This is a genomic window from Enterococcus sp. 9E7_DIV0242 (assembly GCF_002140975.2).
Lineage (GTDB): Bacteria > Bacillota > Bacilli > Lactobacillales > Enterococcaceae > Enterococcus_L > Enterococcus_L clewellii.
On sequence record NZ_CP147247.1, the window covers coordinates 2,370,858 to 2,427,809 of the forward strand.

General features: G+C 38.2%; 65 protein-coding genes (2 of these 65 running past the window's edge). 31 read left to right on the forward strand and 34 right to left on the reverse strand.

Annotated elements, in window-relative coordinates:
* Positions 1–521, forward strand: partial view of a glutamine-hydrolyzing GMP synthase gene (guaA, locus tag A5888_RS11280; RefSeq protein ID WP_086349617.1) — the 3' portion only. Its footprint begins 1,036 nt before the window's first position; only the last 521 of its 1,557 coding nucleotides appear in the window; the start codon falls outside the window, past its left edge; it ends in the stop codon at positions 519–521.
* Positions 522–605: 84 nt separating this feature from the next.
* On the opposite strand, the gene A5888_RS11285 is transcribed toward guaA, so the two are convergent.
* From A5888_RS11285 to A5888_RS11320, 8 genes are all read right to left on the reverse strand, one after another.
* Positions 606–1,022 carry a hypothetical protein gene (locus tag A5888_RS11285; RefSeq protein WP_339101612.1) on the reverse strand — a complete coding sequence of 139 codons (417 nt, stop codon included), beginning with the start codon at positions 1,020–1,022 and terminating at the stop codon, positions 606–608.
* A gap of 2 nt (positions 1,023–1,024) precedes the next feature.
* Positions 1,025–2,185: a recombinase family protein gene (locus A5888_RS11290; RefSeq protein WP_249274505.1), complete on the reverse strand. Its 1,161-nt coding sequence runs from the start codon at positions 2,183–2,185 to the stop codon at positions 1,025–1,027.
* Between the two features lie 207 nt (positions 2,186–2,392).
* Positions 2,393–3,304 (reverse strand): helix-turn-helix transcriptional regulator, encoded by a 912-nt coding sequence (locus tag A5888_RS11295; RefSeq protein WP_339101613.1) that lies wholly within the window; start codon positions 3,302–3,304, stop codon positions 2,393–2,395.
* 604 nt (positions 3,305–3,908) lie between these two features.
* Entirely contained in the window at positions 3,909–4,271 is a 363-nt protein-coding gene (locus A5888_RS11300; protein ID WP_086349614.1) for a hypothetical protein, read from the reverse strand.
* Between the two features lies 1 nt (position 4,272).
* Entirely contained in the window at positions 4,273–5,457 is a 1,185-nt protein-coding gene (locus A5888_RS11305) for a site-specific integrase (RefSeq protein WP_086349613.1), read from the reverse strand.
* Between the two features lies 1 nt (position 5,458).
* Positions 5,459–5,686, reverse strand: a complete 228-nt coding sequence (locus A5888_RS11310) for a DUF3173 domain-containing protein (RefSeq protein WP_170924801.1) — start codon at positions 5,684–5,686, stop codon at positions 5,459–5,461.
* Between the two features lie 38 nt (positions 5,687–5,724).
* A complete protein-coding gene (locus A5888_RS11315; protein WP_339101614.1) occupies positions 5,725–6,816 on the reverse strand; it encodes a replication initiation factor domain-containing protein in 1,092 nt (363 codons plus the stop codon).
* 216 nt (positions 6,817–7,032) lie between these two features.
* Positions 7,033–7,509, reverse strand: a complete 477-nt coding sequence (locus A5888_RS11320; RefSeq protein ID WP_339101615.1) for a hypothetical protein — start codon at positions 7,507–7,509, stop codon at positions 7,033–7,035.
* Positions 7,510–7,657: 148 nt separating this feature from the next.
* Between A5888_RS11320 and A5888_RS11325 the strand changes: the two genes are divergently transcribed.
* A complete protein-coding gene (locus tag A5888_RS11325) occupies positions 7,658–8,362 on the forward strand; it encodes a helix-turn-helix domain-containing protein (protein WP_339101616.1) in 705 nt (234 codons plus the stop codon).
* A gap of 295 nt (positions 8,363–8,657) precedes the next feature.
* Here the strand turns inward: A5888_RS11325 and A5888_RS11330 are convergent, their stop codons facing one another.
* Positions 8,658–9,257 carry a hypothetical protein gene (locus A5888_RS11330; protein WP_339101617.1) on the reverse strand — a complete coding sequence of 200 codons (600 nt, stop codon included), beginning with the start codon at positions 9,255–9,257 and terminating at the stop codon, positions 8,658–8,660.
* Positions 9,254–10,312, reverse strand: coding sequence for a radical SAM protein (locus A5888_RS11335; RefSeq protein ID WP_339101618.1), 1,059 nt, complete (start codon positions 10,310–10,312; stop codon positions 9,254–9,256). The genes A5888_RS11330 and A5888_RS11335 overlap by 4 nt, the downstream gene beginning before the upstream one ends.
* Before the next feature lie 93 nt (positions 10,313–10,405).
* On the opposite strand from A5888_RS11335, the gene A5888_RS11340 reads away from it, so the two are divergent.
* The gene (locus A5888_RS11340) at positions 10,406–12,025 is read left to right on the forward strand and encodes an ABC transporter ATP-binding protein (RefSeq protein WP_339102080.1); all 1,620 of its coding nucleotides are present in this window, start codon (positions 10,406–10,408) and stop codon (positions 12,023–12,025) included.
* Positions 12,012–12,293 carry a hypothetical protein gene (locus tag A5888_RS11345; protein WP_339101619.1) on the forward strand — a complete coding sequence of 94 codons (282 nt, stop codon included), beginning with the start codon at positions 12,012–12,014 and terminating at the stop codon, positions 12,291–12,293. The genes A5888_RS11340 and A5888_RS11345 overlap by 14 nt, the downstream gene beginning before the upstream one ends.
* Positions 12,294–12,772: 479 nt before the next feature.
* Here A5888_RS11345 and A5888_RS11350 read toward each other — a convergent pair whose 3' ends face one another.
* Positions 12,773–13,354, reverse strand: coding sequence for a hypothetical protein (locus A5888_RS11350; RefSeq protein WP_086349616.1), 582 nt, complete (start codon positions 13,352–13,354; stop codon positions 12,773–12,775).
* A 116-nt stretch (positions 13,355–13,470) separates the two neighbouring features.
* Here A5888_RS11350 and A5888_RS11355 point away from each other — a divergent pair, with 116 nt between their 5' ends.
* From A5888_RS11355 to A5888_RS11395, 9 genes are all read left to right on the forward strand, one after another.
* Positions 13,471–13,968: a hypothetical protein gene (locus tag A5888_RS11355; RefSeq protein WP_339101620.1), complete on the forward strand. Its 498-nt coding sequence runs from the start codon at positions 13,471–13,473 to the stop codon at positions 13,966–13,968.
* Between the two features lie 87 nt (positions 13,969–14,055).
* Positions 14,056–15,510 carry an IS21 family transposase gene (gene istA / locus A5888_RS11360; protein WP_086348506.1) on the forward strand — a complete coding sequence of 485 codons (1,455 nt, stop codon included), beginning with the start codon at positions 14,056–14,058 and terminating at the stop codon, positions 15,508–15,510.
* Positions 15,507–16,238 carry an IS21-like element helper ATPase IstB gene (gene istB / locus A5888_RS11365; protein ID WP_086347227.1) on the forward strand — a complete coding sequence of 244 codons (732 nt, stop codon included), beginning with the start codon at positions 15,507–15,509 and terminating at the stop codon, positions 16,236–16,238. The genes istA and istB overlap by 4 nt, the downstream gene beginning before the upstream one ends.
* A 127-nt stretch (positions 16,239–16,365) precedes the next feature.
* Positions 16,366–16,500: a hypothetical protein gene (locus tag A5888_RS11370; protein ID WP_339101621.1), complete on the forward strand. Its 135-nt coding sequence runs from the start codon at positions 16,366–16,368 to the stop codon at positions 16,498–16,500.
* 22 nt (positions 16,501–16,522) lie between these two features.
* Positions 16,523–16,657, forward strand: coding sequence for a hypothetical protein (locus A5888_RS11375; protein WP_283160594.1), 135 nt, complete (start codon positions 16,523–16,525; stop codon positions 16,655–16,657).
* Positions 16,658–16,721: 64 nt separating this feature from the next.
* The gene (locus A5888_RS11380) at positions 16,722–18,080 is read left to right on the forward strand and encodes a radical SAM/SPASM domain-containing protein (protein WP_339101622.1); all 1,359 of its coding nucleotides are present in this window, start codon (positions 16,722–16,724) and stop codon (positions 18,078–18,080) included.
* Positions 18,073–19,827 (forward strand): ABC transporter ATP-binding protein, encoded by a 1,755-nt coding sequence (locus A5888_RS11385; protein ID WP_339101623.1) that lies wholly within the window; start codon positions 18,073–18,075, stop codon positions 19,825–19,827. Before A5888_RS11380 ends, A5888_RS11385 begins: the two co-directional genes overlap by 8 nt.
* A gap of 16 nt (positions 19,828–19,843) precedes the next feature.
* The gene (locus A5888_RS11390) at positions 19,844–20,023 is read left to right on the forward strand and encodes a DUF6440 family protein (protein ID WP_339101624.1); all 180 of its coding nucleotides are present in this window, start codon (positions 19,844–19,846) and stop codon (positions 20,021–20,023) included.
* A gap of 659 nt (positions 20,024–20,682) precedes the next feature.
* A complete protein-coding gene (locus A5888_RS11395) occupies positions 20,683–21,660 on the forward strand; it encodes a MerR family transcriptional regulator (protein ID WP_086349611.1) in 978 nt (325 codons plus the stop codon).
* A 103-nt stretch (positions 21,661–21,763) separates the two neighbouring features.
* Here the strand turns inward: A5888_RS11395 and A5888_RS11400 are convergent, their stop codons facing one another.
* Positions 21,764–22,732 carry a helix-turn-helix transcriptional regulator gene (locus A5888_RS11400; RefSeq protein ID WP_086349610.1) on the reverse strand — a complete coding sequence of 323 codons (969 nt, stop codon included), beginning with the start codon at positions 22,730–22,732 and terminating at the stop codon, positions 21,764–21,766.
* A gap of 252 nt (positions 22,733–22,984) precedes the next feature.
* Here A5888_RS11400 and A5888_RS11405 point away from each other — a divergent pair, with 252 nt between their 5' ends.
* The gene (locus A5888_RS11405; RefSeq protein ID WP_086349609.1) at positions 22,985–23,893 is read left to right on the forward strand and encodes a DUF2268 domain-containing protein; all 909 of its coding nucleotides are present in this window, start codon (positions 22,985–22,987) and stop codon (positions 23,891–23,893) included.
* A gap of 121 nt (positions 23,894–24,014) precedes the next feature.
* Positions 24,015–24,506: a prolyl-tRNA synthetase associated domain-containing protein gene (locus A5888_RS11410; protein WP_086349608.1), complete on the forward strand. Its 492-nt coding sequence runs from the start codon at positions 24,015–24,017 to the stop codon at positions 24,504–24,506.
* 89 nt (positions 24,507–24,595) lie between these two features.
* Here the strand turns inward: A5888_RS11410 and A5888_RS11415 are convergent, their stop codons facing one another.
* A complete protein-coding gene (locus A5888_RS11415; RefSeq protein ID WP_086349607.1) occupies positions 24,596–25,384 on the reverse strand; it encodes a MerR family transcriptional regulator in 789 nt (262 codons plus the stop codon).
* A gap of 78 nt (positions 25,385–25,462) precedes the next feature.
* Between A5888_RS11415 and A5888_RS11420 the strand changes: the two genes are divergently transcribed.
* Complete coding sequence (locus tag A5888_RS11420; RefSeq protein ID WP_086349606.1) at positions 25,463–26,251, forward strand: HAD family hydrolase; 789 nt, start codon at positions 25,463–25,465, stop codon at positions 26,249–26,251.
* Between the two features lie 89 nt (positions 26,252–26,340).
* On the opposite strand, the gene A5888_RS11425 is transcribed toward A5888_RS11420, so the two are convergent.
* Positions 26,341–27,180 carry an aldo/keto reductase gene (locus A5888_RS11425; protein WP_086349605.1) on the reverse strand — a complete coding sequence of 280 codons (840 nt, stop codon included), beginning with the start codon at positions 27,178–27,180 and terminating at the stop codon, positions 26,341–26,343.
* A gap of 111 nt (positions 27,181–27,291) precedes the next feature.
* Positions 27,292–27,591 (reverse strand): DUF2316 family protein, encoded by a 300-nt coding sequence (locus A5888_RS11430; protein WP_086349604.1) that lies wholly within the window; start codon positions 27,589–27,591, stop codon positions 27,292–27,294.
* Positions 27,592–27,727: 136 nt separating this feature from the next.
* On the opposite strand from A5888_RS11430, the gene A5888_RS11435 reads away from it, so the two are divergent.
* Complete coding sequence (locus tag A5888_RS11435; protein ID WP_249274499.1) at positions 27,728–28,156, forward strand: MarR family winged helix-turn-helix transcriptional regulator; 429 nt, start codon at positions 27,728–27,730, stop codon at positions 28,154–28,156.
* Between the two features lie 56 nt (positions 28,157–28,212).
* On the forward strand, positions 28,213–28,605 hold the full coding sequence (locus tag A5888_RS11440; RefSeq protein WP_086349603.1) for a VOC family protein: 393 nt from the start codon (positions 28,213–28,215) through the stop codon (positions 28,603–28,605).
* A 105-nt stretch (positions 28,606–28,710) separates the two neighbouring features.
* On the opposite strand, the gene A5888_RS11445 is transcribed toward A5888_RS11440, so the two are convergent.
* The 7 genes from A5888_RS11445 to pfkB all read right to left on the reverse strand — a co-directional run bounded on the left by A5888_RS11445 (position 28,711) and on the right by pfkB (position 34,990).
* A complete protein-coding gene (locus A5888_RS11445; RefSeq protein WP_139843870.1) occupies positions 28,711–29,298 on the reverse strand; it encodes an undecaprenyl-diphosphatase in 588 nt (195 codons plus the stop codon).
* 211 nt (positions 29,299–29,509) lie between these two features.
* Positions 29,510–30,118: a helix-turn-helix domain-containing protein gene (locus A5888_RS11450; RefSeq protein ID WP_086349601.1), complete on the reverse strand. Its 609-nt coding sequence runs from the start codon at positions 30,116–30,118 to the stop codon at positions 29,510–29,512.
* Positions 30,119–30,287: 169 nt separating this feature from the next.
* Positions 30,288–30,890 carry a DJ-1/PfpI family protein gene (locus A5888_RS11455; protein WP_086349600.1) on the reverse strand — a complete coding sequence of 201 codons (603 nt, stop codon included), beginning with the start codon at positions 30,888–30,890 and terminating at the stop codon, positions 30,288–30,290.
* Between the two features lie 180 nt (positions 30,891–31,070).
* A complete protein-coding gene (gene lacD, locus A5888_RS11460; RefSeq protein WP_086349599.1) occupies positions 31,071–32,057 on the reverse strand; it encodes a tagatose-bisphosphate aldolase in 987 nt (328 codons plus the stop codon).
* Positions 32,058–32,060: 3 nt separating this feature from the next.
* Positions 32,061–32,510, reverse strand: a complete 450-nt coding sequence (locus tag A5888_RS11465) for a fructose PTS transporter subunit IIA (RefSeq protein WP_086349598.1) — start codon at positions 32,508–32,510, stop codon at positions 32,061–32,063.
* Positions 32,511–32,582: 72 nt separating this feature from the next.
* On the reverse strand, positions 32,583–33,986 hold the full coding sequence (locus tag A5888_RS11470) for a PTS fructose transporter subunit IIC (protein WP_086349597.1): 1,404 nt from the start codon (positions 33,984–33,986) through the stop codon (positions 32,583–32,585).
* Positions 33,987–34,063: 77 nt separating this feature from the next.
* The gene (pfkB, locus tag A5888_RS11475; RefSeq protein WP_086349596.1) at positions 34,064–34,990 is read right to left on the reverse strand and encodes a 1-phosphofructokinase; all 927 of its coding nucleotides are present in this window, start codon (positions 34,988–34,990) and stop codon (positions 34,064–34,066) included.
* A gap of 208 nt (positions 34,991–35,198) precedes the next feature.
* On the opposite strand from pfkB, the gene A5888_RS11480 reads away from it, so the two are divergent.
* Entirely contained in the window at positions 35,199–35,948 is a 750-nt protein-coding gene (locus A5888_RS11480; RefSeq protein WP_086349595.1) for a MurR/RpiR family transcriptional regulator, read from the forward strand.
* Between the two features lie 94 nt (positions 35,949–36,042).
* On the opposite strand, the gene A5888_RS11485 is transcribed toward A5888_RS11480, so the two are convergent.
* The gene (locus A5888_RS11485) at positions 36,043–36,441 is read right to left on the reverse strand and encodes a hypothetical protein (protein WP_086349594.1); all 399 of its coding nucleotides are present in this window, start codon (positions 36,439–36,441) and stop codon (positions 36,043–36,045) included.
* Between the two features lie 283 nt (positions 36,442–36,724).
* Between A5888_RS11485 and A5888_RS11490 the strand changes: the two genes are divergently transcribed.
* The 3 genes from A5888_RS11490 to A5888_RS11500 all read left to right on the forward strand — a co-directional run bounded on the left by A5888_RS11490 (position 36,725) and on the right by A5888_RS11500 (position 39,115).
* On the forward strand, positions 36,725–37,447 hold the full coding sequence (locus tag A5888_RS11490; protein ID WP_086349862.1) for an ABC transporter ATP-binding protein: 723 nt from the start codon (positions 36,725–36,727) through the stop codon (positions 37,445–37,447).
* The gene (locus A5888_RS11495; RefSeq protein ID WP_086349593.1) at positions 37,440–38,180 is read left to right on the forward strand and encodes an ABC transporter permease; all 741 of its coding nucleotides are present in this window, start codon (positions 37,440–37,442) and stop codon (positions 38,178–38,180) included. Before A5888_RS11490 ends, A5888_RS11495 begins: the two co-directional genes overlap by 8 nt.
* Before the next feature lie 101 nt (positions 38,181–38,281).
* On the forward strand, positions 38,282–39,115 hold the full coding sequence (locus tag A5888_RS11500) for a MerR family transcriptional regulator (protein ID WP_086349592.1): 834 nt from the start codon (positions 38,282–38,284) through the stop codon (positions 39,113–39,115).
* Between the two features lie 273 nt (positions 39,116–39,388).
* Here A5888_RS11500 and A5888_RS11505 read toward each other — a convergent pair whose 3' ends face one another.
* The 3 genes from A5888_RS11505 to A5888_RS11515 all read right to left on the reverse strand — a co-directional run bounded on the left by A5888_RS11505 (position 39,389) and on the right by A5888_RS11515 (position 41,517).
* Complete coding sequence (locus tag A5888_RS11505) at positions 39,389–40,027, reverse strand: hypothetical protein (RefSeq protein ID WP_086349591.1); 639 nt, start codon at positions 40,025–40,027, stop codon at positions 39,389–39,391.
* 88 nt (positions 40,028–40,115) lie between these two features.
* Positions 40,116–40,985 carry a hypothetical protein gene (locus A5888_RS11510; RefSeq protein ID WP_086349590.1) on the reverse strand — a complete coding sequence of 290 codons (870 nt, stop codon included), beginning with the start codon at positions 40,983–40,985 and terminating at the stop codon, positions 40,116–40,118.
* A complete protein-coding gene (locus tag A5888_RS11515; protein WP_086349589.1) occupies positions 40,975–41,517 on the reverse strand; it encodes a sigma-70 family RNA polymerase sigma factor in 543 nt (180 codons plus the stop codon). Before A5888_RS11515 ends, A5888_RS11510 begins: the two co-directional genes overlap by 11 nt.
* Before the next feature lie 161 nt (positions 41,518–41,678).
* Between A5888_RS11515 and A5888_RS11520 the strand changes: the two genes are divergently transcribed.
* From A5888_RS11520 to A5888_RS11530, 3 genes are all read left to right on the forward strand, one after another.
* Complete coding sequence (locus tag A5888_RS11520; RefSeq protein ID WP_212647207.1) at positions 41,679–42,263, forward strand: DUF4291 domain-containing protein; 585 nt, start codon at positions 41,679–41,681, stop codon at positions 42,261–42,263.
* A 102-nt stretch (positions 42,264–42,365) separates the two neighbouring features.
* Positions 42,366–43,241 carry a helix-turn-helix transcriptional regulator gene (locus A5888_RS11525; protein WP_086349587.1) on the forward strand — a complete coding sequence of 292 codons (876 nt, stop codon included), beginning with the start codon at positions 42,366–42,368 and terminating at the stop codon, positions 43,239–43,241.
* Between the two features lie 177 nt (positions 43,242–43,418).
* Positions 43,419–43,892, forward strand: a complete 474-nt coding sequence (locus tag A5888_RS11530; RefSeq protein WP_086349586.1) for a GyrI-like domain-containing protein — start codon at positions 43,419–43,421, stop codon at positions 43,890–43,892.
* A 112-nt stretch (positions 43,893–44,004) separates the two neighbouring features.
* Here A5888_RS11530 and A5888_RS11535 read toward each other — a convergent pair whose 3' ends face one another.
* The 5 genes from A5888_RS11535 to A5888_RS11555 all read right to left on the reverse strand — a co-directional run bounded on the left by A5888_RS11535 (position 44,005) and on the right by A5888_RS11555 (position 47,889).
* On the reverse strand, positions 44,005–44,721 hold the full coding sequence (locus tag A5888_RS11535; protein ID WP_086349585.1) for a DNA alkylation repair protein: 717 nt from the start codon (positions 44,719–44,721) through the stop codon (positions 44,005–44,007).
* 128 nt (positions 44,722–44,849) lie between these two features.
* Entirely contained in the window at positions 44,850–45,584 is a 735-nt protein-coding gene (locus tag A5888_RS11540) for an ABC transporter permease (protein WP_086349584.1), read from the reverse strand.
* A complete protein-coding gene (locus A5888_RS11545) occupies positions 45,581–46,507 on the reverse strand; it encodes an ABC transporter ATP-binding protein (protein WP_086349583.1) in 927 nt (308 codons plus the stop codon). Before A5888_RS11545 ends, A5888_RS11540 begins: the two co-directional genes overlap by 4 nt.
* Complete coding sequence (locus A5888_RS11550; RefSeq protein ID WP_086349861.1) at positions 46,497–46,967, reverse strand: GyrI-like domain-containing protein; 471 nt, start codon at positions 46,965–46,967, stop codon at positions 46,497–46,499. Before A5888_RS11550 ends, A5888_RS11545 begins: the two co-directional genes overlap by 11 nt.
* 40 nt (positions 46,968–47,007) lie before the next feature.
* A complete protein-coding gene (locus A5888_RS11555) occupies positions 47,008–47,889 on the reverse strand; it encodes an AraC family transcriptional regulator (RefSeq protein WP_086349582.1) in 882 nt (293 codons plus the stop codon).
* Positions 47,890–48,077: 188 nt separating this feature from the next.
* Between A5888_RS11555 and A5888_RS11560 the strand changes: the two genes are divergently transcribed.
* The 5 genes from A5888_RS11560 (at position 48,078) to A5888_RS11580 (ending at position 51,742) form a co-directional block, all read left to right on the forward strand.
* Positions 48,078–48,668, forward strand: coding sequence for a TetR/AcrR family transcriptional regulator (locus A5888_RS11560; protein ID WP_339101625.1), 591 nt, complete (start codon positions 48,078–48,080; stop codon positions 48,666–48,668).
* Positions 48,669–48,731: 63 nt separating this feature from the next.
* A complete protein-coding gene (locus A5888_RS11565; protein WP_086349580.1) occupies positions 48,732–49,583 on the forward strand; it encodes an ABC transporter ATP-binding protein in 852 nt (283 codons plus the stop codon).
* On the forward strand, positions 49,580–50,254 hold the full coding sequence (locus A5888_RS11570) for a hypothetical protein (RefSeq protein WP_086349579.1): 675 nt from the start codon (positions 49,580–49,582) through the stop codon (positions 50,252–50,254). Before A5888_RS11565 ends, A5888_RS11570 begins: the two co-directional genes overlap by 4 nt.
* The gene (locus A5888_RS11575; protein WP_139843868.1) at positions 50,251–50,973 is read left to right on the forward strand and encodes a hypothetical protein; all 723 of its coding nucleotides are present in this window, start codon (positions 50,251–50,253) and stop codon (positions 50,971–50,973) included. Before A5888_RS11570 ends, A5888_RS11575 begins: the two co-directional genes overlap by 4 nt.
* A 286-nt stretch (positions 50,974–51,259) precedes the next feature.
* Complete coding sequence (locus A5888_RS11580; protein ID WP_086349577.1) at positions 51,260–51,742, forward strand: GNAT family N-acetyltransferase; 483 nt, start codon at positions 51,260–51,262, stop codon at positions 51,740–51,742.
* A 78-nt stretch (positions 51,743–51,820) separates the two neighbouring features.
* On the opposite strand, the gene A5888_RS11585 is transcribed toward A5888_RS11580, so the two are convergent.
* The gene (locus A5888_RS11585; protein WP_086349576.1) at positions 51,821–52,177 is read right to left on the reverse strand and encodes a PTS glucitol/sorbitol transporter subunit IIA; all 357 of its coding nucleotides are present in this window, start codon (positions 52,175–52,177) and stop codon (positions 51,821–51,823) included.
* Positions 52,178–52,342: 165 nt separating this feature from the next.
* The gene (locus tag A5888_RS11590) at positions 52,343–52,990 is read right to left on the reverse strand and encodes a hypothetical protein (RefSeq protein ID WP_086349575.1); all 648 of its coding nucleotides are present in this window, start codon (positions 52,988–52,990) and stop codon (positions 52,343–52,345) included.
* 374 nt (positions 52,991–53,364) lie between these two features.
* Here A5888_RS11590 and A5888_RS11595 point away from each other — a divergent pair, with 374 nt between their 5' ends.
* Positions 53,365–54,747 carry an MATE family efflux transporter gene (locus tag A5888_RS11595; RefSeq protein ID WP_086349574.1) on the forward strand — a complete coding sequence of 461 codons (1,383 nt, stop codon included), beginning with the start codon at positions 53,365–53,367 and terminating at the stop codon, positions 54,745–54,747.
* Between the two features lie 96 nt (positions 54,748–54,843).
* Here A5888_RS11595 and A5888_RS11600 read toward each other — a convergent pair whose 3' ends face one another.
* Positions 54,844–56,952, reverse strand: partial view of an ATP-binding cassette domain-containing protein gene (locus A5888_RS11600; RefSeq protein WP_086349573.1) — the 3' portion only. 237 nt of this gene lie beyond the right edge of the window; the window shows 2,109 of its 2,346 coding nt (coding positions 238–2,346); its start codon lies beyond the right edge, outside the window; the stop codon is at positions 54,844–54,846.

Below are 56,952 nucleotides of genomic sequence, written 5' to 3' on the forward strand. Positions count from 1 at the left end.
AAACAATCAAATCTCACCATAATGTAGGTGGGTTACCTGAAGACATGCAATTCGAGCTGATCGAACCATTGAACACGTTGTTCAAGGATGAAGTTCGTGCGCTTGGAACAGAGCTTGGCATGCCTGACAACATCGTTTGGCGTCAGCCATTCCCAGGGCCGGGACTTGGTATCCGTGTTCTTGGTGAAATCACTGAAGAAAAACTGGAAATCGTTCGCGAATCCGATGCGATCCTTAGAGAAGAAATCGCCAATGCCGGCTTAGACCGCGACATCTGGCAATACTTCACTGTACTACCTGGCATTCGCAGCGTTGGCGTAATGGGCGATGGTCGTACGTATGACTACACAGTCGGTATCCGCGCAGTCACTTCGATCGACGGCATGACCGCTGACTTTGCCCGTATCCCTTGGGATGTCCTGCAAAAAATCAGCGTGCGTATCGTTAACGAAGTCGATCACGTAAACCGCATCGTTTATGATATTACGAGCAAACCACCAGCTACGGTGGAGTGGGAATAAGCCAAAAAGCCTCTAAATCCTTTGTTTTCCAAAGGTTTAAAGGCTTTTTCTTTAGTTATGATAACACTTTGATAACAGTTAGTATTAGCTATTCTTTTTTCTAGTGACTTTATACTCTCTAAAATCATTCAAATCAAAAATCATCGCTTTCCCATCTTGAGTATATATTCCGTCTATTTCATACCTATTTTCTTCCCTCCATTGCTCCTTCATTAAACTTCTGATAACCTCAACAAGTTTATTAGATTTTATTACCACAGGTTTATCTCTTTCAATTTTATTTTTAGCAAACTCTATCGCCCTACTAGCATTAGATGTACTTTTCTTTATAGCGATTACCTGTCTCTCTCTATCAAACAATAACACTATATAACGTGGGAAACTCAGTATATCTGCAACTTGACTTGAAAAGCTTAATGACTTATTGTTTATTGTGATCGTTGGTTTTCCTATGCTTCCAACATCTATTACTTCAAAATTATATTCATTAAAATCTAACATATCTAATCAATCCTTTTCAAAACTTCCTGAATATCACTAGATGTCCAATTTGGATCAAAAATTATGAACCCTTTTAATACACCTGATTTCCATTTTTTAATTACTACCTTGTTTTCCTTAAGGTATGGACTTTCTTTAAACACTCTCTTTCTATAAGGAAAACTTAAAATATTTTCTACCTTTTTCCAGTCTTTTTTTGATATTATCGGAGGTAAGCAGTCTCTTATAACATACTTTCTTTTTTCGCCATTATTCTTCTTTCGTTTATGGGTAAAGCAATCAACTGTATAAGGTTTTTGCATAATTACATCTCCACAATATTTTTCATTTTTCAAAATATTTCCTACAGTAGTTGCTCGCCATACTAGACCACCAGTTGGTGTGGGAACTTTAGCTTGAGTCAATAATTTTGCAATCAAAGTAAAGTTTGCTCCCTCTAGAAAAGCATTATAAATAAACTTCACAATTTCTGCTTCTTCTTCATCAATAATAATCTTACCAAAATTATCTTTACTATAACCAAGCAAATTATTTGTCACAACAAAGGGGATTCCTCTTTCCCATCTTCTCAAATTTGCCCATTTTATAGCATTACTCTTCTGCTCACTCTCTCCTTGTGCAATCACACTCATCATATTTAATACATATTCCGACATCCCATTTAGAGTATTAATACCCATATCTTCTATATATATACCAACAGGATTGGGAAGCGCTTTCAATTCTCTGTTTATAGAAATAAAGTGTAGCGTGTTCCTTGTGAATCTACTGATACTTTTAACTAAAATCAAATCAACTTTATCATTGCGACAATCATCTAATAATCTCTGAAAATTAACTCGATTTCTTAGGGTAGTACCTGAAACTCCTTGATCTGCATAAACTTCAGCCATTTCCCAATCAGGATTGTTCAATATCTTCTCTGTATATGCTTGTATTTGAAGTTCAAAACTTCCTTCCTGTTCTTCTTCATAAGTACTAACCCTACAATACGCTGCCACTCTCTTTTTCTTTCTTTTTTCTTCTAATAATTCCTTTTTTGACGGGATAATTTCTACCTGTCTCTTTTCAAGATACGCCGAACGAATTTCTTTTCTTCGCTCTCTCTTTTCACTCTTCTTTTCTTCCGACCACTCCCTATCTCTTAATCTATTTATATCCACAATTCTCCCTCCTTTAATATGTTTTTTCATCTTTATTATCTTATTTATACGTCTAAAATTCAAGATTGTTTTTTCATCTACCGCACTTCCGTTTGCTAAACTTGATTTTTTATAAAAAAATAAAGCCCATTTCTTTACAAAAAATCAAGTGTCATTTGAATTACATAGACACTCCGCAAATAAACATCTAAATTCCCCTTTAGTCCTTTACTTCTCTTTTATCAATCCTACAGGAAAATTATCACTTAGACTTCCCTTATCATAAGTTAATGATTTTAATTCTTTGTTCAATCGCTCTGCATATTTATGATCGCCAATCAATTTAAAAATCTCTATAAATTTCAATACATTATTATAATATTCAGGTTCGCCAGTTACAACGAGTTTTAATAAGTTCGTTAAATATTCAATATCTAGCCTATAACTATAGTTGTTAGAAAAGCCATCCTGCTTTTTCGCTAATTCTAAATATTTTTCCGCATAATCTAAATTATTGTCATAAATTCGTTTTGTAATGATGTTTATCATTACATTGTATGCAAATTTTTTAGTTTTATCATCTCTATTTATCTCGTCTTTTAATGGGAATGATTTCAATATAATCAAATCAGCCTCCTTTAAAGAGAAATGATGGATCATATTAGAAATAATTACATAATCATACTGATAATAATAGTTTTTATTTATCAATAGTTCATATGCAAGCTTTTTATCTTCTTTGCTGACTGGTTCAACTTCATCCCAAAATTGATAAAAGTATCCTTTGATAGAAAGATAATTGCTTAACTCCCTTACATCTCTATCTAACTTCTCAGATATTTTTTTGTAATAGCCTAACAACTCACTTTTTTTCTTTTGGTTTCCTAGATGTTCTCCACAATAACTAAACAAATCTCGAAAGTTTTGTTGTTTTTCATCAATCATTGCCAATGAAAAAAACTCCATTGGATTTATACCCATATTTTCTAAGACTAAACATAGGTCTTGAAAGCGAATATCCTTCTTATTACCTTCAATTCTTGTATAAGATGATCTATCAAGAAAGGATTGAGAAGATATTTTTTCTTGGCTGATTTTTTTATTTTTTCTAATATCCCTTAACGTTTCGCCTATATTCAACAGCTTATCTCCTTTTTTGTTGAATTATAGCACAGTAAATATAGGAACTGACTATAATTTTGTTTTTTTTGACAAAAAGCATATTTTTTCGTGTTTTTTTTAATAGAAATCTGCTTTGTTCTTTTGTTTCTATTTATTGTCTGATAATATTTACATTAGAGAACTGATTTATCAATTCTTTAAAATTAGGAAAGAAACGAGAGGAGAAAAAATGTTTGCATCAGCAATGGCTTTTATTACACTTCTAGTAATTTCAGTTAGTCCATAATTACTAATTAGCCCTAAGACATCTGTCTAAATAGACATACTGCCATATGCTAAAATAGATGTCTCAGGGTAGAGCTATAATAGAAACCACAATTTCTATTATAGATAAATAATTATAACAAATTGAAAACAAGACGACAATAATATTTTTGAAGACCTATTATCAACCCTAACCCAATCCTTTTAACGAGTATTTTTAAAAGCCAAGATTTGCTCAGCTCTCATCTTTACTAATTTCATAAAAAGCCATTACTACAAGAATTATTTAATAAATTCTTAGTGGTGTTGGCTTTTTTTGTAAAACGAGGTACCCCATTATGGAGTACCCCAGAAATAGTTATACTTGTTGCTTCTTTTTATTCAATGTAATTCCCTCTGCTTTGAACGATAACGCAATGAAGCCATTTGATACATAAGGATTGCACACCATCCCTTCAAAATTAACAAATGTATCACCTTCTTTGTCTAGTTCTTGTTGAGTAATAATAGGTGCCTCACTTACAACAGAAACTCTTACACTTTTATATTTTCTATCTTTCATCAACACCTCGTAAGTATATCCCTCAATTTCCCCTGTTCGTTCATTTCTTCCTGTGGTTTCATTCATTTCGTATTTTGGTTTTGGTGCTACTTCAACTAGTAATAATTCTGCTCCTAATTGTCCAACTAAATCAAAATCTCTCATTTTCCATTCTGCCATTTTACATTACCTCTTTCTTTATATATTGGTTGCCTTGAAAGGTCTTTTTCTTTGATTCTACTGCTTTATCTTGTTCCCACGATAATATATTTGCAAGCTTTGTTGCAACTTCTCGATTCATGTTAGGATATAAATGACCGTAAGTTCCTAAAGTCGTTTTTATATCTTCATGCCCTAAGCGATCCTTAATAATCAGTGGATTTTCTCCCATAGATATTAATAGCGAAGCATGTGAATGTCTTAAGCCATGAATCCTTATCGGGTGTATATCTGCAAGTTTTGCATGTCTATGGATTATGTGACGAACCGTATGTTTATTCATTGGTAAGCCATTATAAGAAAGTAGATATATAGATTCTCCAATATTTTCTCGCTGTATCTCTTGCCAATCCTTCAAATAGGAAATGGTTGTTTCATCCAATGCGATGGTTCGCTTACTTGCTTGAGTTTTCGGTTCAGTTAGATAGAAGAGGTTGCTGTTTTGGTAAAACATAGACTTCTCAATCTGTAATGAAGAATCCTCAAAATTGATGTCCGCTTCCCAATGTAACGCTTGAGCTTCTCCAAAACGCATCCCCGTCATAAAAAATAACCATAAAACTATAAAGGAGAAATGTTCATAGTAATCTGAGCGATCCAGTGTGGACAATATTTTCTCAAACTCTTCTTTCGTCCAAAATTCAACTGTCTTTCTAACTTTTTTCACATTTCCAACCGTTTTCGCTGGATTATTCGGTATCATTCCCAACCTGCAAGCCTGCTCTAAACTCATAGAAAACAAACCATAGATATTCCGAATATACGCATTACTTATCGTTTTTGTTAGTTCGTTTTGCCATTTCTGAATATGGATCGGGGAAATTGCCGATACTTTTTTCTTAAAAAATGGTTCAAAATGGATATACATAGACGATAAGCGATTTGTATAGGTTCGCTCTTTGACGCGTCCCCGATACCACGGAAGAAAAATTGTTTCAAAATATTCCTTATAGCTCATAGTACTATTCGTCTTAAACGCCAATTTTCCATAATCATTCATCACTTCATTGTACGCTTGTACTGCTTCTTTACGTGTTCTAAATCCTCGTTTGAGTTTTTGTATTCTTTTCCCTGTTACATCATCAAAGCCCAAACTAGCTACATAATAATAAGTTCCCTTTTTTTTATCTTTATACACATTTGCCATATTAGGTAGCCTCTTCTTCTGGAAACTCCAACGATATACCTAAAATGCTCTCTACAGCGTGTGCAGGTACTCTTCCCAATCGTCGGCTTTTATAATAATCATATCCTTTGTTTACCATATAATATTTCGCTAATCGAATGATTGTTTGTGACTGGCTAATACCAAACCCCAAATCAACCAAATCGTCTTTAGTTACGGTAATCAATAAAATCCCTCCGTTCCGTTTCATTGATTACCCTCCATGTGCTATACTTAAAGTGTCTAGTTTTAGGTAGAGCTTAGCGGAGGGGTCTTTCTCGATTTCTTTTCTGAGTTCTCTTTTTTTGTCATAGCATAAATTTTTGGTAATAAATCTGTTCGTTTAATTTCCGTCAAATGATCAGCGATTTTCTTTGCTAGAGAGCGACTAAGCTCTGTCTCTTCCTTTACCTGCTCCAAATCTTGCAAATGACCTAACGCACTGTTTTCGGCTAAAAACTGAAATGCCTTTACTCCTGCTAAACCTCCACCATGAATCAACCATTGTTCTGTATTAAGTAAACCTGTTACTTCATAAACACGTGGAATTTTTATAGGAGAAATTTTTCCCAAGTAACGCTCCCATGGTTGCCATATTGTTTTACAGGTGGAGTCCGTATAGAAAGTCAGCTCCTCCTTTACAATACCTCGTATCAGCTCTTCTAGGCTATTTTCTTCATAAGCAATCATCTTGACGAGATTATGGGCTAACATCCGTTTAAACTCCATTTCCAGACGTTTCCATGAACCGATCTCTTCAACTGCTACACGTTTTTCACTGGCTGTTTCCATATCCTTATCGTAAATCCGAAACATCAAATCTGATTTCCTTTTTCCTATATAAAGCGTTCGACTTCTCCTTGTTCCTTGAAAGCCACTCTCATAGATATCATGTTTACGACGATTTGAATAAAACATCCCTTGTTCACATTTTCTAATTAATTGCTTCACTGTAAAATAAGGAATTATGTTTCTATCATCCAAAGCAACATCCAAACGCTTAACATCAAAAAAGGAGTCACAATATGTGAATAGCCTTCGGAAAAACAATCTCCATGTCATATTCATTGCTTGCAATAACTGTTCATACAACGTACAGCCATCCCCACTGAGTATCAGGTAACATTCATTTGTTCCATTTATAGGATATTCTTCTGTAAAAATTTTGATTGATCCATAACTATAACAGAGATCATACTCTTTGTGTTTTACTCGCCCACTTTCAACCAAAAAACAAGAAGAATCAATTTGTAACACGTTTTCCAGTACTTCATAAACACTTTGTCGAAAAATAATTTGAAGCCAATCAATTTTTACAGTTATATCCTCTCGGCTCTTCACTCATTTCACCTCCATTCCCTGCAAAAAACTTACAGGTTTTTTCTTCCCATAAATCCAGTGTTACCAAGGAATACACACAATGTAAAGGTGGTTGGCACAGTGCTATTAGATGGCACTGTTTCTCGCTTCGCAAGCGAAGCTCCCTGCCATATTCCCTACGCCAAGTCCTTTCGGGCTTTGCCTCGGTGGCACGCCCTAGGCTTGTCGGGGAAGCTGTCAGGACTTCTTTCTCAGGAACGGTTTATCCATTTTCCCTGCTTCCACTTCTTCCATGCGCTTCTCTAACTGGCTGTTTGTCTGATAGACAGTACGAAAATAGCTGTCATAATCGTTCTGTTTGTCAAGCAACCGTTTAATATGACCGTTCAATTTCTGACAAGTTGCTTCCAATTGTTGGATTGCCTGTTTATTTTGCTCAGGCAATGGATCAGGCTGGCTGACTTCCTCAAACACTTCAATGATCGCCTCTCGAATAGGTTGTCCTTTATTCCGAAAAATAGCAACTTTCCGAAATTTTTCAATATCAGATTCAGAAAATAGATAATATTTTGAGTAACTTGTTTCTCCTACTTGCTTTGTCTTCTTTTGAAACGAGATACCGCAGCATTCTTCAGCTAACTTTCTCCACCTATGAAAAGTCGATATACTATTTAACTCTTCAATCATTAAAACAACCTGTTCTGCTTCATACATAAATACACCTCCTTTTAATAAAAAGTGATTAACATACCCATTAATTATATTAATCACTTTTAACCATGGATTAAATATACATCACACACTTGAATAATACAAGTATTAATTATATAATTACATAAAATACTTTTAAGGAGTGAGTTCTTTGATTGAAAATTTTGGTACAAATATTGCAAGATTACGTAAAGAAAAAGGAATGACTCAAAAGGAATTAGCCGATCAATTAGGCGTAAATAAACAAACAATTTCAAATATAGAAAAAGGAGAAGGCTATCCAACGTTTAAAAATTTAGAAAAATTAAGTCAGATACTCTCCGCAAATCCCATACAGTTATTTGGAACAATGAAAGAAATAGCATTATCTGATACCCCTAGAGTTCTAGATAGAATAGACGAATACCATGATAAAGTACGAGATATATTGGAAGTAGAAAAAATACTTGCTGACTTGCATGATTCGTACGGAAACCCTAATGAGTCGTTTGAAGAAATCATTACCCTGTCAAATAGCGTCAAAAGATTAGAGCGGGTATTTGAACTTGATGAAAATGAAGTATATTCGAATCTTTCGTCTGTACTACCTTCCCATCAAATACAAGATGAAATCAATACTCTCGCTTCTTCACTTAAATACTTGGAACCCATTTTTACTGAAACAAAAGTATTGGATCAAAGAAGATTTGAAGTGGAGTACAGCAAGGGATATATAACCGAAGAGGATATTTATGAAGATAGACTTCCTTATATTACTTACGCACCGAAAATAGAGAAGATTCTTCCCTCTAGTGAAATAATTAATGACATCCACAATCTTGCTCAAGATTTGAAATATATAGAAAAAAACCAATAATTTCTTTCTAAAACAAAGAGAATGACAATTCGTGTAAGTAATTTTTTGATTTTAGAAAAAAGCAACTACTTACTTTGCATCAGAATAGATTTAGAAAAGAGCTCCAGCCCTTCTTATTATAGGGATTTGGAGTTTTGTTTTTTCTTCTAGGTAACACTCTAGTGATATAGACATCTAAACTACAATTAAGTTCACAGATTACTATTTTATCACGACAAAAAAAGAGTACCATTGTGTATTGGTACTCTAGTATAAAATCAATTCATAATTATCATGTGAAACTAAAACAAACTCATTACATTGACGATAACTCGATATCAGTTATTTTTTCTTGTTTATAATTTGACATATATCTAGCCTTAATATCTTCTGTGGCTATATCAAGAATTGTTCTATCTATTTCGATAGCAAAATCTTCTCCAGAATATTCAGCAATCGCTTCGATAGTTCTCTTTATCTCAGGAAAAATCAACGGAGAATAAAACTTATTTACATCTGAAAATTTTATATTCTGTGTGAAAGTTTTTACAGCTGCAATAAAGTATAGAGCCCCAACTGCTGCAACATTAAAAAACGCTATAATGTTTATTGGAATTGCTCTAGGCTGAGGTTGCTCATTGTCACTTAATAACCAGCCATTCTTCTTAGCAATGTAATTAATAACAGATTTAGCGTCTTTTTTATCAAGTAAATTAGTAAATTCCACATTTTGAAGCAATAGTAGACTTTCAAAAATTTCATGTCGCTCATTTACCGTTGAAGCAAACTCTATAAGTGATGTTCTATCAGAAAAACTCTCTTCAATAAACTTTTCTGATCTTTTTACCACCATTTTATTTAGCTTCACACTAAATTGACTACTGCTATTTTCTTTACTGTTTAACTCAGAATTCATATTACTTTTTCTCCTCTCATCTTTGATCTAGCTATAGTTTTAAGTTTCACATGATATCTATTCAACACTTCAAACATCAAATCTTCGTTAAGCGCTTGTAATTTCTCTTTAATTCTCGGATTATTGTATACTTCTGCACAAAATTGACATGGATGTATTAATTTATCATTTCTTTCTACAGCAGGAACCTCTTTTAAGATATAATTATAAATAAACTCAGGTCCATCTACCCATAACCAAATTTTAAGAAAATCATCAAATTGTTTTTTATACAAAGAAAACAAATTATCATCATCTAACTCTCCTAATTTCATTGAGTCAATATAGGAAAGCGTTAAGCCACAACATGAAATTACTTGGTTAGTTGGGTCTAACCCTATATATTCTAATATTGAATCACATCCCTTAATATTTTTTTTGATTGATTTATCTTCTTTTTCAGCTTTAAAATTATATGAATATTCTGTATCTTTTTGAAATGGAATCCATATTGTATTCATTACATTAAACAGACCATGTTCAACATCCTCATCCATCATATCCATTATCTCAGGATGGTTATAAACATCAGCTACTTTAAATGCTGCTGAACTATGATTTTCAACCGAGATTACCACTGGCATCTCCATATTTACAGCACAAACAGTAGCATTAACAATATTTTGAAAAGGAACCCATTCTTGATGGTTATCTCCTGTAGAAAAATTAATTTCAGTGAGTCCGCATTTTTTCAATTTACTAAGAATCTTTTTAGCTTGCTCTTTGCTTTTTGCCCAATAACCATTTGTTATGCACCTTGTCCCCAACCCCTTTTCAGAGGCATAAGTTATAATGTCAAAGAGATCTTGCTTTAGTAAAAAACATTCTCCACCAGTAAATACTAGCGATTTAACTTCTGGAAAATCGGTTAACAAATTATCTACAAATACTTTCATTTGGTGTAAAGTTACTCTGTTATTATTTTTAGGTGTACATTGAAAACAACATTCTTGACAGGCAGCCGAACATTTGTTAGTTGTTAGGATTGCTGCTGTTACTACACCAGGTATTCTCATAAAACCAACTCCTATTTATTCATTATGTAGATTTTTCATTTTGTTTATTATATCATATAATATATAGAGGGGGGGTAATTTATATTGAGATTAATGACGTATTTTACTAACATTAAAAAAAATATTTATATTTTTCTAATTACACTATTTCTGGTTACCGTGTTGGCTCTGCCACTTCCTTTATTATCAAAATACTTAGTTGATGATGTTATAGCTACTAAAAATTTGACTACTCTATCCATACTCATCATAATTTTCCTAATAATCATCTTATTACAAATAGTATTTAATTTTATCAATACCAAGTATTTCGCAAGTTTAAGCCAGACAATTATTAAAGATATCAGATATCGTATTTACTCGAGCATAATTTCTGACCACTCTTCTGATAAAGTTGAATCAGGAAAAATACAGACTTTACTTTTAAATGATTCTGAACAATTCGTAAATAATGAACTTGAAATTTTGAGTACTATACTCCAAAAATTAATATTAGTTTTTGGCTACTTCATTATTTCAATGAGCCTTAGTCCATTGTTAACGCTAATATGTATCTCACTTATTCCTATCTACACTTTCTGGGTAATTTGGAGTAGCAATCATTTAAAAGAAAATATATTGATTGCACAAAATACTAAAGATGCCTTTTTAGAAATATACAAAAAAGATTTTTCTAACAGATACATTATCAAACTTTTTAATTTCGTCTTCTATTCTCAAAAAAGGATCAACACTGCTCTTAATATACATAAGTCTGCAACTGAAAAAGTCCTAGTCAGACAAAATCTTATATATGTAATCTCCTCTGTGATATCCTCTTTAGCAATATATAGTCCGTTATTCTTTGGAGTATATTTAGTGATTACTAACAGATTGACTTTAGGAACTTTAATGGCTTTCCAGAGTTATTCAGCGCTCTTATTCCCCGCATTAGCAGACTTATTATCATTAATTGGAACTAACAAAATAAATGATGTATACTTTGATAGACTGCTTCCTTACTTAGAGAAAAAGCAAGAAGACAGAAGACCTTCAAATAGAAATCTAGTTGAACCCAGATTTCTAATTGAAGTCTTAGATTTTGAAATAAAAGATAAATTAGATTTCTTTCTATTTTCAAGTAAACTGGAAATAAAAAAAGGAGCATGGATTGATTTGGTTGGTATAAATGGTTCTGGAAAAACAGTTTTTCTCAAATGTTTATCTAAACAAATCGAAACCTACAATGGAATTATTCGTATAGATGGAGTTAATCTGAAAAACATCTGTGTTGAGAACTTAGCAAAAAATGTTGTATATGTTTCATCTAATCAAGGTTTCATTTCAGATACTATTCAAGATGAGCTATCATCTGAGAACATTGTTTATCTAAAAAAATTATTTGAGATTGTACTTCTAAACAAAAAAATCGAACACTTACCAAAAGGGTATTCAACTACTCTCGAAGAGTTGGAGTGTTTACTAAGTACTGGGGAACTACAAAAATTTAGAATTGCTAGAGCATTATCTAAAGCTCCAAAAGTACTTCTACTTGATGAAATATTGTCAAATATAGACTTGGAAACCAGGAAGAACATTATCAATAATATAAAAAAGAATTATCCAAAATTAACAGTTATTTCAGTAGATCATATTTCAAATCAAGACAACAATTGCAAATTGCTTATTAATAAAAATCATTTACATTGGGAGGGTTCTCATGAACAGAGATAGAATAATTTTCGCATCAGCTTTTGTATTATCAATAATTTTTTTAATCGTAGTTCCTGTTCCTGATTATATTCAATATTTTTATATGTCTATATTCTTCTACGTGACAGCATATTTACTAATTATCAAGAAAAAATCTGATTTACTTTCGATTCCAATAACTAAACCTCTAACAGATGCCGGAAAGAACATTTTGCTTATTAACGGTTTCATCGTTGTTTTAGCAGCAACTATTCTTTTAGTTGTAGGGCTAGTAACTTTGTTAAACTGACCAGAATCATAAAGCTACCTATCTTTAGATTAAGTTTTTTATCAGAAAATTTTTCGTATTATTGATAACTCTTTGATAACAGTCTAAGAAAAACACACTCATTTTAAAGCATTTCAAATTGACTAAAATACTATTAAATCAAGTAAATATCACTTGATAAAGATCATTTATTTTTGAGTGGGAATAATATACAGGTGAATGACTCACAAACCCATTGATTTATAAGGGTTTCTGCACCATTGAATTATTCCAGAATAATAAATTTATGCAAATTTGGCATTTCGTGTGACCACTTGTGTAACCACGAAGTCAGTCAGAAATGGCTGGCTTTTTTATTTCACTTCTTCTAAAAATGCAATAGATAATTACCCCTTTTGGAAAAACCGGAAGTTCCAAGTTATTCCTAAATTCGTTGTGACCTTAGACACCGACTAAATATGAGAAAAGCGACCCACTCTTTTTTGAGTAAGTCGCTTATTTTAACTACTTTCTTCAATATCTGCAAAAACAGAGGAAGTGAAAAACTTTTTAAGCTGTGGTAATTTGCTCAATTGCATAACTAGTAGACAAGATAAAATCTTATCAAAAATGCTATCTGTTACAGCTCCAATATAGGCAGCTATAAACATTGCAACACCTGAACTTCTAACTGCTAAAATTAGAACATCTGTAATCGAGTTTGAAAAACCTCCATACAAAACTAATCGAATACAAACGCTAACTAGAGAACCGATTAAAGAAATTAAAATACCTGTCACTACCGCTTGAACTACATTAAACTTACGTCTCGAACATACATTAGCTACTATTGCATTAACCATACTAGATAAGCCAAATGCTAACGATGATGGTCCGTGTATTATCGCTAACAATAAATGAGTAGTGAAGCCTGTGATAACCCCATATCTCATCTTAAAGTTTACCGCAATAAAAATTGTGCCTATTCCGCTTAGATAGACTAAAGGAATATTCAAATAGGCAATAACAGTACCAAGAATAACATTCATCACTACCGCAATAGCACACAATACAATCACTTTAATATCCATTTTTTTATTCATCAAAATTCCCCTTTCAAAACTCTTATTATACATCTTACCTAGTCACATTATGCCTCTATCGTTTATTACAATGGAATAGTTGAATATTAGCAATTAAATAAATGGAGGAAAAACTCATGAATAAACTATTACTGGACAAAAGGATGCTCGAAAACAAAGGAACTTTATCGAAAATTTGGGGAGTTCCAATAAAAACAAAGTTAAGACCTAAAACAGTAAAAGAACTAAAGAAAGCTGGTTTAGATAAATATAATCAAGCAATAGAAAACAACAAGGAAATAGATCATCTTATACATCAAATAGTAGATGGAAAACAGTTAACCTCACAGGAAGAAGAAACTTTAAAAAATAGAGTCTTGGGGGATTGGGCAATCAGTAAAGCTAAGGCGGAAGAAATCGAATATTTAGTATGCATTTATTATGAACTAGACGAACAAAAAATCATTGCTATCTATGAAGTAAGTAACTCTGAACTACTAGAAGTTCCTAACAGTGTTCATAAAAAACGTGTTAGATGGGCAAATGGGCAATCTATTGAATGCATTACAGATATTAAAAATTGCAAAATAAATAAAACTGTTTATGCTAGTTTAAAAAGGGGCCACTTTTCATAGAAACGATGGTTGAAAAAGGGACCACTACTAACTCACAATAAGTAAAGAATCAATTTACTTATTGGAGGTCTTGGAGTGATAACTTTTATGGATAAATTAACAATCATTCGTCTGCTGGAAGGTGGCCGTTCTCAACGTTCTGTTGCGAAAGAACTGGGTCTCAATCGAAAAACTGTTGGTCGTTACTGGCGGCAGTATCAAGCAGCACAACGATCATTGGAACAAGATCCTGCCAATCCGATAAAAAAAGAGCAGTTAACGGCTCCACCAACTTATCAAACAGAGAATAGGCAACCTAGAAAATATACACCTGAAATCGACCAACGGGTCGAAGAAATTCTCGCATTTGATCAATTAAAAGCCAAACAGCTTGGTCCTCATAAACAACGATTGACCACTGTAGCGATTCACGAAATGTTGGTATCAGAAGGGTTTGATATTGGACAGAGTACATTACGTCCATATATTCGAGAAAAACTTCAAGCAAAAAAAGAGGCGTATATCAAGCAGCTTTACCCATTGGGTTATCGAACCGAGTTTGATTTTGGTGAAGTAAAATGTCTGATCAACCAACAAAAGAGAACATTGACGATCGCGGTATTCTCTTGCCCAGCTTCTGGTTACCGCTGGGGAAAGCTCTATGAATCTGCCAACCAACAGGTTTTCTTGGATGCCCATATTTGTTTCTTTGAACAGCTTCAGGGTGTTTACTCTACGGTTGTTTATGACAATATGCGAAACGTAGTGAAACGCTTTGTCGGCCGACATGAGAAGGAACTCAATGACGAGTTAGTGAAAATGGCTCTTTATTATCGCTTTGAGCCAGTGGTGACCAATCCCTTCAGCGGCCATGAAAAGGGACACGTAGAGAAAAGTGTGCAGGTTTTACGCCGAAAAGCGTTCACAAAACAGTATGAGTTTGAATCGATTGGACATGCCCAAAAACATTTAGATCAAGCTATACTTGAATTAAACTTAGACTCGACGATCGCTGTGGAACAGGCACAATTACAGCCGCTCCGAGGATTTTATGACTACGGTATCACTACAAAGCAAACCGTAGATAAATATAGTTTTGTCCATGTGAATGGCAACTACTATTCCGTTCCAGATTATCTGGTTGGTCAGAAAGTCATCGTGAAACGTTATCTCAATGAACTGAAAATTGTCGGTTCCAGCCAGATTATCGCGACACACCTTATTCAGAAGGGAGAAAAGCAATACTCGATCGATATTCGTCATTATTTAACGACTTTTTTACGGAAGCCTAAGTCATTGGAACACTCGCTTGTTTTGAAGAAGACACCTAAGTTGCGGCATTGTTTTCTTCAGTATTATCAAAAGACCCCGCGTAGATTTCTTCAATTTATTGAAAATCATTTAAGTATCTCTTTGGATCAATTGATCATCCAGTTAGAAGAAGAAGCGTTGAAAGACCATAAGGTCTCTAAAACACCACCTAGTCGAGCGGTAAATGAAGCGAGAAACCAACTGCAGGAATATAATCTGATCCACCAAGTGAGAAAGGCGGCCAATAAATGATCGAAGCATATGCCAAGCAATTAAAATTACCTTATCTGAAGAAAAACTATTCCACTTTACTCCAGCAAGCGATCGACCTGGATCAAAATTTTGAGGAGTTTCTTACACAGCTGCTTACGTTAGAGATTGAACAGCGGCAAAACAATCGGATTCAAACACTGATTCGTCAATCAAAATTGCCAAGTAAAGTGACGTTCGATGACTACATGGACAGTCATTTAGAAGTGAAAATGAAGAAACAAATCAAAGAGTTGAAAACATTACGATTCATCGATCAAAAAGAGAATCTTATTTTAATGGGCAATCCTGGCGTTGGGAAAACCCATTTAGCAACTGTTCTCGGAATGGAAGCCTGTCTTTCCGGAAAAAGTGTCCTCTTTACGAATATCCCTAACTTGGTCATCGAACTAAAAGAATCCATGAGTGCGAACCAGTTGAATTTTTATAAGCGCCGGTTTGGCAAATACGACTTAGTTATTCTAGATGAATTAGGTTATGTGTCATTTGATCAAATAGGAAGCGAGATTCTCTTTAATCTTCTCTCGAATCGAACGACTGCCGGCTCGATGATCATCACGACGAACCTGTCCTTCGATCGCTGGGAAGAAACCTTTAAAGATCCAATGCTTACAGCAGCAATGGTGGACCGTTTGGCCCATCGGGCTCATGTGTTGGATCTCAGTGGTCCATCTTTTCGTGTAGAAGATACAAAGAAATGGCTAAACTAATTTTTGGCCCCTTTTTGAATCATCCAGTGGCCCCTTTTTCAGTTGCGTTTAACATCATAAAACTAATACTACAGTGTCAACAAGTAATTTAGTTGGCACATACTGTTGGAAAGGAGAAAAAAGAACTATGAGGGAAGAAATCGAAATAATTGAAATCAACTCAACAGCAAATATTAATATGATAGATCCTCGTTTAGGAGGGCTATGTGGTGGATGGTGCGGAAATGCAGGCTCTTGGTGCGGACTGGGCTGTGAGAAATAAAATAGGAGGAGAGAGCTAGTCAATGAATGAAATTAAGATGAATGAAGTTAATATGCAACAATTTACAGAAGATGAAAATCTGCAAACAAGAGGTGGCGGTTTATGTGGATTTGGTTGTACTTCTGGAGGTATTTGTGGTTTAGGTTGTAAAGACTAGTCAATAATAGTTATAGACAGAAACGAATCAATTTCTGTCTATATTTTTTTAAAGGAGGATTGTTATGAGAGTACATTTTATAAAAAGGAAACAGACACATGTAGCTTACTTTCCAGATACATATAGATTCTTCAGTATTAATGATACTGCAGAATCGCTGATACAATCAATATGTGATGAAAAAGAGTTTGAAGAAGTTGAGGATATCCATATTTCAAAAGGAGAATATTTGAATTTTAAAGAACAGATAGAAGGATATTCAAAAAAAAATCCGAGTAAGCTAGACAGTAAACTTGAGAACCAAAGCCCTATTATCTCTGAAAAAGTTCTGTCACGCTTAGCAATAAATATTACTAATTCATGTAATTTAGAGTGTAAGTACTGCTATGCTAATGGTGGAAATTACCATTCGGATGAACATATTATGAAGGAAGAAACATTGAAAACCACATTAGATAAATTTTTTTCTTATTATGATTACATTCAAAATATTCAACTATTCGGTGGGGAGCCTTTAATGTCCATCAGAAACATGGAAATAGTTTGTGATTATGTGAAAAAAATAAACAATACACAAGACAGAAAGACGTCTATTGGTTTAGTTACCAACGGAACATTGATTAATAAAAAATTTATCGATTTAGTAAAAAAACACGACTTATTCGTTACTGTCAGTTTTGATGGTCACAGACTTGTCAACGATATCAATAGAATTTACAGTAATGGTCGAGGAACAAGCCAAGTTATCATCGATAAAGTATCATATCTAAAAAATGAAACAAATCAGCCTGGAACAATTGAAGTTACCTATAATAAAAGTCATACAGATAATAATGTAACTGTGAAGGAGTGTGTCGATACTTGTAATAAGCTATTCGGAGATATTCCAATACATCTCGTACCAGCTGGTGGCACACCAGAAGATAATTTTGTTTTGGATTCTAATACACATCTGATTGATTCTGTTGATGATATCTTTGATGAATGGGATGATGGAATGACATCATATTCATTAATAAACAGAATAGTTCAAGCTCTTGTGTCAAAGCAAGGAAACGACGGATATATTTGCGACGCAGGAATCGGTACTCTGTCAGTCGGAGCTGATGGTGGTATCTATCCTTGTTTCATGTTTACCGATAATAAAGATCATCTTCTTGGAGATATCAATGACGAAGCTCTGCTCAGTTCTAAAAAAGCTTATAACATTCTAACTAATTTAGAAAAGTTTAATAATAAAAAAAAGAATCCTAAGTGTCAAAGCTGTTTTATGAATACTATGTGTAACGGTTGTCTTGGTCTAAACGAACTAAACAGTGGGCAGATTGATAAATTATCAGAAACAGACTGTGATATGCATAAGAAAATGGCAGAACATATTATTGTCAGATTAACTGAAAACATGGAAAAAGCAAATGTTTAAAGGAACTATTTACCTAATTAAGTTTTGTTGGCAGCATGATAAACGCTATATTATCTACTTAGCTGCTATTCAAATTCTTTCTGTTTTAACTTCATTTTTATCATTGATAATTCCAAAATATATTATTGATTGGATTATTGAACCCAAAGAAATACAGGATATTTTATGGTTGATTACTACATTTCTTGTTATCAATCTAATCATGTCATTCTCCTTAAATCTATTACAACAACAAATTTTTTCAAAAAAAATTAAGTTGTTTAATATCTTTCAGATTGAAATAAACACAAAAATGATTCTTGCTGATTATGAGGAATTGGAGAGTAAAGAATTTTTAAACTTAAAAGAAAAAGCATACAAATTTATGTATTCCGATGGACAAGGATTTGGTCAATCGGTAGAAACTTTCTTTTCAACAATAGGAAATTTTCTTTATCTTCTTACGTTAATTGGTTTAGTTGCACAATTAGGCATCAGCATATTTTTACTAATAGCAAGTATCACATCGTTTATTCTAATTTTTGAAGTGCGGGCTAAGAGAAAGAACACTTATATTCAACTAGAAAAAGTAAATTTTGAACGTCGGGGGATGTACTATTCTCAAATAATGTCTGATTATTCATTTGGTAAAGATATAAGAATTGATAACCTAGGAAAATGGTTGATGGGTAAATTTAAGTATCAACTAGATGTTAATGAGAAATTTTATAAAGAGATGGGGAAAAACATTACATTTTCATCAAACCTTACTGCCTGTATGCAATTTCTGCAACAAATAATTCTATATATCATTCTAATAAACAGAATTTCAAAAAAGATATTAAGCATTGGCGATTTCTCTATGTATTTAAATGCGGTCTCCAATTTCTCTTCCACAATAAAATCGATCATGAGCAATATTATAGACTTGCAACAATACAATATATATTTTTCTGAGTTTATAAAGTTTAGCGAGCTCAAACAAGAGATGCGTATAGGTAAGATTCCATTTAAAAAAGATGAATCAACATTGGTAGTTGAATTTCAAAATGTTTCTTTCAAATACAAAAATCAAAAAGAGTATGCTTTAAAAAATATATCTTTTATAACAAAAAATATAACAAAAATCGGTTTAGTTGGTGCAAATGGTTCGGGAAAATCTACATTAATCAAACTATTAACTAAATTGTATATGCCATCTGAAGGAAAGATACTGATTAACGGTTTAGATATCCAAGAGATTTCTTATGAAACCTACTCCAAGCTGTTCAGTGTTGTCTATCAAGATTTCAAGTTATTTTCTTTTAGTGTTAAGGATAATATCTGTACCAATCATAAATATATAAAAGAAAACTTTGACAATGCAATTTCTGCAACCTCTGTAAATGACCTGATAGAAGAACTTTGTGAAAAAGAAGAAACTTATATATATAAAGATTTTTCCAATAAATCGTTCTCTCCATCTGGAGGCGAAGCTCAAAAGATTGCTTTTTCAAGGGCTTTATATAAAAATTCTGATATACTAATTCTTGATGAACCTACGGCTGCTCAAGATCCTATTTCAGAAAAAAATATACTTTCTCAAATTGAACAATTATCAAATAGTAAAATGGTCATCCATATATCTCATAAGATGTTAAATTTGAAAGCATGTGATGTCATATTAGTTCTTGAGAAAGGAATCTTAATTGAATATGGTTCACCAGAAGAGTTAAAAAACAGCCCAAAATCACTGTACAATGAATATTTAAATATTCAAAATTCTTAGGAAAGAGGTTATAAAGATGGAGAAGAGATTTGAAGTAGAAAAAGAAAAATCAAGCTTTGGTAGTGATATATTCATCATCACAGATAAGTTAACAGGAGTTCAATATCTACATTTTCGAAATGCTGCAAGCGGAGGATTAACACCTTTGCTAGACTCAAATGGCAAGCCTTTAGTTAGAAATATTCCACCTCAATAATGCCGATTTGTTTTTCAGAAAGGATAGCCGACTTTTTAAATGGAAGAGAATATAAATTAGTATTTTTTTACCTATATAAGATACCCCCAAAAAATCAAATCACTGCGGTAGTGATTTGATTTTTTGGGGGTATTCTTTCCAACTATAACATTATTTGACTCTCTCTAGTACACTATATTAGCTTATTAACAGAATAAATTCTCTTATTTGAAAATCCTATCCTTCAACGTAATATTAGGACACTATTCAATTTTTCTTGTGTCCAATTTTGGTATAATTGAACCAATTGTAACTTAGATAACTATTAATTCCTATATATAAAGAATTCACAAGAGGCTATTTTTTATGTGATACGCACTGGTTTAAAAAAATTATGCTATTTTCTGAGAAATAGTGACACACAATAAATTCAAACTACTCCAAGGCTTGTTTTCATGTGTCTCATTTACTTTTATTGATAGCAGCTCTGTAATGTCTTTTATCATCTACATCAACTAGCAGATTGAGCAGAATTACATAGGACATTCATATTGTCACGCTAACTAATACATTACAACTACTGACAACCATATTATTTTCATAGCAAAAACCTCTTGACCCTTCCTTTAGGGAAGCGGGTATACTTTTTATGTAGCATAATTGAAAGGAGCAATAGACGAATGGATCATTTAATCAAAATAAGGGATGTTTCAAGTAAATATGATGTGACAGCGCGTACCCTGCGCTATTACGAGGATATGGGGCTGTTAGACAGTATTCGAAGCGAGGAGGTTTCTTATCGTCTCTATGACGAGCAGGCAGTGAGACGTCTGGAGCAAATTCTAATTTTGCGTAAATTAAATATCAGTATCAAGGATATCCAACGTATTTTTAAGGCTTCCGGATCGGAAGTCGTACTAGAGGTATTAGGGAAAAAAGTTGATACCATCGATGACGAGGTTGCCTTGCTGCACGAATTGAAGGAAATTGTACTAGACTTTATTAAAGAAATTGAAAAGGTGAACTTTACCGACGATTCAAATATCAAGCAGCTGTATGACAAAGCCAAAGAGATCGAAACACAAGTAACAAATATCGACTACATTGGAAAACCCTCTAACGTCAGTCGCTTGATAGAAATAACGGATAAGCTGGATAAAAAAGTACCGGATGTCATGGTTGTTCGAGTACCGCCCTTCAGAGCAGTTTCTTCTGGCGAACATACTTGGGGAGAAATTTTCACCCCTGGGGGCTATATGTTCCAACTATGGCAATATTTCCATTTGTATCAGCCGATATTCTTCGATTGCCTAGATTTTGCTTTACCTAAGGGTGGAGATAGAGGCGAGATGATTTGTTCGGTGAAAGAGGGTGTGACTGATGCCGATGTCGGTTCGTTCAACATTATTGATTTCCCAGGTGGGTTATATGCGATGGCTGTCAGTATTGATGAGGATGACGAAAGTATCCAAAAAGTGCATGACAAAATTGCGAAATGGGTCGACACCACCAACTTTGTAATTGACGATAGTCGTGATTTTATGTTTAATATGCCTTTCTTGGATGAAGAGAACCAGTACAACAATGACATCGAAAGAGGCCTTGGCTACAAGCAAATGCAGCGTTATGTGCCGATCAAATTAAAAGAAGGTTTCTAGAAAGATGACCGGAAAGCCGCAGACTAAGTCGCTCTTTTGAAAACAAGCAGCCCCGATTGGATGCATGTCGTCCAATCGGGGCTTTCTCTATTTATCGAGCAACTCATTTTCTTCGAACAGGTCGAATATATTTCCAAAATCGTTCCGGATCATGATAAAAGTAAATGATTCTACCAGATGTAGGATCGAACACATAGTCCGTTCCTGAAAAGTCAAAAGCCGCCATGGCTGTTTCCATTTGTTCTTCCACGCTTCGATTTTCCTGTTCATAATCGAATGGGCCATGTTCAAAAACAATATACTCTGCTTCCGGTACATCCATCAGCAGCATCTGCTTTGGAACCGCGCCTTCATAATCAGCAGGAAGGCGTACGCCATAACTCTCAACACGTGGAATATTCCAATCACATAGCCTACCCTCCGGATCAATGATATAGGCCATCACATGTCCACTACCACTGTTGGGTTCACTTCCACCATCATCATCCAAAATTCCCTGAATACTATCCAGCAAACCACAAATCGTATCACAGTCCTGGCCTTCAATCTGACTTTGCTTTTGCCAGAAATCCCAATACCCATTACTCTCTGTGTTCTTCACGTATAAAAACTTGTGTGCAGGAATCGTTACAAAATAACTCTTGATAGCCTCTGTTGACTTTACCATGCCGATCTCTCCCAGTCCTAAAAAGTAGCGGTCGAAAGAATTGATTTTTGTTCGAAGAACGACGGGGTGAGGCTCTTTTCTATAAGCACTCGGATTCGTTCCATACATCCTTTTGAATGCTCTCGTAAAGGCTTCATGTGACGAAAATCCATAATCAAAGGCAATAGCTAAAATGCTTTTCTCGCTATCCCGAACTTCCTTTAGGGCAAATGCTAGTTTTCTGCGGCGCAGGTAATCTCGGAACTGCATCCCGGTTATCTCTTTAAATTTTCTCGTTGTATAAAACTCGGAATAACCCAGCTTGCGAGAAAGAAAGCGTAAGGTCAATGCCTCATCACTATAGTTTTGGATACAACGATCGATTTCATCAACAATCATTTGAATTTGCTTCTGCCACTCGTACATTCTTCCACCTCATTTCAACCACTCTATAGTTAGTATAAACGGCGTGCTACATCACCGCTTGATCCGACTTGCGGTTCGTTTATTTTTCTGATTACCAACTCTCATTGCTCTATACGATATATCACCTCAGCAGCAAGTTATCCATGCTACTTTCTTGTTATTGATGTATCTACTGAACAGATGAGCTCTTTTTCTCTTCTTGACATTCACGTCGCGTCAACGTTTAAACTAACACCCAAGGAGGCGTTAGGAATGAATACAATCAAGATAACAACCGTCGATACACTCTCATTTTACAACAAGTGTGTTCAAGGAAACAGCAATGAAGATGGGTATCGCTACGAATTAATGAAGCCGCTGGAAAAAATGTGGCAGTATTTGAATGCACCAATGACACCAAAAACTCCAGGCGGCTATGATGTGGTGATGGCCTCAGAAATGCTAGGCATCTGGACACCACGAAAAGATGTACGGCTCATTGAAGCCCAGATCGATCCATTGAAGCAAACAGGAATTTTCGAGGAATGCACGAATGTACTCACCACAGGGATTCAGCGTTTCAGTGAAATTGGCTATCCTATTCCTGTTGAAGAATTTACCTTAGCTATTTTGTTGGGCGATCCGGAAAACAAGATACTCATGGCTAGTGAAGGCTATAGCGGCTTTGGCGGCATTCCCGGCTACATGCTACTACTTGTCTTTCCTACTGCTTTCAACAAGACACGATTGAAATCTGCTTTGGCTCACGAGTTCAATCACAATATTCGCTTTACCTACGAGCCGTTTAATCATGGTGATGTAAGCGTAGAAGACTATTTGGTCATTGAAGGCTTGGCTGAGGTCTTTGCGGAGCAGCTTTACGGTATTGAGCAGCGAGGCCCCTGGGTTCAGGACTATGATGAGGAAGAGATGGCGTATACCATTGAAGTGATCAAGGATGGGCGTGAAGCACGTGGTTTCGATCAAGTAGCAGCATATATGTATGGCGATGAAGTCGCACGTGAACAAGGGTATTCACCTGTGGGCTTGTCGAGAAATGCCGGTTACACAATCGGCTATCATATTGTAAAAGAATACTTGAAAAACACGGGTCAAACCATTGAGCAAGCAACATTGACACCTTCTAAGACAATTGTGGAAAAATCGAGAGTTTTTGCCTAACACATTGGAAATCAGTATCTATATTTTTGTCCTGATTATCGTTAAACCTCTTCACTTTCTCCAAGTATAGATTATACTTGATATATAGTACAGAAAACTAGGGATAGGACGATGATAATCAATGAATACAGCGTATAAGGACATAGCGAACTTGTTGCAGCAGCTCTCCATTCCATTTGATATTGTTGAGCATCCGCCGGTGTTTACAACAGAGGAAGCAGACCGCTTTATCGAAGGCATTGAGGGCGCACGGACAAAATCATTGTTTCTGACTAATAAAAAGAAGACAGCCTTTTATTTATTGATCATGGATGATGCCAAACGTCTGGACATGGCTCAATTCAAAGAAATCGTCGGAGAAAGCCGAATCAAAATGGCCTCGGCAGAATCTTTGCTGGAAAAGACGAAGCTCACACCCGGCTCTGTTTCAATTTTTGGCTTACTGAACAATATAGAGAAAGACATTCATGTCTATTTTACGAAAGAGGTCTTGTCAGAAGCACGCATGAGCTTTCATCCAAACGACAACACCAAAACGTTGTTTCTTGCGACAACGGATTTGTTGAAAGTTGTTGAAACGCTTGGCTATACCTACACGATCATTGACTTGTGAGAGAGCTTTTGATAGATGAAACAACGCCCATAATCGAGCATAAAAAACACATGGAATCAAAGTCTCCATGTGTTTTTTGCATTGATTTTCTAGTGATTCTGTATTGGAATAATATATTTAAACAGCAATCGGTCTCTATTTATCGGAATAAATTCTGTGAAGCTGATTTCCAAATAAATCGTTTCTTGTAAAGGAATATTCTCTGTGACGGATAGGATTGAAAGCAGATCATCAATCGTTTCCATTGAATCAAACGAACTATTACTAATCTCTTTTGTATAGAAAACGACACTCTCTATTTCTTCACACACCTCATCCTGATAATGATAAAAAAATACGACCCATTCACCCTCTGCATTCTTCCGAATCAATACACCACCATCCTCAAAAAAATAGGGCAATGACTGGTATTCTCTGATGACGATATGAAAAGCATCTGAAAGACCCAGATTTCTCAAAAGATGGGTTTGATCGATTGTGATATTTCGACGAATTTTCTCCGTTTTTATAATTGGCCGATCCAGTAAAGGAGCCGGCTGATTGAATAGCTTCTGCTGATGCTGCAACACCTTTTCCATCTTCTCTAACTGCTCCTTCTGCTTGGCAATTTCCCCTAGCTGATCCTCGATGATTTTTGCATAGTCCCAGGTTTCTGAATTGGACACTAAATCCTTTATCTCATCTAAAGAATAATTCAATGCTTGCAGTAGTTTGATGGAAGAAACAGTATAAATTTGTCGTTTCGTATAAAAACGGTAGCCCTTTTCATTTTTCTCAGCTGGTTTCAGTATGTCATTTTTATCATAGAAGATAAGTGCTTTCCGCGATATCCCTGAAAAATCCGCAAACTCACTGATTGATAATAAATTTGCCTGCATTTTTTCTCCCCCCTTGACTGTATATTTACTATACAGACTATACTGTATTCATACTAACATGAACGGGGAGAAAGACCTATGAAAAATAAGATTATTTTTATCGATATCGATGGTACTTTAACAGACGACTTTGGCCAAATTCCAGAGAGTGCTTTTCAAGCAATCAGCGCCGCACAAAAAAGGGGACACGAAGTTTTTCTTTGCACAGGACGAGCAAGGCCAGAATACCAGCTCGTTCTAGATGACTTAATTGTCAGTGGTGTTGTGGGTGCAGGCGGCTCCTTTATTCAACTTGCAGACAAAATACTGAGTGAACGCTATTTTTCAGTCGAAGATATCCTTCATTTGACAAATTACTTAGAAAAGAAACAGCTTCACTTTTATCTAGCCAGCAATCAAACGATACTGATCAACGAAGAGCTTCGGAAAAAAATTGACGGTATAGAAGCACTCGTCTCAAAAAAAAGGAAAATATGTATCAAACCAATCGATTATACCAGTCTTATTACTGAAAAAATCAGTAAGATCAATTTTTTCAATAAAAAAATTCCCTTCGATACGCTACTTACTGATTTAGCACAGGATTATACGATTTCGCCAAGCACGATCCAAGCTTTCGGGAAAAATAGTGGAGAAATCATGCCTCCGCGTACATCAAAGCAGATAGGAATCGAATGTGTGCTGCAGCATTTAAATCGTTCCAAAGAAGATACGATAGGGATCGGCAATGGTAGTAATGATGTGCCGATGTTTGCCGGCGTGCACACAAAAATTGCTGTAAGCAGCGCGGATGAAGAGCTGATAAAATTGGCGGACCATGTGACAGCAGCACCACAGGACCACGGGATTTACAAAGCCTTTGAGTAGTATGGGCTGATTTAAGACAGCAAAAGACCGTGCCGCAGCTCCTTTTGAGAGCTGACGGCAACGGTCTTTCTTATATCTAATGGTTGTCTCTAATCAAATTCCTCGTATTCATTCGGGTCCTGATCATCGATTCGTCCATCCGGTCGATTCAATTGGTTGATTCGCTTGATTTCTTCCTGTGTCAGCTCAAAATCAAAAATCGTCAGGTTTTCCCGTTGATGAATCAGATTACGAGATTTAGGAATCGGGAGCACGCCACGTTGATAATGCCAACGCAAGATAATTTGTGCCGGCTCTTTCTCATACTTTTTAGCCAGAGTTTGGATAACCTCTTCACGTAGTGCATCGCTTCCTCTCCCTAAAGGACTCCATGCCTCCGTCAAAATACCTCGCTCCTTATTTTCCTGTACCATCCGTTCCTGTACCCAATAAGGATGAATTTCAATTTGATTAACTGCGGGTGTCACACCGGTTTCTTCAATAATCTTGTCTAAATGCTCCGGCTCAAAGTTCGATACTCCAACAGAACGAATCAAGCCCATTTTTTGCGCTGCTACTAATGCCTTCCAAGCTTCGACATACAAGCCTCGTTTCGGCAGAGGCCAGTGAATCAAATACAAATCAAAATAATCCAGTCCCATTCGACATAAGGATTCTTGAATCATCATCAGTGCATCTTCATAATGATGGTATTTTCCAGGCAGCTTCGTTGTCACAAAAAAATCTGCCCGAGGAATGCCAGAGCGACGAATGGCTTCTCCGACAATTCCTTCACTATCATAATTCGTTGAGGTATCAAGAAGGCGATAACCATCCTGAATCGCAGTCAATATCTGGTCGATCCCCTGACCCCCTCGTATTTGATAAGTCCCTAATCCAACGGCCGGTATCCGATGCCCATCAGTCAATATATAGCTTGGTACGTCCATACTACTATCTCCTTTCAGTCTCTTCTACTTAAAAGGATAGCACCTTTCCTTTGGATTGTTAAAATATATACGTTCAAAAATAATGGTTTTCTAACTCTTTTTAATGGGTTCTCAACCTATTTTTTTCTGGTCGATTTTTGCTGCATTCAAAAACCAATACTGATGATGATCCCCGACCAATGCAGAAAAGGCAACAGGTGTTTTCCCCATCTGTTCAAGCGTTTGAAGCAGATAATTACGTAATACCCATGGCTCTTCCAACGATTGAGCATTCAGCTGTTGTACTTGTCTGATCGTTTCTGCATCCGTATGAAGGTCTCTGGCGATTTGCTCAATTGAACGGCCCGTTAATGCTATATTTTGCTTAAACTCTTCAATAGTATTCTCTTGTTGCTTCACTGTTAATGTCATGATTTAACTTCCCTTCATTCGCATAGTTGTAAATACAACTATTAGATAAACACATCATACGCAGATTTTTTATTCTTGTCAATTTAAAAGTTGTATATTAAACTATTTAATAAAAAAGCAGCTACGAGGTGATATTATGAAATTTGGTATGACAGATAGTCTATTGGAACAGCTTTATTCCATCAACAACTTACAGCAAGAATATATTCAGAAGCGCTTAAAAAAAGTTGGTCTCACGACTCAGCAAGCACGAACACTAAACTATGTGGCTGCAAACTCGGGCACCATTCAAAAAAATCTAGGTATTTATCTAGGGAAGCAGGATGCGACGGTTACCAACCTCCTGAAAACATTGGAAAAGCAAGAATATATCACTAGAAAAATTCCGGATGATAACGAACGGCAAAAAAGACTTTATTTAACAGCTAAAGGTACAGCCATTGTAAAAGAAGTTCAAGCCATTTTCATTGGACTGGAAGAGAATCTGTCTCTCCTGCTTCCACCAGCAGAAAAAACGGAGCTTATGCAAAGTCTTAAAAATATCAGCCAGCAGTTTCCTGAGTAAGAGTAATAGCTCGGATAGTTGCCGGACTTCTACCATTAAGAAAGGAGCTTCACTTCATGTCCTTTGTCCATCATATTTGTATTCAAACCAACGACTATGAACAGTCAGTAGCTTTCTATCAACAAATCGGCTTCACATTAGTAGAAGAAACACCTGATTTTCATGGTCGAAGCTATAATTCTTGGCTGCAGCTACAAGATTTCTATATCGAGCTGCAAACGGGGAAAGGAACCCTGAAACAGCATGACAATAAAGAATACACAGGTATTGCCCATTTTTGCCTCTGGATGCCTGACCTTAAACAGTTCATCCAAGACAGCCAATTTTCTGAAGATGTCTTTATCAGAAAAGACGGGGTAATCATTTATCAAGTACTAGGTGGCTCTCTGTGTAAAGCTCGTGCACCTGAAGGGACAATCGTAGAGTTCCGAGAAAAGCAAGGTGTCTAATTTGTTCGGTCCCACATGAAAAAAATAGTCATCGCTAGCACATAACTACCTATAAAAAGTTTTAGAAAAAGCTTTTTATAGGTAGTTGCTATTTTTTACAGCTTCTCATTTCACTTCCCCAAAAATACGAGCCTCTATAGTTGAAAAAACTGCCTCAGTCTTCTCTAAAGCTATGCTATTTTTTAACAAGTAATAGCAGAAACAACCGACGACTATTGCAATCGTTGCGCCAACAATCACATCCGATGGGTAATGAACGCCAACAAAGATTCTTGAAAGCCCTGCTAGAATAGCCACCAGCAGATACACATACCGACTTTTTGTCTTTGTGTGAAGAAATAGCACAATCATAAAGCTGAAAATAAGCACGGTATGATCACTCGGAAAACTGTTGCCGATGTCTTTTTCGATCAACTGATGAACCTCTGGTAATGCCGCAAATGGTTGCACATGTTCATATAGTTTGCCCAACAGCTTTGCGATGACTTCTGAAATGACAAAAGTGATGATCGAAAGCAGCAACACCACACGATAAGCTGCGTCTTTTCTTTTTTGAAACCATTTAACTACTAAAAAAGCAGCCAGGAAAAATGGAAAATAGGTGGCTACGAACGTTCCAACCGCATCAAGCCAAGCAAATCGATTGGCCAAATTATTAACAGCACGGAATAATTGAACATCTATTGTATACATTTTTTTCACCTCTATATTTTTCTGTATCCCTCTGATTGTCCATAAATCAGACAACCCTATTGTTATTTTGAATAACACCCTCCTTTCTTCAGATTATCATTTTGGATACAGGCTCATTATTTCTTAGGCTTGCCACCGTCGCAAGAAACGAATCGTAGCAACGAAAAAAAGCCCTGACACTTTCCGTGTCAAAGGCTCTGTTGTACGGTTTCTATTTTTTTGTTTTGATTAACAAAATAACTTTTATTATAAAAATCATAAACAAGTACGCTGTTACATAAGGGAGAAACGCTTGAGAAAATAACAGTACCATACCTGTATGAACGCCTAATGAAACCCGATTTCCCCAATGCATCCAATGGTTCTTTTTCATTAAGTATGCGAGTAACTCCGCCAGACCGATCAACCCGATCATACTAAAAATAACCAGAAATATGATCCCTCTGGGTGTCGTCAATTCTGACGAGAAAAACAGGGAAACCATACGAATGATGTCGCCTTCTCTTTCTCCATATAAAGGGAGAAACAGACATAGGAACACTAAGAAATCCAGCAAAGCATAGCTTAGATCCAGAGTTGTCAGACGATCCGAACGATTTTCTGTCTCTGCAACAATCAACAGCTCTTCATTCGATAGCAGTTCATCAATAGACACAGCAAATAACTGAGAGATGCTTTTCAATGAATCGATATTTGGATAGCCTCTGCCGCTTTCCCACTTGGAAACAGCCGTTCTGGAAACGAACAGCCTCTCTGCCAGCTGTTCCTGTGTCCAGTTTTTTTCTTTTCTCAGCTGCTTGAGCTTTTCATTCAATTCCACAGGTTCATCCTCACTTTTCCATCCATTTCGATTCGTATTTCTCTATACTATCATCTGCTTTACTGAATCGCAAAGGGCAGATCGGTGTTACTCAGAAACTCATTAATTGGTTGAAACAGATCGAACAACTCCTACTAAGCTGTCTAATACTATTTTTCCACTGATTCAATCAACTGCTATAAAAACCTTTTTTATGAAACAGGTACCACTCTTCAATTTCTTTTTTCGAATGATGCGCCAGTTTATTCATAATTGCCGCTGCAAACTCTAGTGTAGCCGTTCCATTTGCGGTGATAAATTGCTGGTCACGCACACACTGTTTTTCCAAGAAAAACGCTGAACCAGAATAATCAGAGCAATGATCGATAAAATGACTCAGTGAATTCCCCGTATGCTTCGCCCCATTAAGATAGGCATGCGCTGCTAAAAAAGTAACCGCGTCACAGATGGCAGCAACTTGACTGCCCATTGCCACACATTGCTCTACTAACTGCTGGGCCAGAGGTGCTTCATAATTTCTTTCTGCCCAAAAGGTTCCGCCGCATATCAGCAAAACATCTACCTTCATTCCCTTCATCAGCTGTTCGAGGTATTCCTCTGCCGTATAGTCAGATGCCACCTGAAGTCCGCCCATACTCGTCACAAGACGATCTTCCAAGCCGACATAGGCCACATGAATTGTCTCCCGATATTTATTCAATTCCGGACAGATAAAAGCAAGCTCCCAATCTGCATAATTTTCTGTAAGTAGTACAGCGATTTCTTTTTTCATACGAATCTCCTCCTTGAAACCATCATAGCAAACCAATGTTGACAGCTGCCTGTCAGCTTTTATAAAAAAACAGTCAGAACTTCACTGGTTCATTCAAAACCTAGCGAATTTCTGACTGTTTTTTTATTTTCTCATTACCATTGCCTATTTATCATGAAGTATTCTCAATTCTCTATTGGTTCACTCAACCACTAACTTATCTGTCCATGCAGATGCTGTTTCAGCCAGCACTTCGTTCAGCTCTTCAATGTTTTTGCGTCCTTCTTTTTGCAGCCACGCAACAGCCGTTTCTTCCCCGGAAACAGCATAAGGTTCTACTCCATTTGCCCAAGTAGCTCGTCCACATAAAACACCATTGAAGGTCGAACCGGCTTCTTTCGCAAAACGAAGTGTTTCACGAAACAGCTGTGAACTAACTCCGGCACTCAAGAAAATAAATGGCAGGTCTGTCGCTTCGCTCTGTTCTTTGAAATAGCCCAACGCTTCTTCACGTGTATAGCAAGCTGTTTCTCCATATCCCTCTACAAAATTCATGTTTACTGGTACTTCGACCTTCAACACATCTACATTGTAGCGTGAGTCAGAAAATTCTTTCATCATTTCGATCACTTTTTTGGGCTTGACCTTTGCATATTCCTCACTACTGCTGTCCGTAATTTCTGCATCATAAGAAACCAGCTCAAGGAAAAACGGCAAGTCTTCCGCCACACATTCGGAACCGATCCGTTCCATATATGCTTTCTTCTGTTCATTGATTTCATCTGCTTCATCTACATCATAATAAAGCAAGAATTTACAGGCATCTGCCCCTGCTTCCTTCAAGCGCTTAGCGGACCATACCGCCAAGCTGTCCGGCAAACGACCGGGAATGGTTGTGTCATATCCTGTTTTTTCATAAGCCAATAGCAAACCACAAGATTCCGCACGAGCTTTTGAAGCCGGTAAGCCATATTCCGGGTCCAGCAAAATCGATGTAGCATATGGTGTCAGCTCTTCCGATACAAGGCGCTTAAACGCTTCAATAGTCTGCTGATCTGCTGCTTTTCCTGCTGCTTGGAACATTTTTTTCAGAGCGCCTCGTTGGTCGATCGCTAAGGCACCGATAACTCCTTCGTTGTTTGCTGTATTTTCTAGTTTTCTATATTTTTCCTGACTGATTTTTCTCATTTTCTACTCTCCATCCAAATAGTCTGTAAACAATGCATTCAACGCTGCCGGTGTCTGAGCAGCCGCAAATTTTTCTTTGAAATCCTGCTTCATCAGCATGCGGGCAATTTTTGATAATAGCTGCAAATGCGTTGTTCCTGCTTCGCCTTCCGGAATAAACAAGGCAATCGCATAACGAATCGGTTGTCCGTCTAAGCTGTCCCAATCGACACCTTCTGTAAAGCTGACAATCATAACACTAGGCTTGATGATCGCTGCACTTTTCGCATGAGGAATCGCAAAGCCGTCCATCATCCCCGTTGTCCCTTCTGATTCTCTCTGCTCTAGCGCAGTAACAACAGGCTGAGCCGAATCAGCAATCCCAAGTGCTACGGTTTGTTCCGCTAGAAACCGAAACACCTCTTCTTTATTTGTATGCGTTTGATTTAAAAAAATCTGATTTTCTGAGATCATGTCTCTCTTATTCCTCCTATTCAGCTGTCTAAAACACTGTATGAGCTATTCATCAGCTCCTGTGTCAGCAGGCTAAGCCGCTGCTTTTTCAACACGACGTTTTTGAATCCAGCCTAGAATCACGCCACCAACGATTGAACCCGCTAAAATGGCAATGACCCAAAGCACCCCGTGGGTTACGACAGGCAATACTAGAAAACCACCATGAGGGGCTGGAACCTGTACCTTGAACATATAAGTCAACACTGCCGCAATGGAAGAACCCAGCATCATTGTTGGCAAGACACGAATTGGATCTTTTGCCGCAAATGGGATCGCGCCCTCTGTGATATGTGTACTTCCTAAAATAATGTTGACCAGACCGGCATTGCGATCATTCGTATCAAAATATTTTCCAAATAGAAGCACTGCCACACCTGTGATCAGCGGTGGTGCAATACATGCAGCAGATACACCTGCCATAAAGGTCGTGTTGCCTTCAGCTAATAGAGCTGTCCCTGTGACATAAGCCGCTTTGTTGATTGGTCCGCCCATATCAAAAGCACACATACAACCGACAATAACACCTAATATCAACGGACTTGAGTTTTGGAAGCCTGCTAGAAAGTCCATCATTCCCTGATTGATTGAGGACATGGGCTCGGAGACCAATGTCATGATCATTCCAGTGATGAATACGCCTAATACAGGATAGAGGAAAATTGCTTTTAGTCCATCCAACGATTTTGGCAAAGAGCTGAAAAGCTTCATCAAACCAAGAATCACGTATCCTGCTAAAAATCCGGATACGATACCACCAAGGAATCCTGTCCCACCATTGGATGCAACCAAACCGCCCACGAACCCAACGACTAAACCAGGACGTTTTGCAATCCCTTCTGCAATAAACGCAGATAAGATTGGCACCATCATGCCCATCGCCAAGCCGCCGACCTCTTTCAATTGCGCTGCAAACTCATTGTATTGGCTGCTGCTTGGATCAGCTGAATAAATACCGAACAAGAAAGAAATAGCGACCAGCACACCACCACTGACAACAAATGGCAACATATGAGAAACACCGTTCATTAAATTTTTATAAATGCTGTGACCAATCCCACTGGAAGAATTCCCTTCACTACCAGACGTTTCTTTTTCTACAACAGCTGTCCCGCCTCTGACCGTTCCTTTACCTGATAGTGCATCATCGATCAACTGATCCGGTTCCTTGATTCCTTTACTTACAGAAACCTCGATCACACGTTTTCCTGCAAAGCGTTCAGCTTGCACATCCTTATCAGCCGCAATGATCACCGCGTCAGCCCCGGCAATTTCTGCTTCTGTTAATGCATTTTCAATCCCCACTTGTCCATGCGTTTCAACCTTGATCGTGATTCCTTTTCGTTTTGCTGCCTGCTCTAAAGCCTCCTGCGCCATATACGTATGGGCGATCCCTGTCGGACAACCTGTTGCTGCAACGATTCGATAACTACTCATTTACTTTTTTCCCCTTTCTCTTTCTTGAAACAATCCATCGACCCACGCTATTTCCTACCTGCTTTTCACTTCTTGTCTTATAGCTTCCTAACTTTTATCTGCTGACTCAGTGCGGCTACATCTGAAAAATCGGTTAGGCCCTTTTGAAAAGCTGTAGAGCTAGCCGCCGCCAGACTGTATGTCAGATTCGCTTCCGGAGATAAGCCCTTCAAATAATTTCCAATAAAACAGCCTAACAACGTATCTCCGGCACAAGCTGTATTCACGACATGGCCTTTTGGCGCGTTACCAGAATAAACAGCATCCTTGGTAATATATAGTCCACCTTCACCGCCAAGAGAAACGAGCACATTTTCTGCACCAGCCGCAACAAGCTTTTTCCCGTACATGATGCATTCATCAAATGTCAGCTGTTCCTTGCCAAACCACTCAGCCAGCTCTTCTTCATTTGGCTTCAATAAAAACGGTTTGTATTTCAGCGTATCCAACACCTCGCGATAGCTGGTGTCAACAATCAAATGAACGCCATTTTGTGCAGTGATTTCGCTGATTTTTTGAATAATATCTGGTTGTACCCCTTGAGGCAGACTACCGGAAACACAGAGATAGCTGTCCGTTGGAATACGACGAATCTGTGCCAATAGCTGAGTGATTTTTTCCTCAGGAATATCCGGTCCCTTGTTCACTAATTTGTATTCGCTTTTTGGGTGATTGACCTGTGTGAACACATTGATGCGCGTCATCCCTTCCACTTCAACAAAATCGGTTTGAATCTCCTTTTCCACTAAAAACTGATCAATGTATGCGCCTGTGAAACCACCGCTGAACCCAAGTGCCGTACTGTTCAACCCCATCTGCTTCAAAATCAGGGACACATTGACACCCTTGCCGTTTGCCTGGATATCATCATCGACACTGCGATTGACACTATCCGGCTGCAGTGAATCGGTTTCAATAAACAGATCGATTGCCAGATTCATCGTGCAAGTATAGATTGCTGTCATCGTATCGCCTTCCTCCCGTCTCTTTCTTGTCTTTATTATGCTACAGATTTTTCCGTAAATGTTTTCTAAAACAGCGACGATTGATGAAAACTTTTACAAAACAAAAAAAGAGGGTACAATACCTTCTGTAAAGATAAATCCATTCATGCCTTTTTACCAAAAATAAAAATGGTACGATTATATACCCTAACGGAAGAGGAGAAAAGCTATGAGTACCCAATTAAGCGAAACAGAAAAATACCTTTGGCAGTTTATCCAGGAAAACATCGAACATATCCCATCTTATTCCATCGTTAAGCTAAGCGAAGAAGCCAATGTCTCTACTGCAACTATCGTGAGGACCATGAAGAAAAAAGGCTATGAGGGATTCACTTCGTTTAAGCATTCCCTGAAGGATCAGGCAAACACAACCATAAATTTTTCCGTTGTTGAAAAAGTTGACAATGAAATCAAAAAAGCTATTCTGAAAAACGAACAGGAAGTCATCCGATCCATCAATATGATCGACAGCGGCGTAATCGAAGATGCTGTGCAAAAATGTTATTCCGCAAAACGAATTGTCATCTTCGCTCGTGGGTTCTCCGAGCTGATTGCAGAAGAAATGATGGTCAAATTTCAGCTCGCCGGAAAATATGCGCAAATGCACACTGACCCAAATATTATTAAGAGTATCAGTAAAAAACTAGCTAAGGACGATTTCGTCATTTTCGTTTCTCTAAACGGTGAAACACCAGAGCTGGTCATTGCTGCACAAAACTGCTACGATCAGGAAATCAGTACATTGACGATTTCTGCCAATCGCACCAGCCCGTTAGTTAATCTGTCTGAACTAGCTTGTATCGGTTTTAAATCCGAAGGTTCTTACTTCCCGGATTACGAGGTTCGCTCACGCTTGCCTCTATCCGTTATCGCCAGAATCCTGCTGGATGCCTATGCGATCCGCAGCCAAAATCGGTAATCTTCTTTCATTCCAAACGAAAAAGCCTTGTGCAGCTGAACTCCCCTCTTATGGGTCACTTCAAACTGTACAAGGCTTCTTCCGTTCCTACCTACTACACTCGCTTTTTATTTTTAAAGGAACATAAAATACTCCACTTGTTCTGATGGTGCACGTGAAAATCCTGACTGCTTAATTCTTTTATCGTCATGATCTGTGTCTTGATGGCCTCTGCATCCAATATGCTATACGCACGAAGATCAATTAAATCAACATATGTAGTTTTGCCATATATATAGGCCATTCTCGGAATCAATGCTCGATTAGGATAGCCGATCAACACCACATCTGCGGAAACAAACCGTTCCTTCATCTCTGTATAGGAAGCGATCATCACTTCAATATCCTTCTCTTCAACAAGCAGTTTTCCCAACTTCTCATATAACACTCTCACTATATCAAATCCAGCGCTCTTTTCGTCTTCAACCAGTAATACACGTAACTTTTCATTCATATTCAGCCACCCTTTCTTCTCTTCCATATCCACATAAGCAGCGTCTCGATTAGCCTTTACATCATTTGAACACTCTTAGTGTAAAACTTAGAGTCAGGTTTAAGTCAATAGGTTACAATCGAAAGTTTCATTTTTTCTATAAAAAATGTGAAGATGATACCTGCGGATGTCCACTCTACCTACTTTAAATTCATCATTTTTCTTCCTTAACACTTTTTTCCTAACTCTTCTTGACTCTCCTGTTAGGGGAGGATATATGCTCTTAATGAGAGGTGGGATTCAAATGGAAAATCATATTATTGTTAAAGACTTGGTGAAAAAAATTGGGGGAAGAACCATTGTCGATCAATTGTCCTTCTCGGTACAGAAGGGGCAGGTTTTCGGCTTACTTGGTTCAAATGGTGCCGGAAAAACAACAACGATCGAATGTATGCTGGGAATCAAAAAATTCAACAGCGGGGCGGTTCAACTCCTTGGCGAGATACCTGGTAAAAATCGCAAAAGCTTATTTCAAAAAATCGGGGTGCAGCTTCAAGCGTCAAGCTATCAGAACAATATCAAGGTAGCTGAGCTGTGTGAAGAAATCGCTGTTTTATACGATCAGCCCAGAGATTATCACGAACTACTAAAGCTGTTCCATCTTACTCAGTATGAGAAACAGCCTGTCGAAAAGCTGTCAGGTGGAGAGAAACAAAAGCTGTCGATTATTTTGGCATTGATTCCTGACCCAGAAATCATTTTTCTCGACGAGCTGACAACTGGATTAGATACCGAAGCGCGCCGAGAAGTCTGGAGTATTCTGAAGGAGTTGAAGGCCTCGGGCATCACGATTTTTCTAACAACGCATTATATGGAGGAAGCCGAAGCGCTGTGCGACTATCTGTATTTAATCAACCAAGGAAAAAAGGTTGTCGAGGGAACGGTCGCCGAACTGATTCAACAAGTTGGTGCTTCAAGCTTAGAAGACGCCTATCTACAACATATGGAGGGAGTAAGCTATGCGTAAATTTTTAACTTTAGTCAAAATTGAAGGAAAACTAGGGTTACGTTCACTAGATGGCGTGCTTTTCGGTATCGGTATGCCTCTGGGAATCCTACTACTGATTTCCTTTATCGCCGGTGAGCAGCAAGTCGCTCAAGGGACGTATACATTTATGGACAGCAGCTTCAGTTCGTTGCTCGCTGTCGGAATATGCGCAACAGCATTTATGGGTATCCCATTGACAATTTGCGATTATCGCGATAAAAAGATATTAAAGCATTATTGTGTGACGCCTGCCAGCCCGCTATTGATTTTATCCGTACAGGTTTTCGTCGGCATGCTGACAGCGATGGCTTCGGCGTTAACGATTATTTTTGCCAGTACTGTTTTTCTGGGCTATCAAATGAACGGCAGTTGGTTAGCCCTCATCGGTGCCTACTTCTTAGTCATGCTGGCAATGTACAGTATCGGTATGCTGATCGCCAGTCTCTGTCCAACATTGAAAATTGCGAATCTCGTTTGTACCTTTGTGTACTTTCCGATGCTCTTCTTATCTGGTGCAGTTATCCCGTTTGAGCTGTTTCCCAAAGCATTTCAGAATGCCGCAAGTATCTTGCCGCTGACTCAAGGAATCAAACTGTTGAAATCCATCACATTGAATGAACCTGTTGGTAATCCACTGATGATTTTTCTGTTAATGATCACTATCACGATCGTCTGTACGTTACTCGCTACTAAACTGTTCCGTTGGGAATAGTTCTTTCAATTATGACAGTCCTCTGATTGACATTCGCCATTCAGAGGAACTGTTTACTCAATAAAAAATCCAAACTACGAATAAAGATAGGAGACCTTTTTATGACTATCGATTGTAAAAAAGAAGAAGAAAAGCTTTACCGTATCGGTATGTTTTCCCGAATGAACCATGTCACAATCAAAGCACTCCGCCATTACGACGACGTCGGACTATTGAAGCCTCAATTTATTGACCCTGAAAATGGCTACCGTTATTACAGCTCCAGCCAATTGCCTATCCTTCACCAGCTGATTGCTTTACGAGAAATCGGCTGTTCTTTGGAAGAAATCAAGCAAGTCCAAAGCGGGACCAACGAAGACAATCTTCTGAAACGAAAAAAGCAGCAGCTATTAAAGGAAATTGCAGACCGGACAACGATGCTTGCCTTACTAGAAGGCTATGCACAAACAAAGGATGAAGAAACCACCTACCATCCTGTTATTAAGGAATTGCCTGGCGTAACGGTTGCCTCTATGTCGCTTCAACTGCCTAACTATGGTGCTCTTTTTTCCTATGTCCCTGCTATGGGCGCAGAGATGGAAAAGATGGGCTGTGAATGTATCGAACCCGGCTACTGTTTCAACATTTATCATGATGGCGGCTATCGGGAAGAAGACATTAACGCGGAAATTTGCGAATCAGTAATCGAGAAAAAGGAAGACAGCGATACAATCAAATTCAAAGAAATCCCAAAAGTAGAAACAGCGGTTTGCGTGCTCCATCAAGGGCCATATGAAGGCTTTCCTAAAGCATATGCAGCAGCTGTCCGCTTTATTGAATCCAATGGCTACGACATGACTGAACCACCACGAGAACATTACATCGATGGTATTTGGAACAAAGATACAGAACAGGAATGGCTGACAGAAATCCAATTTCCTGTTCAAAAGAACTGATTTTCTCTCAAATGAGGTTGGGACAGAAGCGGTTAGCTTCAAGCAATAAGACGGAATTTACGAAAATTGTTCCACAAATTTTTGCTGAATTTTGGCTTATTGTCGAAGAGCCTTGAAACACAGTGGTTTACCACTGATGTTGAGCGGACATCGACGCAGCTCGCTGCTAGTAGTTGCTTCTGTCCCACCGTTTATTCGGAATTAGGCATGCTAAAAGTCCGGAAATTTATTTATGTCCCGGACTCTTTATTCTTAATTGCGCTAGCTTCAGCTCTATTTCACGATTTCGACTGGCTGAAGTACGACCTGCCGTTCCTCTTTATGATCGTATTCATCATAGGGATTAAACAGTATTTTACTGCCTTGCCAACTTAGTTGATAGGTCGCCTGCAAGGTTTGGTTGGTCAATTGGAATTCTTCGTGGAAAATATCTCCTTGCAAGGTATAGAAACTTTTTGTTTCACCTTTCATTGCTGGAATAATCTCCCCAGTTTCACTATTTACCGACTCTATTTGTCGTTCCGTTTTATGAAACGTATGAACAGATTTATCCATAAGCGAGTGGTTCTCCTCTCCTTCCTCCTTCATGATTTCTTCCATTTGGGGATCAAAAGGAATCCACTTATGGTTCATTAAATCCTCTTGTGTGACCTGAGGCCCATGCTCGATTTCAATAGGACGTATAGCCATTGTTTCATCTACACTTGTGTTCTCCGGCAATGCCTCTACAGTACTTGTCGTTTCTTTTTTCGGTAAAGCAAAAGGTTTTTTCGCTACCTTATTGAGCTTCGCCCCAGGCGCGCTCTCCTGTCCAGCATTCGCCAAATTATTATTGGTATACAACAGTATTCCGCCACCAAGTAATAGTACGCTTGAACCCAAAACTAGCCATTTTCTACCTGTTCTTTTCATCCACGTCACTCTCCTTTTCTTTAATCCGCGGTCGGTATTGACCCCTTCACCAGAATAGTGCAGAAAATGACTGACTTGGTTTCACTTTTTATTCTTTTGGCTCCAAAACCATTTGTCGTTCCTCTTTATGATCGTTGGCATCGGAAGGCCAAAAAACCAGTACATCCCCATCCCAATACATTCGAAAGTTCGCTTGAAGCCCGCCCATAGCATCATAGTTGAGTTGAATTTCATCTCCATTAATAAAATAGGTACCTAAAACTTCCGAACTTGGACCCGATGGATTATTTCTCATCATCGTAGCATCAAAGGTCAAGGTATTGAACCCCCAATCATCATTTACCTCCATAATCCATTCATGTGCAGTCAAATCCGGTGTAACCGCAGGCTCTAAAGTCGCGATATCGGCTTCTGTATAGACCTTCACGATAAGGGGATGCAGCGTAATTACCTGTACTGGTGCTTCTATCGCTGTCAGTATGATTGCTTCCTCTTCTTGCACCATATCATAGGTAGCCTGAACAACTCCGGAAGAATCAAGTAATTGAAGCGTATCTCCATTAATCACGTAAGTATAAACGACCCTATTCTTTCCAATTTCCTGTATCTGTACATCAGAGGCAGAAAAAGAAAAAAAGGTCCCCATTTCGCTCCGCCAATTGTTATTGGTCAGCCCCCATTTGTCTATTTCAGTTACTGGTTCTATGGAAGAAATGGTCGTTGTTGACTCATTAAGATTGGCTCGTTCTTCTGGTTTTAAGGCTGTAAACCGAAGCATAAGCAGCACACTGGCAATCGCTGCAATCACAACCCCAATTTCAATCCATAAACTGAATCGTTTTTTCTTCACTACCGGTTCTGCTTGAATCCCAAGATTTAACGCCCGCCGAACATCGCTTTTGGGTACATGAATTTGCTCAACAGCTTGCTGAAATACTTCTTTCGTTTTATCTGTCATAATAATCATCTCCCAATAGTCCACGAAGCCTTTCACGTCCCCGTTTCAAATTCGTTTTAACTGTTCCTTCTTTCAGCCCTACTAACTGGCTGATCTCTCTAATAGAAAAATCTTGATAATAATATAAGTGCAAAACCAGTCGATACTTATCCTCCAACGCCATGATTGCTCGAAGTAAGTCTACGGAAGTCTCTTCTGAAAGAACGGATCCTGCCTGATCGGCCCACTCCTGATTTTCTTCCACCAACACTTCATGTTGCCGGCTTTTAAAAAGCTTGCCTGTTTGACGCACCATGATTTTACAGAACCATGTTAAAAAATACTTGGGCTCCTTCAATGTTCGAATCGAACTTACCGACTGGGCTGCTGCCTCCTGCAGAATATCTAACGCGTCTTGTTGGTTCCCGGTGTAAATGTAGGCCATTTTATAGATATATTCCTGATTCTGTTGCAAAACCAACCCTAAAGCTTCTTTATCTCCTTTAATAGCCTTTTTCACCAATAATTCCTCGTGATTATTGAAGTCCCCCATCATTTCACCTCTTTACCTAATAGTGCCGAAAAAAAGTCGGTTGGTTTCAAAGTTTTTCCTATTTCCTACGATTTATTGCGAAAGAGACAGTAGAAATAAACTTCTCATTCCCTATCGTCTACTATACAATAATGATAACAACTTTTTATAGGAGAAAAATAATGGAGAAAAAAATCAACGCATCTTTTACTACACAGACTATTCGAGTCTATCAAGCATACAACCATAATATTGCTGACGAAGCTGTGGCATTAGGCCATTTTGGTCCCCACTTCAAGATGGAGCGGATGACCTGGATCAAGCCTTCCTTTCTTTGGATGATGTACCGCTCCGGTTGGGCGACAAAAGTAGGGCAGGAACGAGTCTTGGCCATTGACCTGTCTATTGAAGGATTTCATGAAATTCTACACGAAGTCGTGCTTTCCACTTACAACAAAGACCTTTATCAATCAAAAGAAGCTTGGCAGGAGAAAGGAAAACACGCACTGGTCAGATGTCAGTGGGACCCAGATAAAGATATCTATCTGCAACCGATGGAACGAAAAGCGATCCAGCTCGGTCTACGCGGAGAAATCGTCTCGAAGTATGTTCAGGAATGGACCCAAAATATCACCGATATTACGTCCTATGTCCATGAAACGAAAGAATTACTGAATAAGGGGGAAATGGAAAAAATCATTTTACCAACAGAAACCGAATTCCCGTTATCCGAAACAGAAAAGAAAATCCTGGGTATCATCAAATAAGTGCTGTTGCACTAGATACCACAAGTATGTTCAAGAAGAACAATCGGTGGTCTGAAACGATTGTTCTTCCTTATTTAGTGAACTCTACAATGAGGTGACCTTATGCAAATCAACCGACTACTAGAAACTGTACTGATTCTTTTATACCGCAAACAAACGACTGCTAAAGAATTGGCGGAACGCTTTGAGGTTTCTACACGCACTATCTACAGAGATGTGGATGCCCTAAGTCTTTCAGGAATCCCTGTTTATTCTGTTAAAGGGAAAAACGGCGGAATTTTTTTAGATGACTCTTTTACCTTGAATCAGGCACTGCTCAATGATACACAACAAGAAGATCTGTTTCTGGCACTGAATCTTTTGAAATCCCTAGGTATTCTTGAAACAGATAAGCTGCTGCATAAATTCGATTCCGTTTTTGATTTAAAAGAATGGATCGAAATCAGCCTACCTTCTTCTTTACCCAATGAAACAGACACCTTTACCATGCTGAGAAAAGCAATTTTACTGACACGAAAAACCACCTTTATCTTCTATAGCAAGCGTGGACAAACGATGCTGATTCAGGCCGAGCCATTAAAAATCATATTTAAGGGACAATCCTGGCTGTTGCTTGCTTTTGTCCCTGAAAAACAAAGCCATACACTATTTCCTTTAGAAAGCATCAAATCTGTTCAGCTGACAGAGGAGAGTTTTCATCCCATTTTTCCGGAAAATATAGATGACCTCTATGAAACCTTCAAGGTGACCCTGCAGTTCAGTAAACGGATCGCTTACAATATTTATGACCGCTTTTTCCACGAAAAGGTTACAGTCAATCCAGATAACAGCTACAACATCACCTTTGAATTCACACAGGTGGACGATTTGTACAGTTTTCTTTTGCCGTTCGGAAAAAATGTTCGTATCGTGGAACCGGAATGGGTCAAAGAAACAGTCTATGCCCACGCCAAACATTTTTTGGAAAACAATTTATAATATGACATGATTCGGCACTTTCGCATGCTACACTACAGAAAACAATGCATTGTTGAGCGATTACCTGATCAGTAATTGTGGTATATGACAACACTGGATACTGTAACTGCCGATATTTTTTAACTATGTGCTGATTTGACCTGATGAATCAGCTTTATCATCGAAAGGAGCTTGAACATGAAAATAGAAAAAATAACCAAACCAGAACAAACGATTGTTTCCATCACTCGTACCGGTCTAAATGTGACGGAGTTACCAAAGATCATCGGTCCCACCTTTATGGAGCTCGGAAAATATATTTCTGAACAAGGAGCGAATGTTCTAAGCAATCCCTTTGTCTCTTTTAAAAACATGCATGAAACAGGCAAGCTGGATGAATCACAAATTGAAATGGAAATTGGCTTTCCTGTGGATAAACGGATACCTGAAAAGGATTTGATTAAAGCCTATTTACTGCCGTCGTATAAAGCGATGACTGTTCTGTATGTCGGAAACTATGACGATGCAATGATCGATATCTACAAACAGCTCTTCGAGGAGATTAAAACAGTCGGCGGGACATTTATGAACTGCTCCTATGAATACTATCTAAGCGATGAAGAAATTGATTTATCCAAGCAAGAAACCATTATTGAGCTGCCTTATCGTTAGCACAAAAAATGAGTAACTCCATTGTGAGCTACTCATTTTTTTAGACATTAGTGAATACTCAGACAGCCGTTAATTAGCCACATACACCGCTCTTACAGCCTTCCTATTTCACCTATTTTTGTGCTTCTTTCCCCATCTTGGATTTCGAGGAAATCAGCCGCGTACGTCCACTCACTTTCACCAATAACGGCAATTCCTTCAATGCGTCTTTCCCTATCCACTGCTGTGCTTTGGATTCTTGCTCGCACAACCATTCAGCCGTCGCAATACTCTGTTCTTTCGCTTCTTCACTGGTCTTTCCAAGTTCTCTTAGTGCCCAAGACACTGCCTTTTTCACCAACAAACGATCATCATCACTATTTGCTTGAATCAGCTCCAAGTACCGTTTCAGCTCCGCTTCAGTCAACGCAACCCGTGTGGAGGTACTCGCAATTAGAGTAAATGCCGCACGCTTATAATACAAGCGCTCATCAGCAATCCAAGCATTGATCCAAGTGTCATAATCCGACATTTCGATCAGGACCGTTTTACAAAACAGATCACACAAATCCCATGAATGAATATCTTCCATCAAAGCAGCAAGCTCTACTTTCGAAAAATCCGCAGGCTTCAATGCCAGCACTGCCAGTATTTTACACTCATGATAACCAATATGCCAAAGCGCCTGGATGAAGACCTTGTCCTTTGGCATTTTCTTTGCCAGCTTCCGCAAATCTGATGTTGCTACACCTATAGTTTCAGCTTCCGGTATACCCAGCTTCACCACGTTTTTCTTATATTTCTCTGATGCATGCTCCTCTAAAAAATACAGTACCTCTTCAACCCTCATTTTCTTCCCCCGTTCATTTAAGGTATATGCCAAGCATTTTATAAATCGTTCCTCCGATTAATAAATATTGCAGGCTCAGTCCATTTCTTTTTTTCTACTGTACTATAAAAATTAGAGAAAGAATACCGTTACTGGCTACTTTCTTTTTTCAACATATAGCAGGACAACGAGAAGCAGAAAAACGACAGCAGAATGAGCACACCGAAGATCCCCAAAAGATATCCCCCCTCCAGTGACTGATTAAAAAGCAGCGCACGAATGCTGTTGATTACATGAGTGAAGGGATTCAACAGCACAAGAAAACGAATTGCTCCTTGCATATTTTCTAACGGAAACAAAGCTGTACTGCTGAAAAATAAAGGCAAGACAATCAGATTCATCACTGTTTCATACAGCAACTCATTAGGCAGCTTCAAGCTGATCGCATAAGCGATATTCGCTGTCACAAAAGCGGATAGAAAAAGTAATGCGCCTATCAACAGGATGGCTTGCGGACTCAAAGAGAAGCGCACGCCTAGTAAGAGAGACACCATAATCAGTACTAAAATTTCAGCAAACGACAGCAATACCGCTTCAAGATTTTGACTGAAAATAATACGACTCTGATGAACAGGCGCTCGTAGTAAACGATAAAAGCTGCCCTGATTTTTCATAACATAGTTCATCATCCCGCTGCTGCTACAGGATGAAAACAAGACTAAAACCATGATGCCCGGTAAAATAAATCCCGTGTATTCCTGATAATTACCGGCAACGGCACTATATAAAATCAGCCAAATCAGCGGCTGCACAATCGTTAAGAAAATCGTGATTTTATGATGAAACCGCCATTTGATTGTTCGCAATAACAAGTGTCGAATCATCCTGTTTCCTCCTTCCTAAGAATCGTTGTAAAGACATCCTCCAACGACGGCTTTACTCGGCGAATGCCAGAGAATATCACCTTCTTTTCCAATAAGAGCCTGACTATTGGTTCTATCGGTTCCGCTGTCAGCAATTCCAATTCGTACTGTTTAGCAAGGACTATTCCTGCATTAGATAAAATTTCCGCCGCTTGTTGACAATGCAGCGGTTCGTCAAAAACCACCTGACTAAGCTGCTGAGAGACATAACGATTCAATTCCTGACGACTCCCTTGTATTAGCTTTTTCCCTTTGTCCATAATGCAGATCGTATCACTCAATTGCTCCGCTTCCTCAAGATAATGGGTTGTCAGAAAAATAGTCGTACCAAGCTGCTCTTTAATCTTGCGTATATACGCCCACATCGCTCGCCGAGAAATTGCGTCCATGCCGACTGTCGGCTCATCCAAAAACAACAGCTCCGGTGCTGAAATCAAATTGATCGCGATATCCAACCGCCTCTTTACACCACCCGAATAGCTGCCGACCGGATAGGTCAAATAGCGTGTCAGATCAAACAAACGAGTCAGCTCTTTCATCCGTTGCTCCGCCAACTCCTGTTCTACACCATACAGCTTACTTTGGAAAAGCATATTTTCTTGCGCTGTAAGATAGCTGTCTACAGAAGTCCTTTGAGTCACACAAGCAATTTTTTGTTGGAACACCTGACGATTTTTTCCACTCAACTCCTCACCAAACAGCTTCACCGCACCACTTGTTGGTTGACTGACAGTCGTCAAAATATTGATTAGAGTCGACTTCCCCGCACCGTTTGGCCCTAGCAGTGCAAAAATCTCGCCCTTTTTGACTGTCATATTCAGCTGATTCAACGCTTTCACCCCCGTTGAGTAGTGCTTGCTTAGACTACGAATGTCAATAATCATCGGCTTTACTCCCATCAATGGGAAGCTGAATCTCTGTCAAATACTTTTTAGGATTGCCCTTCAGCAGCGCACCCGGGCCTTTGATATAGACTTCTCGACACGGTCCTGTGACGAGCAAGCCCTGTGTTCTCACATAGTCAGCCAATTGCTCATAAGCTACAGAAAGTTCTTCATAGCTACCTTGATGAAGGACACATGCGGCTTTGACCCGAGGTGTTTCTTTAACAAATATATCATTCGCTACGGGCGTCTCCTCTGTCGGTACACACAAATCCGCTTTGCCTATTTTCGTTTGAGGATCAGAAGAATAAATAGAAAAAAATGGACTGCCATTGCTTCTTCCTTTGATTGCTTTAAAAACGGACGGCATATGCCTTCCTGCTTGCCTCAGATCCCCCTCATATGTCTTGTATGCCACACGCATTGGCTCAATATCTTTGATTTCAATTACTTCATTCACTTTTCTCATCCACCTTTCCTGTTCTAGCGACTCGCATTGATTAGTAAAACAATTGATACGCTCTTGTTTTTCTTTTTATTGGCAGCCACAGCTCACATTTTTCTGCTTCAAGTGATTCTTGCTTCAGCGGGTACACCTCGATATCCCCTACTGTTATTTCGTAGTCATAATCCGCTGCCGGTAACCATTCTCTATAGAAGGTACGATACATCTGCTGCATCGTTTCAGGCATCGCTCCTTCCCCAGAAAAAACCACCCATGTCTGTTTCGGAATACAAATCATTTCATTCACTGGCAATGTCCTTTCTTCTTTCACAGACAGCCCGATGTAATAGCTATCGGGTACGCCAGCCTTAGCAACTGCCACGCCATAGATGAACTCGTCTATCCCACAGTCAGTAGAATCGCGCAACTGGCTATATTGCTCTGTTCGTTGAAAATCATGCCAGAAAGTCGGTACTTGCTGAAAATTCTCTTCTACCTCTCGATTCAGGCGATACCTTTTCCCGACAAAAACCATTGCTTTCTTTTCCTCAATACGGTAGCGTATCGAAGCTTCTCCTGAAACTGCTAAAGAAAGATGCAATCGAGGATAGCTGACTAGCTCATTTTTCTTCTGTTTGACTTCTGAAGGTGGGAACCCATGAATCGATTGAAAGGCTCGATTAAAGGCTGTTGGCGATTGATACCCATACACCTCAGAAAGTGCCACAATTGATTGCCCTTCCAGCAAATCAAATACCGCGGCACTCATTTTTCTACGTCTGATATATAAAGACAACGGAATTCCCACAATATAAGAAAACATTTTTTGAAAAGCCGGAAACGTACAACAGGAACGCTTAGCAATTTCTTCTTGCAAAATCTCACCCTTTAACTGCTCTTCAATATAGCTCAATACATCATCAAACTGTTTCAACATTGGCCTCACCTCTTTGATTTCAAGTCTAGCATGAATAAATAAGTGAGACCTCGCAAAAACCGATCGGCTTTTGCGAGGTTTTCCAGAATGAATGATCTTTTTTTATTCAATTATTTGATTGACATTTCTTAGTAAGAAAGAGTATGATGACTAAAAATACAATTTTAGTCAAAAAAGGAATTCATATTATGCCGAAAATATTTTCTATTGAAGAAAAAGCACAAATCAATCAACGTTTATTGAATGAAGCCACCTACTGTCTAAGCCACTTCGGTATCAAAAAAACAACAGTGGATATGCTGGTTACTCGCGCTCATATTCCCAAAGGAACCTTTTACCTATTTTATGAATCAAAAGAAGCCTTACTGTTTCAAGCATTACTTGGTCTTCATGAACAAATCGAAACAGAATTGAATACACAGATTCAACAAGTGGAAGATAAAAGAGATGTTGAAGCCGTTACCGCAGTCATTCTTTTCTTTTTTAGAAAAGCTGACGAGTCTGGAATGCTTCGGATGATGGCAGCAGATGAATTAACACTTCTCGTTCAAAAGCTGCCAAAAAAAATGATCATGGACCATTTAGAAAGTGATCATGATATGATTTTGACATTATTCGAGCAGCTTGCCATCTCTCCAAAAAAGGAGATTGCCTCTTACGCAGCCGCATTCCGGTCACTTTTCACCACCCTACTTCATAAAGCTGAAACCGGAGAAACAGAGACTTATGATGCTCTGTATCTGTGCATTCGCGGCCTTGTCCTACAAATGATGGAATAAAAAATTCACTATTTTTTTGACCAAAAAAAAGAATATAATCACCAAAAAAAAGGAGAAGATTGTATGATAAAAGTAGAGGGACTTACTTTCAGCTACACCCAACAACCATTCATAAAAGAAATGAATTTTCACGTAAAAAAAGGAGAAATTTTTGGTTTTCTAGGACCTTCCGGTGCTGGGAAATCTACCTTACAAAAAATCCTTACAGGTTTAATTCGTAATTATCAAGGTTCTGTTAGGCTTGCTGATACCGAGTGTAAGAATGCTCATCAAGATTTTTATGAACAGATTGGCGTAGATTTTGAATACTCAACGTTATATGAGAAACTCACAGCTAAGCAAAACTTGAGCTTCTTTCAATCTCTTTATAAAAACCAATTCGTATCTATCGATCAGCTATTGGAGTCCATTGGGCTTGGGCAAGCTAAGGATAAAAAAGTCGCTGCATTTTCAAAGGGAATGAAAGCTCGATTGAATTTTATTAAAGCATTGCTTCACGATCCCGAAATTCTTTTTTTGGATGAACCAACGAACGGGCTCGACCCAACCAATAGCCAGATAATGAAAGAAATGATTCTTAAAGAACAACAAAAAGGGAAGACTATTCTTTTAACAACACACGATATGTTCGACGCAGCTGAATTGTGCGATCGAGTTGCTTTTATTGTAAACGGAACGATCGCAGCTCTTGATAGTCCGCATAATTTGATTATGCACCGCGGGGCTACAACAATCAGCTATACCTATCTTGATTCACTTGGCAAAGAACAAGAAAAGACGTCAGTACTAGAAACTATTTCACACGACCAATTACTACAGGAGCTGATTCAAAAAAATCGACTCCTATCCATTCATAGTAGTGAACCTACGCTAAATGACATTTTTGTAGAGATCACAGGAAGGACCTTGATATGAAAACAGTTGCTTTAATAAAGGGAGACATTCGTTTCCAACTCAAATATGGGTTCTACTATCTTTATCTCTTTTTTATGCTGCTATACATTTTTTTCTTATTGCTTTTTCCAGTTGAATGGCGACAAACCGTTGGAGTCATCATGATATACTCTGACCCAGCGGCATTGGGATTATTTTTTATGGGCGCGATCGTTCTGCTTGAAAAGAATCAACAGGTGCTCAACGCGTTAACAGTTGCGCCTATTTCAGGCTATAATTACTTACTCGGAAAAGCCAGCTCAATAGGCTTGATTTCCGTTGCAGTTTCAATAGTCTTGGGCTATACAGCCAAGCTAGATCGATTGTTAGTACTCCTTGCCACCACGGCGTTACTTTCAATTATTTTTACCTTCCTTGGTTTCATTGTTGCCGCTCGAATAACTACATTGAATCAGTACCTTCTATGGACAATTCCTTTTCAGCTCATTTGTTTTGTCGCACCAATCGTTCATGTGTTCTATCCAATAAAATTTTTAACCTGGTATCCTTTTTGTCAGGCAACTGCTTTGCTTTCCGGAGAAGGGAATATCGTAGCTACTTTGTTGATTCTGAGTCTTTTCTGTCTATTGCTGTTTGTTTTCGCTACCAAAACTTTTAATCGAATGAAACGAACACTTGGAGGTGGTTTGTGATGAATATGCGGGCCATTCAACACCATTTTCGACAAATGTTCATCCAAATAACACAAGATCCTTTATTGTTTATCATCCTATTTGTTCCGTTTTTAATCGGTGCCATTTTTCGTTTTCTGATTCCAGCCGCTGATTTATGGTTAAAAACCAATACCTCCTTGGGCATTAGTTTTCAAACCTACTATCAACTGATGGATATCCTCCTGCTTTTGATTACTCCAGCTATGATAAACTACGTAGCTGCTATGATTATTTTGGATGAGGTCGATGAAAAAATGATCGCCTATTTTTCTGTCACCCCCTTAAAAAGAAGCGGCTACTTGATTGGACGATTGGTTTTCCCTACACTATTGACACTACCTGTTACCTTGATTGTCTTTTTCCTTTTTCGTCATACTCTATTTGACGGATTTGCTCTTTTCTTGCTTGTTTTCATCGGTGTCGCTCAAGGACTTCTCTCTGCGTTGATGATCGTTACTCTTTCTTCCAATAAGGTTGAAGGACTTGCAATGGGAAAAATGACTTCTCTATTATCCATCGGATTATTCATTCCTTATTTCGTTCCTACTATAGGAAAATACCTTTTCGCTATTACTCCTGCTTTTTGGATTGCTGAGTCATTTCATAAAGAAAAATTGTCTTACCTCTTTCTTGCAGTGATCATCGTTCTAGTTTGGGGATTTTTACTATTCAGACGCTTTCAGAAAAAAATATTCTGATAAATTAGGCGTGTCTAAAGAGCGAGGGGAATCCGAATTTTTTCAGGAACTCTGGCGAAAGTTTCCATAAATTTTTAATAAATAGTTTTCTTTTATCACTACTCAGAGCAATAGTCCCCACTTGTGCATAAACTCTTTTACAGGAATTTTATAGAAAAAATAATGCTTTTGTGATACAAGACCACCATAGGACTCTTCGGACACCTTGTCACTGGCTCAGAAAAATATATACGCTATGAGGGAACTATTATACAATGAACCTATCAAAATGAAACGAGGATTCATTATGCATCTACAATCTACCCGCTGTTTGGTCCGCCCTTTTGAGGAGTCTGATTTAGATTGCTTTATGGTCTATCGCAATAACCTTGATTGGATGAAACATCAAGGATTTAAAGGCCTGTCAAAAGAAGCCTATCAGCAAGCATTACTAAAAGAACAGGCTTTAAATGACGGCGCTCAGTTCGCTATCATCCGTCTCGAAGACAACCAACTGATTGGGGATATTTATCTAAAAGAAGAAGAAGCACAGGCTATTTGGATTGGTTACACAATTACACCTAGCTTCGCACGTCAGGGCTATGCTGAAGAAACGGTTCGATCAGTGATTGATCAGTTAGCAGCATCCGGCTACTCACTTGTTAAAGCCGGAGTCGAGCCAAGTAATGCAGCCTCTGTTCATTTACTAAAAAAATTAGGCTTTACTTTTATCGGTATGGACACATCTGAGGAAGAAGAGATGTATCACTTAAAACTGCCCATCACCTGATACAAAAAAACGGTTAGGACTGATTTGTCCTACCGTTTTTTTATGCTTTAGCTTAAATTTCTTTGATACATATTTCTATTAGGGATGAATTTCAATTGTATTGCCAACATTGATTTCAGGAAATTGCCCAGGACCAACGATGATAGCTCCGGGAAGCACCTCATCAATACCCTCTTGAAAATAAACAGATACATGCCCGTGCTCGTCAAAATTTTTATTCGCTGCCGCACCAACTTTGATGATTTCATATCGTTGTGTACCGATAGTAAGTGTCCGACCTACCACCAAAGCATTCTCTTGCTTCTCTATAGCTTCATGGATGACACTTATTGCCCGCAATTCTGATGTTGCTTCCGGACCAAAGAGTACTACTAAACGCTCCTCTGCAAATGCCGGTACTAATTCGCCAATTTCAGTGACTATCGTTTTGTACATGCTATCTCCTCCAACATTTCTATTTCTCAAAAATTACGTTTCTTTCTTCAAAATAGAAGATTCATTTCGGTCTTACCTGATAAAAGTATACCAGACTCACTCAGCACTTAGAAATCGCTTTCCCATTCTTAATAACTCTTTATTCTTTTCATCTTTTCCCACAAATCATAGAATAAATGCCAGAGCTACGAATAGATAGGTCCATCGAATGTCCTTTTTGCATAAAATGAAAATACCCCCAGCTGCTAGCGAAAAGAATACTGTATAGAGACCACCCATAAAGCCTTGCAATAGAATATGCATCAAGCCCCATGTCAACGCAAGAAAGAGACCTCCGAGCGGTAGTTTTTCGGAAAGAGAAAATTGCTTTTCAAAAAATTTTTGCCCAAAAGCAATCGTTACAACAATCAAGCTGGATTCAGCTAAATAATAGATGTTCCTGAAAATGAATGCCGGAATACTGTGCTGTAGGCTGCCGGTAAATTCGACGATTGGTTTAAAGCCGCCAAAGCCCACCGTAGAAACGATAATAATCACGACAACTAAACCGAGAATTGGCAAAAATAGGATATTTTCAAGTGACTCCTTCGGCTCAAACAAATCAAACCCAAATTTTCTTTTTGCATACTGCATCAAAAGATAGGCCGCCCCAAACCATAATATTGCGGTTGCAGCTGCATGAACGGCTACATCCAGACTATTCTTTTGAAACAAACCAACAACCATTCCTAAAATCAGTTCCAAACTAAAACCCGCAAAGCCATATAACCCTAGCCACAAAAATTCAACTGGCGGTGTGTGTGGTTTCTCCATAAAAATTATACCAACCCTTTCACTTATTTTTTTCAAATAGAATAACGCTTGTTACTAATAAAATTATCAGTTTTTTTATTGTCTGTCTATAGAAAAATAAATCTATTATGTGTAGCAATCCCTCGCTTTTTCAGATATTTCTTTATAAGAAAAAATGATTTTCTATATCTATTTCTAGAAAGACTCCTCTCATTTGACCCTCCATTTCCTTCCTTAAGCAATCTATTTCTACTCATTTCTAATTTACAGCCAAAAATTACATTAAAAAATTGACATTTTCCAAAAAACAACTAGACTTTTCCATCAAATTGAGTATCATAAGCTAAAGTATTTAAAAAAAACAATTCGGGAAATAAAAAATGGAGGTACCATCTATGAAAGAACTCACAACTGGCAAGCCACTGAAATTGATCTTTCTATTTACGATTCCATTGTTAATAGGAAATATTTTTCAGCAGTTTTATAATATGGCGGATATGATCATCGTCGGACAGACTTTAGGGAAAAATGCTCTGGCAGCTGTTGGAGCTACAGGAAGTATTACATTCTTGATCATCGGGTTTGCTCAAGGATTGACATCGGGTCTATCGATCATTACAGCACAACGCTTTGGTGCAAAGGATTATCAGGGTGTGAAAAAAAGCTTTGCCACCAGTATTATGATCAGCTCTGTCCTAACAGTCGTACTGACTGTTCTCAGTCTGATTTTCGTGCGTCCCTTGCTATTACTGATGCAGACACCACCGGAAATCCTAGCAGATGCACAAACCTTTATTTCAATTATATTGATTGGGATATTCGCCGCAATGGCTTTCAATCTGTTATCCAATATGCTTCGAGCACTAGGTGACAGTCGGACTCCTTTAGTATTTTTGATTATCGCAAGTGTGATCAACGTCGTATTAGATTTGGTGCTAATTATTAATTTCCATATGGGTGTAGCGGGAGCAGGTGTCGCAACTGTCACTGCACAAATCGTAGCAAGCCTACTATGTTTAGTCTACATTCAACGACGGATTCCTAATCTGCAAGTTCGGAAAAAGGATTTTAGGATTGATAGAAGAGAGATTCGTGATCATCTGAATGCAGCGTTGCCTATGGGCTTCCAAACATCAATCATCGCGATTGGTGCAATCGTTTTGCAAGGTGCTTTGAACAGCTTAGGAACAGATGCTGTAGCTGCTCAGGCAGCAGCCGGAAAAATCGATCAATTTGCCATTCAACCGATGATGTCCTTTGGGATCACCATGGCGACCTTCACGGCGCAAAATTATGGGGCAAAGAAATACGGACGTATCCTTGAAGGCGTAAAAAGTGCGCTGAGTCTAAGTATTATTTTTAGCTTCTTTGCCGGCGGCATCGTCATCTTCTTTGGTAAACAGCTAGTCACACTATTCGTCAGTGCCAGCGAAACACAGGTCATCCATTTATCACAGGTATACTTTAACATCAATGGTAGTCTTTACTGGGTACTAGCAATTTTGCTCGTAGTTCGTTATACGCTACAAGGGCTGGGACAAAGTGTCATTCCAACACTTGCCGGAATCATGGAGCTGGTCATGCGCTCATTCGCAGCAATCCTTTTAACTGCCATGTTTGGTTATGTCGGAGCGGCAGCCGCTTCCCCGCTAGCTTGGATCGGTTCAACTGTTGTACTGGTCTTCTCTTATTTCAAAGCAATCAAACGGTTGAAGCAACTGGAAGCAGGTATCCCTCCAGAAATGCTGGATCAAAAACCAGCCAAGGTCAGCTTTTAAAACAGGAAAATAGGTCTTTACTTGCGCTGGTTGGCGTAAGTAAAGACCTTTATATCTTTCTATACTTTCTTCCTGTTATAGAAAATATAGTGAGGGTTATTCTGTACGTAATGCTTCCACTGGATCTTTCTTCGCAGCCCATCTTGCCGGAAGTGCGCCACCTAGTAAGGTCAGCACCACACTAATCGTGATCAGTAACAAAGCATGAAGAGGATTCAACTGCGCAACATTCGTCAATCCTGTCATTCCTTCCAAAACAATGTTTGTAGGAATGGTTAACAGGTACGCAATACCGATACCTAATAATCCAGAGCAGAGACCAATAATCAACGTTTCGGCGTTAAACACCCGCGTGATATCCTTTTTACGTGCACCAAGCGCCCGTAGAACCCCAATTTCTTTGGTTCTTTCCAGTACTGAGATATAAGTAATGATCCCAACCATAATCAGAGAAACGACTAAGGAAATCGACGCAAAAGCAATCAATACAATCGTGATCCCATCCATGATACCGCCAGTCATATCTGTCATTGTCTGAGCCAGGTCAGTATAAACGATTTTGTCTACATTGTCTTTTCCATCGTTGTATTTATCCAAGTATTTAACGATCTTATCCTTTGCTTCGAAGTTCGTTGGATAAATAAAGACCATTTGCGGCATGCTGTCGCCACCCATATAAGCAAGCGTAGATTGCTTCGTTGTGTCATCCAGTTTTTCCATCGTCATCACGTTTGTATCAGAATCCTTCTGTGCTTTAACGATATCAGAATCTTTTTCAAGGTCAACAATTTCCTCTACCAGTTTGTCACTATACGCTACCCCACTTTTCAGGACAGCAACCTGTGTATCTTCCTTCTGACGGATGATACCACTGATTTTCAGTGTTTTCGCTGCATTTGTGTACATTTCATCATAGTTACTCTTAGGAACAAAGTTACCGAAATCTGTTTTTTTGTAGTAGCTATTGTTGTCTACTAGCTTTAATTCTGTCCCAACGATATCATCAAAATTGATACTATCTTTATCTGTGATATCAAAGCCCATGTTTTTCAGAATACTTTCATCTACACGGTTTTTACTATCTAGTACCAACACGATATCCTCTGTACTTTCCGGATAGCTTCCAGACAGCACATCGTAGTTCTTTTTCAAGTATTCGTTGATTGAACCATTTGTTGTTACAGGGTAAGAAGACAAACCTGCGCTACTCATACTTGATAACGCACCCATGCCTCCGTTGCCAGTTGATACATCGGAACTAAAATTCACCTGTTCAGCTTTTCCATCAACTTCTCTTAATAGGTTCATCCCTACAACACGTGTATACCCAATACTGCTAGCTAACTCTTTGTCCATCTTGTTCAAGTAATCAATGTAGTCTTCCGAAATTTTATTGGTGTGCATGATACTTGATTCTTCCGGATTATACAATGTCACCTTGTCTGTTTTTGCGTATTCACCTTTACTGCCGCTTGACTGACTCTGCATTTCCTGAAGAGATTCTTCATCCATATTCATGGCCTGCTTGGAAATCGTGATCGGGTATTCCGACAACGCATCATTTTGAAAGGAATCGATTTGTTTTTGGAACCCATTCGATAAGCTCAGAATCAACGCAATCCCAATGATCCCAATGCTGGCTGCAAAAGCTGTCAGCCCCGTACGCCATTTTTTCGTCGCAATATTTTTTCCTGATAGCTTCAACGCTGTCCAAAAACTCATACTCGTTTTCTTCAGTTGATAACTATGGTCTTCTTCATATTCTTCATAAGGATTGGAGTCATCCACCACATGGCCATCACGGAAATTGATAATTCTGTCTGCATATTCTTCCGCCAGTTCAGGGTTATGTGTAACCATGACAACCAGCTTATCATCAGCGATTTCTTTGATCAGATCCATGATTTGAGTACTGGTTTCTGTATCTAAAGCCCCCGTCGGTTCATCTGCCAAAATAATATCCGGATCATTTGCCAATGCCCGAGCAATTGCCACCCGCTGCATTTGTCCGCCGGATAATTGGTTTGGCTTTTTATGCGTATGCTCTTTCAAGCCAACCTTTTCCAAGACCTCCAACGCACGCTTTTTCTTCTCTGAAGCAGAAACCCCACTCAGAGTCATCCCCATTTCCACATTATCCAAGATACTCAAATGAGTGATCAGATTATAACTTTGGAAAATGAAACCGACGCTGTTATTTCTATA

Excerpts from the sequence above, each read along its gene's own strand:
- A5888_RS11285 (WP_339101612.1), bottom strand. The coding sequence starts at position 1,022 with ATGTTAGATTTTAATGAATATAATTTTGAAGTAATAGATGTTGGAAGC.
- A5888_RS11300 (WP_086349614.1), bottom strand. The coding sequence starts at position 4,271 with ATGGCAGAATGGAAAATGAGAGATTTTGATTTAGTTGGACAATTAGGA.
- A5888_RS11305 (WP_086349613.1), bottom strand. The coding sequence starts at position 5,457 with ATGGCAAATGTGTATAAAGATAAAAAAAAGGGAACTTATTATTATGTA.
- A5888_RS11310 (WP_170924801.1), bottom strand. The coding sequence starts at position 5,686 with ATGAAACGGAACGGAGGGATTTTATTGATTACCGTAACTAAAGACGAT.
- A5888_RS11320 (WP_339101615.1), bottom strand. The coding sequence starts at position 7,509 with ATGTATGAAGCAGAACAGGTTGTTTTAATGATTGAAGAGTTAAATAGT.
- A5888_RS11330 (WP_339101617.1), bottom strand. The coding sequence starts at position 9,257 with ATGAATTCTGAGTTAAACAGTAAAGAAAATAGCAGTAGTCAATTTAGT.
- A5888_RS11335 (WP_339101618.1), bottom strand. The coding sequence starts at position 10,312 with ATGAGAATACCTGGTGTAGTAACAGCAGCAATCCTAACAACTAACAAA.
- A5888_RS11340 (WP_339102080.1), top strand. The coding sequence starts at position 10,406 with ATGACGTATTTTACTAACATTAAAAAAAATATTTATATTTTTCTAATT.
- A5888_RS11345 (WP_339101619.1), top strand. The coding sequence starts at position 12,012 with ATGAACAGAGATAGAATAATTTTCGCATCAGCTTTTGTATTATCAATA.
- A5888_RS11350 (WP_086349616.1), bottom strand. The coding sequence starts at position 13,354 with ATGAATAAAAAAATGGATATTAAAGTGATTGTATTGTGTGCTATTGCG.
- A5888_RS11355 (WP_339101620.1), top strand. The coding sequence starts at position 13,471 with ATGAATAAACTATTACTGGACAAAAGGATGCTCGAAAACAAAGGAACT.
- istA (WP_086348506.1), top strand. The coding sequence starts at position 14,056 with ATGGATAAATTAACAATCATTCGTCTGCTGGAAGGTGGCCGTTCTCAA.
- istB (WP_086347227.1), top strand. The coding sequence starts at position 15,507 with ATGATCGAAGCATATGCCAAGCAATTAAAATTACCTTATCTGAAGAAA.
- A5888_RS11370 (WP_339101621.1), top strand. The coding sequence starts at position 16,366 with ATGAGGGAAGAAATCGAAATAATTGAAATCAACTCAACAGCAAATATT.
- A5888_RS11375 (WP_283160594.1), top strand. The coding sequence starts at position 16,523 with ATGAATGAAATTAAGATGAATGAAGTTAATATGCAACAATTTACAGAA.
- A5888_RS11380 (WP_339101622.1), top strand. The coding sequence starts at position 16,722 with ATGAGAGTACATTTTATAAAAAGGAAACAGACACATGTAGCTTACTTT.
- A5888_RS11385 (WP_339101623.1), top strand. The coding sequence starts at position 18,073 with ATGTTTAAAGGAACTATTTACCTAATTAAGTTTTGTTGGCAGCATGAT.
- A5888_RS11390 (WP_339101624.1), top strand. The coding sequence starts at position 19,844 with ATGGAGAAGAGATTTGAAGTAGAAAAAGAAAAATCAAGCTTTGGTAGT.
- A5888_RS11395 (WP_086349611.1), top strand. The coding sequence starts at position 20,683 with ATGGATCATTTAATCAAAATAAGGGATGTTTCAAGTAAATATGATGTG.
- A5888_RS11400 (WP_086349610.1), bottom strand. The coding sequence starts at position 22,732 with ATGTACGAGTGGCAGAAGCAAATTCAAATGATTGTTGATGAAATCGAT.
- A5888_RS11405 (WP_086349609.1), top strand. The coding sequence starts at position 22,985 with ATGAATACAATCAAGATAACAACCGTCGATACACTCTCATTTTACAAC.
- A5888_RS11410 (WP_086349608.1), top strand. The coding sequence starts at position 24,015 with ATGAATACAGCGTATAAGGACATAGCGAACTTGTTGCAGCAGCTCTCC.
- A5888_RS11415 (WP_086349607.1), bottom strand. The coding sequence starts at position 25,384 with ATGCAGGCAAATTTATTATCAATCAGTGAGTTTGCGGATTTTTCAGGG.
- A5888_RS11420 (WP_086349606.1), top strand. The coding sequence starts at position 25,463 with ATGAAAAATAAGATTATTTTTATCGATATCGATGGTACTTTAACAGAC.
- A5888_RS11425 (WP_086349605.1), bottom strand. The coding sequence starts at position 27,180 with ATGGACGTACCAAGCTATATATTGACTGATGGGCATCGGATACCGGCC.
- A5888_RS11430 (WP_086349604.1), bottom strand. The coding sequence starts at position 27,591 with ATGACATTAACAGTGAAGCAACAAGAGAATACTATTGAAGAGTTTAAG.
- A5888_RS11435 (WP_249274499.1), top strand. The coding sequence starts at position 27,728 with ATGAAATTTGGTATGACAGATAGTCTATTGGAACAGCTTTATTCCATC.
- A5888_RS11440 (WP_086349603.1), top strand. The coding sequence starts at position 28,213 with ATGTCCTTTGTCCATCATATTTGTATTCAAACCAACGACTATGAACAG.
- A5888_RS11445 (WP_139843870.1), bottom strand. The coding sequence starts at position 29,298 with ATGTATACAATAGATGTTCAATTATTCCGTGCTGTTAATAATTTGGCC.
- A5888_RS11455 (WP_086349600.1), bottom strand. The coding sequence starts at position 30,890 with ATGAAAAAAGAAATCGCTGTACTACTTACAGAAAATTATGCAGATTGG.
- lacD (WP_086349599.1), bottom strand. The coding sequence starts at position 32,057 with ATGAGAAAAATCAGTCAGGAAAAATATAGAAAACTAGAAAATACAGCA.
- A5888_RS11465 (WP_086349598.1), bottom strand. The coding sequence starts at position 32,510 with ATGATCTCAGAAAATCAGATTTTTTTAAATCAAACGCATACAAATAAA.
- A5888_RS11470 (WP_086349597.1), bottom strand. The coding sequence starts at position 33,986 with ATGAGTAGTTATCGAATCGTTGCAGCAACAGGTTGTCCGACAGGGATC.
- pfkB (WP_086349596.1), bottom strand. The coding sequence starts at position 34,990 with ATGACAGCAATCTATACTTGCACGATGAATCTGGCAATCGATCTGTTT.
- A5888_RS11480 (WP_086349595.1), top strand. The coding sequence starts at position 35,199 with ATGAGTACCCAATTAAGCGAAACAGAAAAATACCTTTGGCAGTTTATC.
- A5888_RS11485 (WP_086349594.1), bottom strand. The coding sequence starts at position 36,441 with ATGAATGAAAAGTTACGTGTATTACTGGTTGAAGACGAAAAGAGCGCT.
- A5888_RS11490 (WP_086349862.1), top strand. The coding sequence starts at position 36,725 with ATGGAAAATCATATTATTGTTAAAGACTTGGTGAAAAAAATTGGGGGA.
- A5888_RS11495 (WP_086349593.1), top strand. The coding sequence starts at position 37,440 with ATGCGTAAATTTTTAACTTTAGTCAAAATTGAAGGAAAACTAGGGTTA.
- A5888_RS11500 (WP_086349592.1), top strand. The coding sequence starts at position 38,282 with ATGACTATCGATTGTAAAAAAGAAGAAGAAAAGCTTTACCGTATCGGT.
- A5888_RS11505 (WP_086349591.1), bottom strand. The coding sequence starts at position 40,027 with ATGAAAAGAACAGGTAGAAAATGGCTAGTTTTGGGTTCAAGCGTACTA.
- A5888_RS11510 (WP_086349590.1), bottom strand. The coding sequence starts at position 40,985 with ATGACAGATAAAACGAAAGAAGTATTTCAGCAAGCTGTTGAGCAAATT.
- A5888_RS11515 (WP_086349589.1), bottom strand. The coding sequence starts at position 41,517 with ATGGGGGACTTCAATAATCACGAGGAATTATTGGTGAAAAAGGCTATT.
- A5888_RS11520 (WP_212647207.1), top strand. The coding sequence starts at position 41,679 with ATGGAGAAAAAAATCAACGCATCTTTTACTACACAGACTATTCGAGTC.
- A5888_RS11525 (WP_086349587.1), top strand. The coding sequence starts at position 42,366 with ATGCAAATCAACCGACTACTAGAAACTGTACTGATTCTTTTATACCGC.
- A5888_RS11530 (WP_086349586.1), top strand. The coding sequence starts at position 43,419 with ATGAAAATAGAAAAAATAACCAAACCAGAACAAACGATTGTTTCCATC.
- A5888_RS11535 (WP_086349585.1), bottom strand. The coding sequence starts at position 44,721 with ATGAGGGTTGAAGAGGTACTGTATTTTTTAGAGGAGCATGCATCAGAG.
- A5888_RS11540 (WP_086349584.1), bottom strand. The coding sequence starts at position 45,584 with ATGATTCGACACTTGTTATTGCGAACAATCAAATGGCGGTTTCATCAT.
- A5888_RS11545 (WP_086349583.1), bottom strand. The coding sequence starts at position 46,507 with ATGATTATTGACATTCGTAGTCTAAGCAAGCACTACTCAACGGGGGTG.
- A5888_RS11555 (WP_086349582.1), bottom strand. The coding sequence starts at position 47,889 with ATGTTGAAACAGTTTGATGATGTATTGAGCTATATTGAAGAGCAGTTA.
- A5888_RS11560 (WP_339101625.1), top strand. The coding sequence starts at position 48,078 with ATGCCGAAAATATTTTCTATTGAAGAAAAAGCACAAATCAATCAACGT.
- A5888_RS11565 (WP_086349580.1), top strand. The coding sequence starts at position 48,732 with ATGATAAAAGTAGAGGGACTTACTTTCAGCTACACCCAACAACCATTC.
- A5888_RS11570 (WP_086349579.1), top strand. The coding sequence starts at position 49,580 with ATGAAAACAGTTGCTTTAATAAAGGGAGACATTCGTTTCCAACTCAAA.
- A5888_RS11580 (WP_086349577.1), top strand. The coding sequence starts at position 51,260 with ATGCATCTACAATCTACCCGCTGTTTGGTCCGCCCTTTTGAGGAGTCT.
- A5888_RS11585 (WP_086349576.1), bottom strand. The coding sequence starts at position 52,177 with ATGTACAAAACGATAGTCACTGAAATTGGCGAATTAGTACCGGCATTT.
- A5888_RS11590 (WP_086349575.1), bottom strand. The coding sequence starts at position 52,990 with ATGGAGAAACCACACACACCGCCAGTTGAATTTTTGTGGCTAGGGTTA.
- A5888_RS11595 (WP_086349574.1), top strand. The coding sequence starts at position 53,365 with ATGAAAGAACTCACAACTGGCAAGCCACTGAAATTGATCTTTCTATTT.